General features: G+C 62.3%; 49 protein-coding genes and 1 pseudogene (2 of these 50 only partly in view). 15 read left to right on the forward strand and 35 right to left on the reverse strand.

The genetic code is table 11. The annotated features are described in order from the left end of the window. From galU to gyrA, 12 genes are all read right to left on the reverse strand, one after another. A protein-coding gene (gene galU / locus ACFPN2_RS03135) for a UTP--glucose-1-phosphate uridylyltransferase GalU (RefSeq protein ID WP_380594875.1) crosses the window boundary here: on the reverse strand, nucleotides 1-122 show its 5' end (the start). The gene continues 781 nt to the left of window position 1, outside the view; the window shows 122 of its 903 coding nt (coding positions 1-122); it begins with the start codon at nucleotides 120-122; its stop codon lies beyond the left edge, outside the window. A 120-nt stretch (nucleotides 123-242) separates the two neighbouring features. Continuing rightward, the gene (locus tag ACFPN2_RS03140) at nucleotides 243-509 is read right to left on the reverse strand and encodes a ComEA family DNA-binding protein (protein ID WP_380595299.1); all 267 of its coding nucleotides are present in this window, start codon (nucleotides 507-509) and stop codon (nucleotides 243-245) included. A gap of 159 nt (nucleotides 510-668) precedes the next feature. Then, nucleotides 669-1,859, reverse strand: coding sequence for a tetratricopeptide repeat protein (locus tag ACFPN2_RS03145; RefSeq protein WP_380594877.1), 1,191 nt, complete (start codon nucleotides 1,857-1,859; stop codon nucleotides 669-671). Further along, nucleotides 1,849-2,139, reverse strand: a complete 291-nt coding sequence (locus ACFPN2_RS03150) for a LapA family protein (RefSeq protein ID WP_380594879.1) — start codon at nucleotides 2,137-2,139, stop codon at nucleotides 1,849-1,851. The genes ACFPN2_RS03145 and ACFPN2_RS03150 overlap by 11 nt, the downstream gene beginning before the upstream one ends. Nucleotides 2,140-2,163: 24 nt before the next feature. Further along, a complete protein-coding gene (locus ACFPN2_RS03155) occupies nucleotides 2,164-2,529 on the reverse strand; it encodes an integration host factor subunit beta (protein WP_380594881.1) in 366 nt (121 codons plus the stop codon). A gap of 63 nt (nucleotides 2,530-2,592) precedes the next feature. Continuing rightward, nucleotides 2,593-4,269, reverse strand: coding sequence for a 30S ribosomal protein S1 (gene rpsA, locus ACFPN2_RS03160; RefSeq protein WP_380594883.1), 1,677 nt, complete (start codon nucleotides 4,267-4,269; stop codon nucleotides 2,593-2,595). Nucleotides 4,270-4,399: 130 nt separating this feature from the next. Then, nucleotides 4,400-5,086 carry a (d)CMP kinase gene (cmk, locus tag ACFPN2_RS03165; protein ID WP_380594885.1) on the reverse strand — a complete coding sequence of 229 codons (687 nt, stop codon included), beginning with the start codon at nucleotides 5,084-5,086 and terminating at the stop codon, nucleotides 4,400-4,402. After that, a complete protein-coding gene (gene aroA, locus ACFPN2_RS03170; RefSeq protein ID WP_380594887.1) occupies nucleotides 5,079-6,401 on the reverse strand; it encodes a 3-phosphoshikimate 1-carboxyvinyltransferase in 1,323 nt (440 codons plus the stop codon). Before aroA ends, cmk begins: the two co-directional genes overlap by 8 nt. Nucleotides 6,402-6,472: 71 nt before the next feature. After that, complete coding sequence (pheA, locus tag ACFPN2_RS03175) at nucleotides 6,473-7,651, reverse strand: prephenate dehydratase (RefSeq protein ID WP_380594889.1); 1,179 nt, start codon at nucleotides 7,649-7,651, stop codon at nucleotides 6,473-6,475. A gap of 72 nt (nucleotides 7,652-7,723) precedes the next feature. Continuing rightward, entirely contained in the window at nucleotides 7,724-8,875 is a 1,152-nt protein-coding gene (locus ACFPN2_RS03180; protein WP_380595301.1) for a phosphoglycerate dehydrogenase, read from the reverse strand. A 48-nt stretch (nucleotides 8,876-8,923) separates the two neighbouring features. Beyond that, nucleotides 8,924-10,003, reverse strand: a complete 1,080-nt coding sequence (serC, locus tag ACFPN2_RS03185; RefSeq protein ID WP_380594891.1) for a 3-phosphoserine/phosphohydroxythreonine transaminase — start codon at nucleotides 10,001-10,003, stop codon at nucleotides 8,924-8,926. Between the two features lie 18 nt (nucleotides 10,004-10,021). Further along, nucleotides 10,022-12,688: a DNA gyrase subunit A gene (gyrA, locus tag ACFPN2_RS03190; RefSeq protein ID WP_380594893.1), complete on the reverse strand. Its 2,667-nt coding sequence runs from the start codon at nucleotides 12,686-12,688 to the stop codon at nucleotides 10,022-10,024. Between the two features lie 94 nt (nucleotides 12,689-12,782). Between gyrA and ACFPN2_RS03195 the strand changes: the two genes are divergently transcribed. From ACFPN2_RS03195 to ACFPN2_RS03215, 5 genes are read left to right on the forward strand one after another with little or no spacing between them, the layout of a single operon-like run. Beyond that, nucleotides 12,783-14,069 (forward strand): amidohydrolase family protein, encoded by a 1,287-nt coding sequence (locus ACFPN2_RS03195; protein ID WP_380594895.1) that lies wholly within the window; start codon nucleotides 12,783-12,785, stop codon nucleotides 14,067-14,069. 7 nt (nucleotides 14,070-14,076) lie between these two features. Next, entirely contained in the window at nucleotides 14,077-14,790 is a 714-nt protein-coding gene (gene ubiG / locus ACFPN2_RS03200) for a bifunctional 2-polyprenyl-6-hydroxyphenol methylase/3-demethylubiquinol 3-O-methyltransferase UbiG (protein ID WP_380594897.1), read from the forward strand. A gap of 1 nt (nucleotide 14,791) precedes the next feature. Then, nucleotides 14,792-16,102 (forward strand): DNA recombination protein RmuC, encoded by a 1,311-nt coding sequence (locus tag ACFPN2_RS03205; RefSeq protein ID WP_380594899.1) that lies wholly within the window; start codon nucleotides 14,792-14,794, stop codon nucleotides 16,100-16,102. Nucleotides 16,103-16,109: 7 nt separating this feature from the next. Continuing rightward, nucleotides 16,110-16,943, forward strand: coding sequence for a squalene/phytoene synthase family protein (locus ACFPN2_RS03210; RefSeq protein ID WP_380594901.1), 834 nt, complete (start codon nucleotides 16,110-16,112; stop codon nucleotides 16,941-16,943). Between the two features lie 22 nt (nucleotides 16,944-16,965). After that, nucleotides 16,966-17,715, forward strand: coding sequence for a YciK family oxidoreductase (locus tag ACFPN2_RS03215; RefSeq protein WP_380594903.1), 750 nt, complete (start codon nucleotides 16,966-16,968; stop codon nucleotides 17,713-17,715). A 4-nt stretch (nucleotides 17,716-17,719) separates the two neighbouring features. Here ACFPN2_RS03215 and ACFPN2_RS03220 read toward each other — a convergent pair whose 3' ends face one another. Beyond that, nucleotides 17,720-17,989, reverse strand: a complete 270-nt coding sequence (locus tag ACFPN2_RS03220; RefSeq protein WP_380594905.1) for a hypothetical protein — start codon at nucleotides 17,987-17,989, stop codon at nucleotides 17,720-17,722. A gap of 100 nt (nucleotides 17,990-18,089) precedes the next feature. On the opposite strand from ACFPN2_RS03220, the gene ACFPN2_RS03225 reads away from it, so the two are divergent. Continuing rightward, entirely contained in the window at nucleotides 18,090-18,509 is a 420-nt protein-coding gene (locus ACFPN2_RS03225) for a VOC family protein (protein ID WP_380594907.1), read from the forward strand. Between the two features lie 18 nt (nucleotides 18,510-18,527). Here the strand turns inward: ACFPN2_RS03225 and ACFPN2_RS03230 are convergent, their stop codons facing one another. The 5 genes and pseudogenes from ACFPN2_RS03230 to ACFPN2_RS03250 form a co-directional block, all read right to left on the reverse strand. Then, a complete protein-coding gene (locus ACFPN2_RS03230; protein WP_380594909.1) occupies nucleotides 18,528-19,370 on the reverse strand; it encodes a S4 domain-containing protein in 843 nt (280 codons plus the stop codon). Between the two features lie 38 nt (nucleotides 19,371-19,408). Next, on the reverse strand, nucleotides 19,409-20,650 hold the full coding sequence (gene scpB, locus ACFPN2_RS03235; RefSeq protein ID WP_380594911.1) for an SMC-Scp complex subunit ScpB: 1,242 nt from the start codon (nucleotides 20,648-20,650) through the stop codon (nucleotides 19,409-19,411). A gap of 2,054 nt (nucleotides 20,651-22,704) precedes the next feature. Then, a pseudogene (locus ACFPN2_RS03240) lies at nucleotides 22,705-23,466 on the reverse strand (segregation and condensation protein A); the annotation flags it as partial. 95 nt (nucleotides 23,467-23,561) lie between these two features. Then, the gene (locus ACFPN2_RS03245; RefSeq protein ID WP_380594914.1) at nucleotides 23,562-24,779 is read right to left on the reverse strand and encodes a tryptophan--tRNA ligase; all 1,218 of its coding nucleotides are present in this window, start codon (nucleotides 24,777-24,779) and stop codon (nucleotides 23,562-23,564) included. 128 nt (nucleotides 24,780-24,907) lie between these two features. Further along, nucleotides 24,908-25,531, reverse strand: a complete 624-nt coding sequence (locus ACFPN2_RS03250; protein ID WP_380594916.1) for an L-threonylcarbamoyladenylate synthase — start codon at nucleotides 25,529-25,531, stop codon at nucleotides 24,908-24,910. 61 nt (nucleotides 25,532-25,592) lie between these two features. On the opposite strand from ACFPN2_RS03250, the gene ACFPN2_RS03255 reads away from it, so the two are divergent. The 3 genes from ACFPN2_RS03255 to ACFPN2_RS03265 are packed head-to-tail and all read left to right on the forward strand — an operon-like array spanning nucleotide 25,593 to nucleotide 27,273. After that, complete coding sequence (locus tag ACFPN2_RS03255; RefSeq protein WP_380594918.1) at nucleotides 25,593-26,156, forward strand: septation protein A; 564 nt, start codon at nucleotides 25,593-25,595, stop codon at nucleotides 26,154-26,156. Continuing rightward, nucleotides 26,153-26,422, forward strand: coding sequence for a BolA family protein (locus ACFPN2_RS03260; protein ID WP_380594920.1), 270 nt, complete (start codon nucleotides 26,153-26,155; stop codon nucleotides 26,420-26,422). Before ACFPN2_RS03255 ends, ACFPN2_RS03260 begins: the two co-directional genes overlap by 4 nt. Nucleotides 26,423-26,460: 38 nt before the next feature. Continuing rightward, nucleotides 26,461-27,273, forward strand: a complete 813-nt coding sequence (locus ACFPN2_RS03265; RefSeq protein ID WP_380594923.1) for a peptidylprolyl isomerase — start codon at nucleotides 26,461-26,463, stop codon at nucleotides 27,271-27,273. A 21-nt stretch (nucleotides 27,274-27,294) separates the two neighbouring features. On the opposite strand, the gene ACFPN2_RS03270 is transcribed toward ACFPN2_RS03265, so the two are convergent. From ACFPN2_RS03270 to smc, 4 genes are read right to left on the reverse strand one after another with little or no spacing between them, the layout of a single operon-like run. After that, a complete protein-coding gene (locus ACFPN2_RS03270; protein WP_380594925.1) occupies nucleotides 27,295-27,912 on the reverse strand; it encodes a hypothetical protein in 618 nt (205 codons plus the stop codon). Further along, a complete protein-coding gene (gene ligA / locus ACFPN2_RS03275) occupies nucleotides 27,912-29,936 on the reverse strand; it encodes an NAD-dependent DNA ligase LigA (RefSeq protein WP_380594927.1) in 2,025 nt (674 codons plus the stop codon). The genes ACFPN2_RS03270 and ligA overlap by 1 nt, the downstream gene beginning before the upstream one ends. Then, complete coding sequence (locus tag ACFPN2_RS03280) at nucleotides 29,933-30,940, reverse strand: cell division protein ZipA (RefSeq protein ID WP_380594929.1); 1,008 nt, start codon at nucleotides 30,938-30,940, stop codon at nucleotides 29,933-29,935. Before ACFPN2_RS03280 ends, ligA begins: the two co-directional genes overlap by 4 nt. Nucleotides 30,941-30,958: 18 nt before the next feature. Next, nucleotides 30,959-34,462 carry a chromosome segregation protein SMC gene (smc, locus tag ACFPN2_RS03285; protein ID WP_380594931.1) on the reverse strand — a complete coding sequence of 1,168 codons (3,504 nt, stop codon included), beginning with the start codon at nucleotides 34,460-34,462 and terminating at the stop codon, nucleotides 30,959-30,961. Nucleotides 34,463-34,712: 250 nt separating this feature from the next. Here smc and dksA point away from each other — a divergent pair, with 250 nt between their 5' ends. The 3 genes from dksA to phaR are packed head-to-tail and all read left to right on the forward strand — an operon-like array spanning nucleotide 34,713 to nucleotide 37,220. Then, entirely contained in the window at nucleotides 34,713-35,636 is a 924-nt protein-coding gene (gene dksA, locus ACFPN2_RS03290; protein WP_380594933.1) for an RNA polymerase-binding protein DksA, read from the forward strand. 16 nt (nucleotides 35,637-35,652) lie between these two features. Beyond that, nucleotides 35,653-36,582, forward strand: a complete 930-nt coding sequence (gene gluQRS, locus ACFPN2_RS03295) for a tRNA glutamyl-Q(34) synthetase GluQRS (RefSeq protein WP_380594935.1) — start codon at nucleotides 35,653-35,655, stop codon at nucleotides 36,580-36,582. A gap of 53 nt (nucleotides 36,583-36,635) precedes the next feature. Next, entirely contained in the window at nucleotides 36,636-37,220 is a 585-nt protein-coding gene (gene phaR / locus ACFPN2_RS03300) for a polyhydroxyalkanoate synthesis repressor PhaR (protein ID WP_380594937.1), read from the forward strand. Between the two features lie 73 nt (nucleotides 37,221-37,293). Here phaR and pnp read toward each other — a convergent pair whose 3' ends face one another. The 9 genes from pnp to ACFPN2_RS03345 all read right to left on the reverse strand — a co-directional run bounded on the left by pnp (nucleotide 37,294) and on the right by ACFPN2_RS03345 (nucleotide 48,784). Continuing rightward, nucleotides 37,294-39,381 carry a polyribonucleotide nucleotidyltransferase gene (gene pnp, locus ACFPN2_RS03305; RefSeq protein ID WP_380594939.1) on the reverse strand — a complete coding sequence of 696 codons (2,088 nt, stop codon included), beginning with the start codon at nucleotides 39,379-39,381 and terminating at the stop codon, nucleotides 37,294-37,296. A 178-nt stretch (nucleotides 39,382-39,559) separates the two neighbouring features. Next, the gene (rpsO, locus tag ACFPN2_RS03310; protein ID WP_129779180.1) at nucleotides 39,560-39,829 is read right to left on the reverse strand and encodes a 30S ribosomal protein S15; all 270 of its coding nucleotides are present in this window, start codon (nucleotides 39,827-39,829) and stop codon (nucleotides 39,560-39,562) included. 120 nt (nucleotides 39,830-39,949) lie between these two features. Beyond that, entirely contained in the window at nucleotides 39,950-40,864 is a 915-nt protein-coding gene (gene truB, locus ACFPN2_RS03315; RefSeq protein WP_380594942.1) for a tRNA pseudouridine(55) synthase TruB, read from the reverse strand. A gap of 12 nt (nucleotides 40,865-40,876) precedes the next feature. Beyond that, entirely contained in the window at nucleotides 40,877-41,344 is a 468-nt protein-coding gene (rbfA, locus tag ACFPN2_RS03320; protein ID WP_380594944.1) for a 30S ribosome-binding factor RbfA, read from the reverse strand. A gap of 9 nt (nucleotides 41,345-41,353) precedes the next feature. After that, nucleotides 41,354-44,104 (reverse strand): translation initiation factor IF-2, encoded by a 2,751-nt coding sequence (gene infB, locus ACFPN2_RS03325; protein WP_380594946.1) that lies wholly within the window; start codon nucleotides 44,102-44,104, stop codon nucleotides 41,354-41,356. 37 nt (nucleotides 44,105-44,141) lie between these two features. After that, nucleotides 44,142-45,647: a transcription termination factor NusA gene (gene nusA, locus ACFPN2_RS03330; protein WP_380594949.1), complete on the reverse strand. Its 1,506-nt coding sequence runs from the start codon at nucleotides 45,645-45,647 to the stop codon at nucleotides 44,142-44,144. A gap of 47 nt (nucleotides 45,648-45,694) precedes the next feature. Then, on the reverse strand, nucleotides 45,695-46,144 hold the full coding sequence (gene rimP / locus ACFPN2_RS03335) for a ribosome maturation factor RimP (RefSeq protein ID WP_129779170.1): 450 nt from the start codon (nucleotides 46,142-46,144) through the stop codon (nucleotides 45,695-45,697). Nucleotides 46,145-46,498: 354 nt separating this feature from the next. Next, nucleotides 46,499-47,443: a hypothetical protein gene (locus ACFPN2_RS03340; RefSeq protein ID WP_380594952.1), complete on the reverse strand. Its 945-nt coding sequence runs from the start codon at nucleotides 47,441-47,443 to the stop codon at nucleotides 46,499-46,501. A gap of 120 nt (nucleotides 47,444-47,563) precedes the next feature. Then, nucleotides 47,564-48,784: a winged helix DNA-binding domain-containing protein gene (locus ACFPN2_RS03345; RefSeq protein WP_380594954.1), complete on the reverse strand. Its 1,221-nt coding sequence runs from the start codon at nucleotides 48,782-48,784 to the stop codon at nucleotides 47,564-47,566. A 49-nt stretch (nucleotides 48,785-48,833) separates the two neighbouring features. Between ACFPN2_RS03345 and ACFPN2_RS03350 the strand changes: the two genes are divergently transcribed. Both ACFPN2_RS03350 and ACFPN2_RS03355 read left to right on the forward strand, forming a co-directional pair. Then, the gene (locus ACFPN2_RS03350) at nucleotides 48,834-49,661 is read left to right on the forward strand and encodes a DUF3800 domain-containing protein (protein WP_380594956.1); all 828 of its coding nucleotides are present in this window, start codon (nucleotides 48,834-48,836) and stop codon (nucleotides 49,659-49,661) included. Nucleotides 49,662-49,962: 301 nt separating this feature from the next. Continuing rightward, on the forward strand, nucleotides 49,963-50,658 hold the full coding sequence (locus tag ACFPN2_RS03355) for a UPF0149 family protein (RefSeq protein ID WP_380594958.1): 696 nt from the start codon (nucleotides 49,963-49,965) through the stop codon (nucleotides 50,656-50,658). 47 nt (nucleotides 50,659-50,705) lie between these two features. Here ACFPN2_RS03355 and ACFPN2_RS03360 read toward each other — a convergent pair whose 3' ends face one another. The 3 genes from ACFPN2_RS03360 to ACFPN2_RS03370 form a co-directional block, all read right to left on the reverse strand. Next, nucleotides 50,706-51,518, reverse strand: a complete 813-nt coding sequence (locus ACFPN2_RS03360; protein ID WP_380594960.1) for a pentapeptide repeat-containing protein — start codon at nucleotides 51,516-51,518, stop codon at nucleotides 50,706-50,708. Nucleotides 51,519-52,014: 496 nt separating this feature from the next. Next, nucleotides 52,015-55,311, reverse strand: coding sequence for a beta-propeller fold lactonase family protein (locus ACFPN2_RS03365; protein WP_380595303.1), 3,297 nt, complete (start codon nucleotides 55,309-55,311; stop codon nucleotides 52,015-52,017). Between the two features lie 192 nt (nucleotides 55,312-55,503). After that, entirely contained in the window at nucleotides 55,504-55,854 is a 351-nt protein-coding gene (locus ACFPN2_RS03370; RefSeq protein WP_380595305.1) for a TfoX/Sxy family protein, read from the reverse strand. 253 nt (nucleotides 55,855-56,107) lie between these two features. Here ACFPN2_RS03370 and ACFPN2_RS03375 point away from each other — a divergent pair, with 253 nt between their 5' ends. Beyond that, entirely contained in the window at nucleotides 56,108-57,181 is a 1,074-nt protein-coding gene (locus ACFPN2_RS03375) for an alkene reductase (RefSeq protein WP_380594962.1), read from the forward strand. A 64-nt stretch (nucleotides 57,182-57,245) separates the two neighbouring features. Here the strand turns inward: ACFPN2_RS03375 and ACFPN2_RS03380 are convergent, their stop codons facing one another. Beyond that, nucleotides 57,246-57,671, reverse strand: partial view of a hypothetical protein gene (locus tag ACFPN2_RS03380; RefSeq protein WP_380594964.1) — the 3' portion only. Its footprint extends 9 nt past the window's final position; 426 of the gene's 435 nt are visible here — the last part of the coding sequence; the start codon falls outside the window, past its right edge — the gene reads right to left on this strand; the stop codon is at nucleotides 57,246-57,248.

Below are 57,671 nucleotides of genomic sequence, written 5' to 3' on the forward strand. Positions count from 1 at the left end.
GGCTTGTCGACGATCGGCAACATCTCCTTGGGGCTCGCCTTGGTGGCCGGCAAGAAGCGCGTGCCGCGCCCCGCCACCGGAAATACTGCCGTTCTGATCTCGTTCGTCGATACCTTCGCCACTGCACATCTCCGCGTTTGCTTAAGGGTGCGACCCCGATGATATCGCAAGCTGCCGGTGCCGGAGGGGTGACAAAAGGCCCGGTCGCTGGTGACCGGGCACAGTTCACGGTACGGCCCTCCTCAGCTGCCCTTGCGGGGGCCGGTTGTCGCCGAATCCATACGGATATTGACGCGGTTTCGTTCCAACGTTTTGGCGCCGATGCCCTTGATCTTGCGCAGGTCGTCGGCGCTCTTGAAGGCACCGTTCTTGTCGCGGTACTCGACAATATCCTGCGCCTTGCTCAAGCCGATGCCCTGCAGTTCTTTGGCGATGGTGGCGGCGTCGGCGCTGTTGATATCCACCGGGCCGGCCCAGACCGCGGCAGGCAACAGGCTGCAGATCAGCATTTGCACAGCGCGCCTTACGAGACGTGTCGACATGATTCTCTCCTTGAATGGTTTGCCGTATTCGGCGACGGAGATTGTCGACCCGGAGGGGTGGCGAAAAGCGCTCGATATCTGGGGCAAACGCCCGGCAATCGAGCGAATGTCAGGCAGGAAATGTGCTCAGCGCCGATACATGCCCGGCGCCAGGTCCAGCAATGCCACGGGCGCGAACGCATCCCAGCTGCGGCAGCCCGGGCACTGCCAGAAATGCGCCGCGCTCGCGAAGCCGCAGTCCACGCAGCGGTAACGTTGAGTGCGGCGGAGAATTCGGCCGAGCGCGGTCGCCAATGCCGTGCATTGCTCCGCCGTCAGATGTGAGGGATCGCCGCTCGTGGCACTGACAATTTCGCCGAGCGTGGGATCTTCCCGCAGCAAGTCGGGTAAACACTCGCGGACGAACGGTTCCTGCTCCAATCCGGCCACGATCGCAGCGTATGCAAGCTCCGCACGCGCCACGGGATCGGGTCGCATCCACGCTCGGAAACGCCGCTCGATCTCGACCGCATCGGTGCCGCGCATCGCACGCATCACTCGGGGCAGAGCCAAGGTCAGCAGCTTCGGATGCAATTCGACGGCGCGCTGACACAGCAGCGCCGCCAGCTCCGGCTGATTCATATCGAGCGCGATATCGGCGCGAATCAGCGCGCCGCGAGGAAAGTTACGTTGAGCATCGCGGGCGTGATGCAGTTGTTCGCGAGCGCCGGTGAAATCGCCCTTTGCACGCATTTGCTCCGCAAGCTCGCAGTGGTAGTGAGCGATGGCGGTCGGGTGTTCGGGCGACGCCACCGCCACCAGCTTGCGATGCGCGAGGATCGCCTGCTCCCAATCGCGCTGCTGCTCGTAGATCCGTAACAGATATCGCAGCGCCTGCACGTGACGGCCGCCGCCGTCGGCCAGCTGTAGAAACAAACGTTCGGCGCGATCGAACAGACCGGCGCGAAAATAGTCCTCGCCCAGAGCAAACATCGCGTGCAGGCGATGATCGTCGCTCAGCGACGGGCGCGCCATGATGTTCTCGTGCACGCGAATCGCCCGCTCCACTTCGCCGCGGCGGCGGTAGAGATTGCCGAGCGCGAAGTGCGTTTCGACGGTGTCGTTGTCGACATCGACCATGCGCAGGAACACTTCGAGCGCCTTGTCCGGCTCCTCATCGAGCAGGAACCCCAGCCCGCGGAAATATTCTTCGGAGAGTTTGTTCGGCTCGGGATTGCCGGGACCGGCACTGGATCGGTAGCGACCGAATAGCCAGCCGGCAGCCGCGGCGACGAACAGCGCGGCGATCAACAATAAGGACGGCGGGTCAGCCGGCATTTTCCCCGGTCGCGGCGGCGGCCCGGGCGCGCTGCTCGGCCAGGCGCAAAGCACGTCGCAGCCGGCCACGCTCGTTCAACAGCTCGGCCACCCAGTAAACGCGCCAGATCAGCCCCGCCACCAGGCCGGCGACGAATGCCACCACCAGCGCGAGACCGAGCGGAGTCGCGATCCGCAGGAACGCCAGCTCCACTTCGACGCGATCGACATTCATGGCGCTGACGAACAGCGCGACGAGCGCAGCCAGCGCAACGGTGAAATAAAAGACGACGCGGGACATAGGTCCCTAGTTTACGGGAATTAATCAGTCCCGGATGGGGCTGTCCGCACCGTCATTAACCCGCTCGCGCAGGTCCTTGCCGGGCTTGAAATGCGGCACGTACTTGCCAGACAGCGCCACGGTCTCGCCGGTCTTGGGATTGCGACCCTGGCGAGGCGGACGGAAATGCAATGAAAAGCTGCCGAAGCCACGGATCTCGATACGACCGCCCTGCGCAAGGGCATCGCTCATGATCTCCAGCACCTGCTTTACCGCCAGTTCAACGTCCTTGGCTGGCAGATGTTTCTGCTTGGCTGCAATGAGCTCGATGAGTTCCGATTTGGTCATGCTCGGGCCCGTTGTTGTTCTTCCAGAGAACCTGCTGCCTTGACGAGAGTTCTGCGGCGACAAGCACGGCGGTGGACAGCCACCGCCGTGCCGCTGATTGTCGCTAAACCATCAGCTGAGGACAGGTTAATTGTCCTGGCTTCCGATGTGCTCCTTCAGCAGATCGCCAAGGCTGGTGCCGGCCGAGGTCTCGTTGGTGCGGTAATTCGACACCACCTCGGCTTCCTCGTGAATTTCCTTCGCCTTGATCGACAGAGCAATCGTGCGGCTCTTGCGGTCGACGTTGGTGAAGCGGGCTTCCACTTCCTGGTCGACCTTCAGCACCGTACGTGCGTCTTCCACGCGGTCACGCGACAGCTCGGAAGCGCGCAGATGGCCATCCACACCGCCGCCCAGGTCGATGATCGCGCCCTTGGCGTCGACTTCGCGCACCTTGCCTTTGACGATGCTGCCCTTCGGGTGATCGGCGATCCAGGCCGAGAACGGATCCTTCGCCAGCTGCTTGATGCCCAGCGAGATACGCTCGCGCTCCGGATCGATCGACAGCACCATGGCTTCGACCTGCTGACCCTTCTGGTAGTTGCGCACCGCCTCTTCGCCCGGAATATCCCAGGAGATATCGGACAGGTGCACCAGGCCGTCGATGCCGCCGGACAGACCGATGAAGATACCGAAATCGGTGATCGACTTGATCTGGCCGCTGACCTTGTCGCCGCGGTTGTAGTTGTCGCCGAAGTCCTTCCACGGATTGCTCTGGCACTGCTTGATGCCCAGAGAAATACGACGGCGCTCTTCGTCGATGTCCAACACCATGACTTCCACTTCCTGGCCGATGTGCACGACCTTGGAGGGGTTCACGTTCTTGTTGGTCCAGTCCATTTCGGACACGTGCACCAGACCTTCCACGCCCTCTTCGATTTCCACGAAGCAGCCGTAGTCGGCGATGTTGGTGACCTTACCGAACAGGCGCGTGCCGGTCGGATAGCGGCGGCCGATGGCCTGCCACGGATCGTTGCCCAGCTGCTTGATGCCGAGGCTGACGCGCTGACGCTCGCGATCGAACTTCAGGATGCGCACGTCGATCTCGTCGCCGACGGTGACCACTTCCGACGGATGCTTGACGCGCTTCCACGCCATGTCGGTGATGTGCAAGAGGCCGTCGATGCCGCCCAGGTCCACGAACGCACCGTAGTCGGTGAGGTTCTTGACCGTGCCCTTGACGACCGCGCCTTCCTGCAGCTTCTCCAGCAGTTCCGAACGCTCGGCGCTGTATTCCTGCTCGACCACCGCACGACGCGACACGACCACGTTGTTGCGCTTCTGATCCAGCTTGATGACTTTGAATTCGAGGGTCTTGCCTTCGAGATACGAGGGATCGCGCACCGGACGCACATCGACCAGCGAGCCCGGCAGGAATGCGCGGACGAAGTCGATTTCGACGGTGAAGCCGCCCTTGACGCGGCCATTGATGATGCCCTTGACGATCTCCTGCTTCTCGAACGCCTGCTCGAGACGCGACCAGGTGCGGGCGCGCTTGGCTTTTTCGCGCGACAGGCGCGTTTCGCCGTTGCCGTCCTCGACGCTGTCGAGGGCAACTTCGACGTCATCGCCGACGCTGACTTCGATCTCGCCACGGTCGTTCTTGAATTGCTCGACCGGGATCACCGCCTCGCTCTTCAGGCCGGCGTTGACGAGCACCACATCGGGCCCGACTTCCACCACACGGCCGGTGAGGATGGCGCCTGGCTTGATCCGTTGGGAGGCCAGACTTTCTTCGAACAGTTGCGCAAAACTTTCGGTCATGAGTATTTCCAGGGCCACGTCGGGCCCGCATGTTTGTCCTGTCGGCATCCGGTCCGATCAGGGGTTGTTGCATCGAGCCGCGCATCCGGCGCAGCGCCAAAGAAATCAAACAGACACATTCAGCTGAAAATCAACGGCGCCCGAAGCGCGCGGCGGCCAGTTCCAGAACTCTGGCCAGGACGGCGTCAATCGTCATCGAGGTGGAGTCCACGATCTGCGCGTCATCCGCGGGCTTTAGCGGGGCGATCGGGCGGCTTGCGTCGCGTCGGTCACGCTCGGCGATGTCCAGCGAAAGGGCGGCGAGGTTAGCATCGAGCCCCTTGTCTTTCAACTGGTTATAACGCCTGCGGGCGCGCTCTTCGGCGCTCGCCGTCAGGTATATCTTGAGGCGGGCGGACGGAAAAACCACGGTTCCCATGTCGCGCCCGTCCGCCACCAGCCCAGGGGGCTGTGCAAATGCACGCTGGCGCTCTAATAGGGCCGCACGGACGCCCGGCATCGCCCCCACCCGGGAGGCGCCCTCGCCAGTCTGCTCGGTCCGGATGGCCCTGCTGACCTCCTCGCCTTCCAGCCAGATCTGCTCGCCCCCGTCCGGGGCCAGGCCGAATCTGACATCCAGCTGCTGGGCGACGCGCTCGTGGCCGCTCTGATCGTCCTGAGCCAGCCCTTTGCGCAACCCGGCCAGCGCCACCAGGCGGTACAGCGCGCCGCTATCGAGCAGATGCCAACCCAGCTGATCGGCGACTCGCCGCGCGATCGTGCCCTTACCCGAGCCGCTCGGCCCGTCGATGGTGAGAATCGGGGTGCTGTCAGTCATGCACGGTGACGTTCAGCCCCGCCGACCCGGCGGTGCCGGGGAAGTCCGGGAACGACGTGGCCACGTTCGCCACATCCAGGATCTTGATCGGTGCGGCGGCGCGCAGGCTGGCCACCGAGAATGACATCGCGATCCGATGATCGCCATGGCTGTCCACGGTGCCGCCCGAAAACACCTTGGTTTCCGGGCGACCCTGAATACGGATGCCGTCGGGCAGGACTTCGCAGGTCACGCCCATCGCCTTCAAGCCGTCGGCCATGACAGCGATGCGGTCGCTTTCTTTCACGCGCAGCTCTTCGGCACCGGTGACGATGGTCTCGCCCTGCGCGCAGGACGCGGCGACGAACAACACTGGGAATTCATCGATGGCCAAGGGCACCAGATGTTCGGGCACATGAATGCCTTTCAATTGCGCCGGACGCACTTCGATATCGGCGACCGGCTCGGCGCCCGCGGAGCGATGATTCACTACGCGCAGGTCCGCGCCCATCAGCGCCAGGATATCCAGCAGCCCGGTGCGCGTCGGATTGATGCCGACACCGGTGATGGTCAGCACCGCATCCTTCTTGGGATTGATGGAGCCTGCGACCATGAAGAAGGCCGCGGACGAAAAATCTCCCGGCACTTCCAGCGTGCACGCTTTCAGTTGCGTCGGCGGCGTCAGCGACACTTCGCCGCGCGCGGCGTCGACCTGGCAGCCAAAGCTCAGCAACATGCGCTCCGTATGATCGCGCGTGACCGCAGGCTCGATGACCGTCGTCGGCGTGTTTTTTGCATACAAACCGGCGAGCAGCACCGCGGATTTCACCTGCGCGCTGGCCACGGGCAACTCATAACGAATGCCCTTCAACGTCGCGCCGCCTGTGATTTTCACCGGCGGTTTACCGTCGAGGGTCGCGATCTGCGCGCCCATCTCGCGCAGCGGCTTGGCCGCGCGCTCCATCGGGCGCTTCATCAGCGACGAATCGCCGATCAGCTCGCTGTTGAAGGGCTGGCCGGACAACAGACCGGTCATCAGTCGCATCGACGTACCGGAGTTGCCCAGATCCAGTGCGTGATTCGCCTGCTTCAAGCCGCGCATGCCGACGCCATGAACGCGCACCGCCTGCGGGCCTGTCTGCTCGATTTTCACGCCGAGCGCTCGCATCGCCTTCATGGTCGACAGGCAATCTTCGCTTTCCAGGAAGCCGGACACTTCGGTCACGCCGTCGGCGATGCTGCCGAGCATGAGCGAACGGTGCGAAACGGACTTATCGCCGGGCACGCGGACCGCGCCGGAAACGCCAGAAACGGGCTCGACTATGTAATGCGACATCTAAGATATTACGGGGTAACTGGGCCGGCGGCGCCGGGCCTCAGGGCGCTCAGTCTACCCTCATTCCGGCCTTACAGCACCGCGGCCGGGTACGAGCCCAGCACCCGAAACAGGGTGGACGCTTTTCGCAGCTCTTCCAGCGCCGTGGACAGCGGCGGCTGCTCGGCGTGGCCGATCACATCGATAAAGAACACATAATCCCATTTGCGCTTGCGCGACGGTCGGGACTCGATGCGGGTCATGGTGATGTCATTGGCGGCCAGCGGCCCCAGCAACCGATGAAGCGCACCGGGCGATTGCGTGTCGCCCGCTGAGACCAGCAAGGTTGTCTTGTCTTGTCCGCTCGCGCTGAACAGCTTGCGGCCGACCACCAGGAAGCGGGTGGTGTTATCGGCCGTGTCCTCGATTTCCGGAACGATCACGCCGAGGTTGTAAACCTCCGCGGCCGCCTCACCGGCAATCGCCGCCGTGCCGTCTTCGTCGCGTGCGCGACGGGCCGCCTCGGCATTGCTGCTGACCGGCACGCGCTCGATGTTTGGAAGATGCTCGTCCAGCCATTGACGACACTGCGCCAACGACTGCGGATGTGAGCAAACACGCGCGATCTTCTGCAGCCCTTTCATGCGCCCCATCAGATGCTGACGGATGCGCAACTCGATCTCGCCGCAAATCTTCAGCGGCGAGTTCAGAAACATATCCAGCGTGTGATTGACCGTGCCCTCGGTGGAATTCTCGATGGGCACCACGCCGAAGTCGGCATGACCGGCCTGCACTTCCTCGAACACTTCGCTGATCGCCGGCAGCGGCAGCGCCCGCACCGAATGGCCGAAATGTTTCAGCACCGCCTGCTGGGAGAAGGTGCCTTCCGGGCCGAGGAACGCGATCTTCAGCGGCTCCTGCTGAGCCAGGCACGCCGACATGATCTCGCGGAACAGTCGCACGATCTCGTCGTTACGCAGCGGGCCTTTGTTACGCTCGATGGCATTGCGCAGCACCTGCGCTTCGCGCTCGGGCTTGTAAAAGTCCGCCGTGCTCATCCCTTCGCCGCGCTTGGACTCGCCCACCTGCTGGGCAAAGCGGGCCCGCTCGTTCAACAGGTCATGGATGCGCTGATCGATCCCGTCGATACGCTCACGGATCGAGCTCAGCTCGACCGACGCCTTCGGTGCCGAGGTGGCAGCGGGCGCGGCGGACGCTTTCTTGGGCTTGGAGCTGCCTTTGCTGGAGGCGGCCTTGGAGGTGCGCTTCATTGGGACTTATCGTCGCTGGGAGCTGAATGTTTCGGGGCGTATCTCAGCCCGTCATTCTGCCAGCCTCGACGGTCACAACGCACGCACGTTCAATACACCCTCGATCTTGCGCAGCTGGTCGAGCACCCCGGCGGGCACCTGTCCGTCCACGTCGATCAACGTATAGGCCAGCTCGCCGCGGGATTTATTGAGCAGGTCGGCGATGTTGAGCCTGGCATGGGCGAGCGCCGTCGAGATCTGTCCGACCATGTTCGGCACGTTCTCATTGGAAATCGACAAGCGGGTCGAATTCGCGGTCCGGGGCAACACCGCCTCGGGAAAATTGACCGAGTGGCGGATGTTGCCGTTCTCGAGGAAGTCCTTGAGCGTGTCCGCGACCATGATGGCGCAGTTCTCCTCGGCCTCGCCGGTGGACGCGCCCAGATGCGGCAGCGCCACGATCTTCGGATGATTCTTGACGCCGTTGGTCGGGAAGTCACAGATGTAGGCGCCGAGCTTGCCGCTGTCGAGCGCTTCGACCACTGCCTTTTCATCGACGATGCCGGCGCGCGAAAAGTTGAGCACGACGCCATTGTCTTTCAGCAGCCGGATGCGCGCGGCGTTCACGAAGCCGCGAGTCGCTTCCATCAAGGGAACATGCACCGTGACCATGTCGCAACGTGAGAACAGATCGTCCAGCGACAATGCCTGCTGCACGCCCGACGATAATTGCCAGGCACGTTGCACGGTGATTTGCGGATCGAAACCGAGCACGCGCATGCCGAGCAGATGTGCCGCGTTCGCTACTTCAACGCCGACTGCGCCGAGACCGATGACACCGAGCGTGCGACTCGGCAGCTCGTAACCGACGTATTTCTTCTTGCCCTGCTCGACCGCGACATCCAGCTCTTCGTCGCTGCCTTTGAGATTGCGCGCGTAGTCCCAGGCCTGACAGATATTGCGAGCCGCAAGAAACAAACCGGCGATGACCAGTTCTTTCACGGCGTTCGCATTGGCGCCCGGTGCATTGAAGACCGGAATGCCACGTGCGGACAGACGCGATACGGGAATATTGTTGGTGCCCGCGCCGGCGCGGCCGACCGCGATGACACTGGAGGGAATATCGATCGAGTGCATGTCCGCCGAGCGGACCAGCACCGCGTGCGGGTCGCTCAGCGCGGAGGCAACTTCATAACGATCTCGCGGCAGCCGCTCCAGGCCGCGCAGCGAGATGTTGTTCAGCATCAGGATTCGATAAGCCACACCGTCTCCCATCGCTTGTGACTAAGTCCGCTATGCGTGCTTGCGCTCGAATTCCTTCATGAAGCTCACGAGCGCTTCCACGCCGGCCAGCGGCATGGCGTTGTAGATGCTGGCGCGCATGCCACCGACCGAGCGATGGCCTTCCAGCGTCACCAGTCCGGCGTCCTTCGCTTCGGCAGTGAACGTCTTGTCCAGCTCCGGCTTCGCCAGCGTGAAAGGAACATTCATCCACGAGCGCGCATCGTGCGCCACTGGATTCTTATAGAAAGACGAAGTGTCGATGGCCGAGTACAGCAGCTCCGCCTTGCGACGATTGATCTCGCCCATGGCCTTCAGGCCGCCCTGACGCTTCAACCACTGGAACACCAGACCCGCCAGATACCAGGCGTAGGTCGGCGGGGTATTCAGCATCGAGCCTTCCTTCGCCATGGCGGTGTAGTCCATGAAGGCCGGCGTGCCCGGGCGTGCGTGACCGAGCAGGTCTTCTCGCACAATGACCAACGTGAGGCCCGCGGGACCGACGTTCTTCTGTGCACCACCGTAGATCAGGCCGAACTTGGAAACATCGATGGGCCGCGAGAGCAAGGTCGAGGACATATCGACCACCAGCGGCGTGCCGCTCTTCAATTCCGGCACGAAATGAAACTCGACGCCGCCGATGGTTTCGTTCGGCGTGTAGTGCAGATAGGCGGCGTTGTCGCTCACCTTCCAATTCGACAACAGCGGGATCGAGGTGTACGGCTCGCCGGCATCGGCGGCGACATTCACCTTCGCATAAGCCTTGGCCTCGCCGATCGCCTTCTTCGACCAGGCGCCGGTGTTCACATAGTCGACCGTGTCGCCGGGCTTGCTCAGATTCATCGGCACGCCGGCGAACTGACCCATGGCGCCGCCTTGCAGGAACAGCACCTTGTAGTTCTTCGGAATCGACAGCAGCTCGCGCAGATCGGCTTCCGCCTGTTCCGCGATGGAAATGAACGCCTTGCCCCGATGGCTCATTTCCATGACCGACATGCCGGTGCCATGCCAGTCGAGCATTTCCTCGCGCGCCTGCTCGAGTACTTCCTGAGGTAATACCGCGGGACCGGGACTGAAGTTATAGACGCGCATGTGACCTGTGAACCCTAGTTACTCTGGAGCAGCTCCGCCGCCGTCGTCGCCACCGGCTTCGCCTTCGCCGCCGGCGTCACCCTCGCCGCCTTCCGCGCCAGCCTCGCCAGCGCCTTCGCTGACGATGCGCTCCAGGCCGACCAGACGATCGCCTTCATCGACCCGAATCAGGCGCACACCCTGGGTGTTACGACCTTGCACCGAGATTTCGTTGACCTGCGTGCGCACCAGCGTGCCGCCCGAGCTGATCAGCATGATCTCGTCTTCCGGCTTCACCAGCAGCGCGCCGACCATCCGACCATTTCGCTCGCTGATTTGCAACGCGATCACGCCCTGACCGCCGCGGCCGTGGATCGGGAAGTCCTCGATCGCGGTCCGTTTACCGTAGCCATTTTCGGACGCGGTGAGCACCATGCCCTGCTCGTCGACGATGATGAGCGAGATGACTTCTTCGGTCGCCGTCGCGGGTTGCTCCGCGCCTTCAGCCGCCGGTGTGGCTTCCGGCAAGCGAATGCCACGCACGCCGGCAGCGGTGCGACCCATCGGGCGCACGTCGTTTTCATCGAAGCGAATGGCCTTGCCGCCACTCGAGCACAGAATGATCTGTTTGGTGCCGTCGGTGATATCGACGCCGACCAGCCGATCGCCCGGCTCCAGCTCGATGGCAATGATGCCGGCCTGGCGCGGCCGCGAAAACGCTTCGAGCGACGTCTTCTTCACCGTGCCCGCCGCGGTGACCATGAAGATGAACTTGTTGGTCTCGAATTCGTGGATCGGCAGTACCGCGTTGATGCGCTCGCCTTCCTGCAGCGGCAACAGATTCACAATTGGCTTTCCGCGCGAGCCACGGCTCGCCTGCGGCAGCTGATACACCTTCAGCCAATACATCTTGCCGGTGCTGGAGAAGCACAACAGCGTGTCATGAGTGTTGGCGACGAACAGCTTGTCGACGAAATCTTCGTCTTTCATCGCGGTGGCGGACTTGCCGCGACCGCCACGACGCTGCGCTTGATAATCGGTGACGGGCTGCGACTTCGCATAACCGCCATGCGACAGCGTGACCACCACGTCCTGCTGTTCGATCAGATCTTCGATGGTCAGATCCGAATGATCGAAATTGATCTGGGTGCGACGCGGATCGGCGTACTTGGCCTTGACCTCTTCCAGCTCGGTGCGGATCACCTGCAACAGGCGCTCGGGGCGCGCCAGGATGTCGCTCAGGTCGGCGATCTGCGCCAGCAGTTCCTGGAACTCGGCAATGATCTTGTCCTGCTCCAGCCCGGTCAGCCGGTTCAGGCGCATGTCCAGGATGGCTTGCGCCTGGACATCCGACAAACGATAGCCGCCTTCGACCAGACCGAACTCGATGGACAATCCGTCGGGGCGGGAGACGATGTCGCCGGCCCGCTCCAGCATCGCCGGCACGGCGCCCGAGGTCCACACGCGCCCCATCAACGCGACCTTCGCTTCGGCCGGCGTCGGCGACGCCTTGATGAGCGCGATCACTTCGTCGATGTTGGCCAGCGCGACCGCCTGACCTTCCAAAATATGGGCGCGCTCGCGAGCCTTGCGCAGGTCGAACACGGTGCGGCGGGTGACCACTTCGCGCCGGTGACGCACGAACGCTTCGAGCATCTCCTTCAGGTTGAACAGCTTCGGCTGGCCGTCCTGCAAGGCGACCATGTTCATGCCGAACACGGTTTCCATCGGCGTGTGCTTGAACAGTTTGTTCAGCACCACGTCCGCCACTTCACCGCGCTTGAGCTCGATGACCACGCGCATGCCGTCCTTGTCGGACTCGTCGCGCAAGCCATCGGAGGCGATGCCCTCGATGATCTTTTCGCGCACCAGCTCGGCGATCCGCTCGAGCAGCCGCGCCTTGTTCACCTGATACGGCAGCTCGGTGATGATGATGGCCTGACGACCCTTGTCGTCTTCCTCGATATCGGTCTTGGCGCGCACGTACACGCGACCGCGACCGGTCAAGTAGGCCGACGCGATCTCGGCGGCGCCGTTGATGATGCCGGCGGTCGGAAAATCCGGCCCCGGAATGATCTGCATCAGGTTCGCGATGGTGATGTTCGGATCGTCGATGAGCGCGATACAGGCGGTGACTACCTCGCCGAGGTTGTGCGGCGGAATGTTGGTGGCCATGCCGACCGCGATACCGGCCGAGCCGTTGATCAACAGGTTCGGCACGCGGGTCGGCAACACGACCGGCTCTTTTTCCTTGCCGTCGTAGTTGTCGACGAAGTCGACGGTCTCGCGGTCGATATCGGCGAGCAGCTCGCTCGCCAACGCGGTCATGCGGCACTCGGTGTAGCGGTAGGCCGCCGGCGGATCGCCGTCCACCGAGCCGAAGTTGCCCTGGCCGTCGACCAGCTGGTAGCGCATCGAGAAGTTCTGCGCCATGCGCACCAGCGCGTCGTAAGCCGACGTGTCGCCGTGCGGGTGATATTTACCGAGCACGTCACCGACCACGCGTGCGCACTTCACATACGGGCGGGAGTAGACGTTATTGCTCTCATGCATCGCGAACAGGATGCGACGATGGACCGGCTTCAAGCCGTCGCGCACGTCGGGCAGAGCGCGCCCGACGATGACGCTCATCGCATAGTCGAGATACGACTGACGCATCTCGTCTTCTAGGTTGACGTGCAGAATTTCGCGCGCGATTTCGGCCATGCGGAGCTCGTCGAAGGAAGTGGCGAATAATATCACATTGCGCGTCCAAAACAGGGCGTCCGGTTGTACTTCGCACAGCTATACTTCGGCGCCCATGGAACCTATCGACACGCTGCTCTCGGCCCGCTGGATCGTTCCGATCGAACCGGCGGGCGTGGTGCTGGAAGCGCACTCGCTGGCGATTCACCAGGGTCGCATCCTGGCGGTGTTGCCCACAGCCGAGGCGAAACAGCGTTTTTCCGCGCAGGAAGAACTCGAGCGGCCGGCGCACGTGCTGCTGCCGGGGTTCGTGAACGCGCATACGCATGCCGCCAGCAGCCTGTTGCACGGAGCAGTCACCAGCAGCTCGTTCGAGCATTGGGCGCACAGCGTCCGACTGCTTCAGCAGCGCTGGGTCGATGCTGAATATGTCCGCGACGGCACGGAGCTGGCGATCGCCGCCGCACTGTCGAGCGGCACGACATGTTTTGCCGACCAGCACCTTTTTCCCGAAGTGGTCGCGCAGACCGCCGCCGAAGCGCGCATGCGTGTCTGCGTCGGCCTGCCCGTACAAGATGCGCCGACCGTTTGGGCCGGCTCGGCCAGCGAATGCCTCGACAAGGGATTCAAGCTGCGGGACGAGTATCGCGACGATCCATTGATCACGACCGCGCTCGCGCCGGTGGAGCCGGCTTCGCTCAGCGACGACACACTGGAACGCGTGCGGCGACTGGCCGACGAGCTCGAATTGCCGATCCACATGCACGTCAACGAAAGCCGCGGCAGCGCGCCTTCGCTCGAACGGCTCGAACAGTTGGGACTGCTCTCGCCGCTGCTGGCCGCGGTCCATATGGTCAAACTGGATTCCGCCGACGTCGATCGCGTCGCCGCCGCGGGCGCAAGTGTCATCCATTGCCCGCAATCCAACCTCAAGCTCGGCAGCGGGCTGTGCCCGGTTCCCTTATTCAAAGATCGTGCGGTCAATGTGGCGTTGGGCAGCGGCGGTCTCGGTAACAACGATCTGCTTGCCGAGCTGCGCACTGCCGCCCTCATCGCCAACGGCATGTTTCCTGCGGCGACACCGGTCGATGCGCATGACTGGCTCCAAACGGCGACGCTGAACGGCGCACGCGCGCTCGGCCTCGCCGAGTCCATCGGCTCGCTGCTGCCGGGGAAATGGGCCGATGTGTGTTGTATCGACCTCGGTCATCCCAATACCCAGCCAACCTACGACCCGGCGGCGCAAATTGTATTTGCCGCGTCGCGCGAGCAAGTCAGCGATGTTTGGGTCGCCGGCCGCCGGCTGGTGCGCGATCGCCAGCTGACGCGTCTCGACACCGCCGCCCTGCTGAATCGCGCCGAGCTTTGGCGCGTTCGTATCGCCGCTCAGGTTAGTGAGTAGTCCCATCATGAATGCCGCTGCTGCTTCCAATCACGACCCGGCCGAAATCGCCCGCTTCGACGACATCGCCCAGCGCTGGTGGGATCCGAAGGGCGAGTTTCGTCCGCTGCACGTTTTGAATCCGGTGCGGCTCGACTACGTCGACGAAGGCGCCTCGTTGCGCGGCAAGCGCGTGCTCGATGTGGGCTGCGGCGGCGGCATTCTCAGCGAAGCAATGGCGAAGCGCGGCGCTCAAGTCACCGGCATCGACCTCGCGCCTCAAACCATCGAAGTCGCCGAGCTGCATGCGCTCGAAAGCCAACTCACGATCCGCTACCTGCGCGAGTCGGCTGAGACTCACGCAGCTCATTCGCCGGGCGCTTACGACATCGTCACTTGCATGGAAATGCTCGAGCACGTGCCCGAGCCCCAAAGCGTGCTCCGCGCTTTGCATGATCTGGTGAAGCCCGGCGGCGACATCTTCGTCTCGACGCTGAATCGCAACCTCAAGGCTTATCTATTAGCGGTGGTCGGCGCGGAGTACGTGCTCAATCTGCTGCCCCGGGGCACGCATAGTTATGAGCGCTTCATCAAGCCTTCGGAGATGAGCCGGTGGGCCCGCGGCACCGGTCTAAATGTCGTGGACCTCGCCGGCCTGGCGTATGACCCGCTCCAACATACCGCCCGTCGCACCGGCGACGTGAGCGTGAACTACATGATGCACTTGAAAAGAGACTTCTGAATTGGTCGGTACTTCAGTTGGGTTGATGGTTCTGGCCGCGCTCGTGATGGGCGCGGTCGTCGGCGCGCTCGTCGCGAGCCTGCGTGCGCGTCAGCGTTCGGAAGGGCTGCACGTCGAGCTCGCGGTATTGAAAGCTCAGATCAAAGGCGAGGAACAGCTCGAACGCGAGCGTCAAGCCGCGATCGAGCGTTCGACGGAGAAGCTGAAGTCGCAGTTCGATTCGCTTGCCGGCTCGTCCCTGCGCACCAATAGCGAACTGTTCCTGCAACTCGCGCGCGAGCATCTGACTCAACATCAGCAGTACGCCGTCTCGGCGCTTAGCGAACGTGAGAAAGCGATCGAGACCATGCTCGCGCCGATTCGCGAGGCGCTGGGCAAGACCGAGCAGCAGATCTTGCGCATCGAAAGAGAGCGTGCCGAAACCTTCGGCAGCTTGAAGACCTCGCTCGAATCCGTCGCGCTCGGCCAGCAGGCCCTGCAAAAGGAAACTCGCACGCTGGTCAATGCGCTGCGCCGACCTGAAGTGCGCGGCCAGTGGGGCGAAATGACCTTGCGTCGTCTCGCCGAGCTGGCGGGCATGGTCGAGCACTGCGACTTCAAGGAACAAGTGCACGTCCGCGTGGAGGACGGCAACCTGCGTCCCGACATGATCGTTCACATGCCCGACGGCCGCGATCTGGTCGTGGACGTGAAGACGCCGCTCGATGCTTATCTCGAAGCCGTGGATGCCGCGACCGATGAAGCCCGCGCGGTGGCGATGCGCCGTCATGCCAATGCCATCGCGGAGCGCGTCAAACAACTCGGCGCAAAGAGCTACTGGGCGCAGTTCGAGCGCAGCCCGGACTTCGTGATTCTTTTCATCCCGGGCGATCAGTTCCTCTCAGCCGCGCTCGCCGAGCAACCGAACCTGCTGGAAGACGCGATTCGTCAGGATGTGATCATCGCGACCCCGTCTAGCTTCGTCGCGCTGCTGAAGGCCGTCGCCTATGGCTGGCGGCAGATGTCGCTCGCTCAGAATGCCGAGACCATTCGTACGCTCGCCGAAGATCTTTATAAGCGTCTGGCCGTGTTCACGACCCATCTGGGCAAGCTCGGCCGCAACCTGAGTAGCAGCGTCGATCATTTCAACGCCGCGGTCGGCTCGCTCGAGCGCCAGGTGCTGCCCGGTGCGCGCAAGTTCACCGAACTGGGCGTTCGTCCGGATCGAGAGATGGAGATGTTGGAGCCCATCGACAAGATGACGCGCGAGCCGGCGGAAAAAGACCAGCTGCCTCTGCCCGGCACCAACGACAAGGGCGCGCAGTCCAAGTAGCCTCGCCATGTCGACCCTGGAGAACGAACTGATCAATCGCACGGCCCCGCCGGGGTCGATGCGTTATTTCTCGCTGCTGTACTCGCCCGAGGACAAGCGCGAGATCGTGCTGGCGTTGTATGCGATCGAGACCGAGATTCGTGAGTCCGCGAAGAGCGCGAGCCACGATGTCGCGCACACTCGATTGACCTGGTGGCGCGCCGAGACCGATCGGCTCATCAACAACAATGCTCAACATCCGGCGACGCGCGTTCTGTCTGAGCGCGCGTCTGGCGATCGCTCCCTCTTCAACAAGCTGCACGAAGTGCTCGCCGGCGCGGACATGGATCTGGCCCGCATGACGTTCTCGAATCAGCAAGAGCTGCGTGCGTATTGCTCTCGTAGCGGTGGCGCGATTCAGGAGTTGATCGCTGCCCTGCTCGTCCAGCCCGGCACCCTCGATGAAGCGACGCGTGCGGCGGCCAACAAGCTCGGTGTCGGCATTCGAATGGCGGAGATCGTTCGCGATCTGCGTCAGGACGCCTACGACGGCAATGTTTATTTGCCGCTCGACCTGCTCGACCGGCACGAGCTGAAGACCGATCACTTGCGAGCCCGTGAAGTCGATCCGAAGCTCAAGAGCGCGTTGAGCTCGATTCGTGAGAGCGCGACCGCTGAGTTGGCGCTGCCGCTGCGCGGCCCGCAAACGGAGCACCTCCGCCCCATTTACGTGCTCGCGGCCCTGCACCGCAAATTGCTCGACCATATCGCGGCCCGCCACTACGATGTCGCCACTCAGCGCATCGAGCTCGGCCCGCTGCAAAAACCGTGGACTGCGTGGCGCGCCGCGCGTCGTGCTTGATCCGCACCTCCTGGCAAAGAATATGACTGACCCTCGCACTTACCAACCTTCCAAAGACGCGCTCAAAGATCGCGTCATTCTCATCACCGGCGCGAGCGACGGCATCGGTAAAGCAGTGGCGCTTGCAGCCGCCTCTCACGGCGCTCAGGTCGTGCTGCACGGTCGTAGCGTTCGCAAGCTCGAAGCGGTTTACGATGAGATCGTGAACGCCGGCCATCCGCGCCCTTCCATCCTGCCGCTGGATTTCGAGAAAGCCGGTCCGGATGAATACGAGAAGCTGGTGGTCGCGCTCGATCAGGAATTCGGGCGGCTCGATGGGCTGTTACACAACGCCTCGATGCTGGGCGAACGCGCGCCCATCGAACATCACGACGTTGCCAAGTGGATGCGCACCATGCACGTGAACGTCAACGCGCCCTTCATTCTCACGCGCACCTGCCTGCCGCTGCTGAAGAAGTCGGCCGATCCGGTGATTTTGTTTACGTCGAGCGGCGTTGTTTCCAATCCGCGTCCGTTCTGGGGCTCGTACCTCGTGTCCAAGTGGGCGAGCGACGGCCTGATGAGCATGCTGGCGCAGGAACTGGAGAAGCAGCCGGCCATGCGCGTGAACAGCATCAATCCGGGGGCGGTGAAGACGAACATGCGTCTGCAGGCCTACCCCGCTGAAGATCGCAGCAAGCTGCGCGAGGCTCACACCATCGTGGCGGCGTACCTTTATTTGCTCGGGCCGGACAGCCGCGGCGTCCACGGCCAGACCATCAACGCCCAATAAATATCTACTCGCCGAACTCCTTGTCATGGACCGGTGCGTCGGGTCGCTGCCGGTCCAGCGACTCCCGATAGTGCACGCAGCCACGTAGGAATTTCGGCCAGGGCGGCACCGCAATGGCCGGATCGATGGGCTCCGGCAACAAGCTCCAGAGTTGCGGGTGGTGCCAGCACAACTCGTGACCGCTGCTGTCGCGATGGTCGCGAATTCCCGTCCGCAATTTCTTGACCTCGGCGAGCAATTGCTCGCGGCTGAGGCCTTCCAGATCTTCATCCATAGCGCCTCCAGATTATTTCGCCTGGCTCGTGTCGGCAGCCGGTCGGCTGATCCGTCCTTGCCTCGAACGATACGCTTTCCCCCTCTCACTGGAGCAGAAGATGAGCGCCGCACAGAACGAAACCCCCTACCCGAATCCCGAAGTCAAAGGTGGCCTGGTCGCTTACCTGTGCGTCGATGGCGCCAGCAAGGCGTCCGACTTTTACGCGAAGGCGTTCGACGCCAAGGAAGTGTTCCGTTATCCGGTGGATGACAAAGGCCGCACCATGCACATCCATCTTTACATCAATGGCTCGTCGTTGATGCTGAGCGACGGTTATCCCGAGCACGGTCACCCGTGCGAGAAGCCGCAGGGCTTCAATCTGACCTTGCAGGTGAAGAACATCGACAGGTGGTGGCAGCGCGCGGTGGACGCCGGCGCGGAAATCGTGCTGCCGCTGCAGGATATGTTCTGGGGCGCCCGTTACGGCCAGCTCAAAGACCCGTTCGGGGTGCTGTGGTCGATGAACGAGCCGAAGTAACGATTGTTACTTACTGCGTCAGCGCCGCTTCGGCTTCTTGCGCCGATCCGGCGCTGGCCGGCGGCGCGGACGCGCGGGCGCTTCCGGCTTCGGCGGCGGTATCGGCAATGTGAGCTCGACGCTCGCATACAAATCGGCGACCTCGCTTTCCGACAGCTCACGATGTTTGCCGCGAGGCAGATCTCGCGGCAGCTCGAATTCGCCGAACATCACTTGAATCACGCGGCTCACTTTCAAGCCGCGGCTCTCGAACAATGCCCGCACGGCGGCACGACGATGCGCACGATGCGATTCCACGCGGAACCAGCGGTTCGTGCCCTCGCCGCCGGCCGGCTCGATGTTTTCAAACTCGATGGTCTCGTCGTCGTACTGAACGACCTTTGGAATGGAATCGACGTCGTATTCCGGGAATGGCACCAGCACGCGTGCGACGTATGCTGCCGGCGTTGTTTCCGCGCGGCGGCGAAGTGCGTCGGCCAGGCGGCCATCGCTCGTCAGTAACATCAATCCGCTGTCGCCCGCTTGCATGGTGTTCACGACCAGCCAGCGCGAGCCGCGCAACGACGGCAGCGATTCCATGACGGACTTCTCCGCCACCTCGCCGCTTTCATCTTCCGCGGTGGGCGTAATCGGCTGGCCCTGCGGCTTGTGATACAGGATCACTTTTGGCGCTGCGAAGACCTGGATGCGCGATGTGACATCCTTGCCATCGATACTGACGCGATCGCCCGCGTTGTAACGATCGCCCGGTTGCGCCGGCTGATTGTTCAGGCGGACACGGCCTTCCAGCATCCACTTCTCGATCTCGCGCCGCGAGCCGAGGCCGTGCTGGGCCAGTAGTTTATGCAGACGTTCGGACATGATTCGGGCACCGCCGGTGCAGCGGTGCCGGTGGGTTGTTAGCCTTCGCTCGGTGGCTCGCCGACGCGGGTGTGCTCGTCCTCGTCGGACGAGGCCACCATCGGGGAGGAGGTGCCGGACTCGTCGTCGCCATCGTCGGCGGACAGCTCGTCATCGGCGTCGTTCGATTCGTCGCCGTCACCGGCGTCGGCCGACAGCTTGTCCTCGCTCACGTCGTCGTCTTCGTCGTCCTCATCGAAGTCGTCGTCTTCGTCGTCATCGAAGTCGGCGTCACCGTCCTCGTCATCGTCCTCGTCTTCGTCTTCGTCATCGCCGTCTTCGTCACCGGCGTCGTCGTCATCGTCGCCGAAGTCGTCGTCGTCCTCATCCTCTTCGTCTTCTTCGTCTTCTTCGTCTTCTTCGTCTTCTTCGTCTTCTTCGTCTTCTTCGTCTTCGTCGGCATCGCCGTCGCTGTCGTGGGCGTCGGCTTTGGCGACCGTCTCGCCGTCGATGCCGGCTTCCGCGTCAGCGTCAGCGTCAGCGTCAGCTTCAGCGTCAGCGTCAACCTCTGCTCCTGCTTCGACATCGGCGTCGGCAGCGACTTCCGCGCTCGCCACAATTTCACCACCGGACTCGACAGCAGCCTCGCCGCTCGCGGCAGCTTCTTCTGTCGTCGCCGCGCCCTCTTCGGTGCTCGCTGCGACTTCGCCTTCAGCCAACGCGTCGGCCTGCTGCGGCTGATCGGCCGGCAGCTCGAGCTGCACGCCGATGGTCTCGATGTCCTTCAGCTCGGCCAGGGTCGGCAGCTGATCCAGGCTCTTCAGACCGAAATAATCCAGGAACTCTCGCGTCGTGCCGAGCAGTTCCGGACGGCCCGGGACTTCGCGGTGACCGACGGTGCGAATCCAGCCGCGCTCCTGCAGGGTGCGCATGATCGTCGAGCTGATCGACACGCCGCGGATCTCTTCGATCTCGCTGCGGGTGATGGGCTGGCGGTAGGCGATGAGCGCCAATGTTTCCAGAAACGCACGCGAATACTTCGCCGGACGTTCCGACCACAGACGTGATACGACCTCGGCGGCCTTCGGCCGCACCTGAATCCGCCAGCCGCTCGCGACTTCCACCAGCTCGATGCCACGGTTCTCGTAGTCGGCGATGAGCATGCCGATCGCGGTGGTGAAGAATTCGGGCGTGGGTCGCTCACGCTCCTCGAAGAGGTCCATCAGCTGCTGAGTGGTGATCGGCTTACCCGCCGCCAGCAGCGTCGCTTCGATGATGTGCTTGAGATCGTGTTCGTTCATCTCGTTGGTTCCGCGTCCGAATTGTCAGCCTCGTCGGAGGCTCCGGTCACGCTGTCGCCTGCCTTAGACAGTTCAGGCTCGGACAGGTCGGCAATCTGCTCAGGGCTCGCTTCGTCATCCCCGGCCGCATCGGCCGTGACCGGCGCCGCTGCGTCCTCGATCACGACGTTGGTCGTCTCTTCAACCGGCGCTTCCTCGATGAGGACGTTGGTCATCTCGTCGGTCGGCGCATGCTCGAGAACGACATTGGTCGTCTCCTCGGCCGATGCATCCTCGATAACGACACTGGTCGTCTCATCGGTCGGCGCATCCTCGACAGCCACTTCGATCGGCTCGTCCGCCGGTGCTACCTCGGCAATGACCTGAACCGGCTCGCTCGACAACACGTCCTCGGCGATAACATCGACCGGTTCACTCGACGACGCGCCTTCGGCAACAACCTCAATCGCGTCGAGGGCCGGCGCATGCTCGGCAACAGCTTCAATCGCCGCCACGTCCTCGGTCACGACGACATCCGTCGTCTCGACCGCCTGCGCATGCTCGTCGACGACCTCAGTCGTTTCGACCAAAGTCACCTGTTCTTCAGCAGCCGCCAACGACTCGTCCTGTGCAACGACATCGGCGGCGGCTTCAGTCTGTGACTGAGCCACAGGCTCGTCGGTGATCTCTACCGCGTGAGCTTCGGCGACAGACTCTCCGACGACCTCAGTCCTTTCGACCAAAGTCTCCTGTTCTTCAGCGGCCGCCAGCGACTCGTCCGGTGCAACGACATCAGCGGCGGCTTCAATCTGTGCCTGAGCTACGGGCTCGTCGGCCATCTCCATCGGCTCAACTTGGGCCGCGGGCTCGTCGGTGATCTCCACCGACTCAGCTTGGGCTACAGGCTCGTCGGCGATCTCCACAGGCTCAGCTTGAGCCACAAACTCTTCGACGACCGCTGATGTTTCGTCAGCTTGCGACGTACTCTCTTCGACCACCACCGGCGAGGGCACGACGTGCTCTTCGACCACGTGTTCGGGAACGATGTGTTCCTCGACCTCGTGCTCTTCGACGACATGCTCTTCGACGGTGTGCTCGTCACCAACAGCGACGTGGACACTTTCAATTCCCGCGACTGCCTCGTTCGGCTCGACCGTCTCAGTCGGCCCGACGACAGCTTCGATCGGCTCGACGGTCTCAGTCAGCTCAACGACAGCTTCGTTCGGCACGACCGTCTCAGTCGGCTCGACGACGGCTTCGGTCAGCTCGACTGCCTCCGTCGACGCGGCGGGCTCGGGCGTATAAATCGATACGAGCGTCTCAACCGATTCAGGCGCGGTGGAGAGCGAGCCTTCGATGAGGCCGGCGTGGGTAAGCGCGTCCTCGGAGAGGATGTCCATCACGGGCGACACGCTGAGCTCAGCGACCTGCGCTGCGACGGGCTCTAAGGCCTGCGCCGTCAGCGGATCTGTTTCGTCAGCGACGGGCGCGCCGAAGTCATGGGGCACATCTTCGAGCGTGACCTCGTCGTAGACGTGCGAGTTCACCGTCAACTCACCGGGCACGATCTCAGACGTAGCGGGCTCGGCCAGCAACGAGCCTTCCATCGCCAAATCGGCGGCGGCCGCTTCAATCACCGCTGCATCGATAGCGAACTCTCGACCCGCAGGCGACTCAATAGCAGCTTCGTCGATAACGACCGGCGATCCAGCAGCAACTTCCTCAGCCACCGCAGCGGCAACAGCCGCCTCATCACTCGCGGCGACTTCAGCGACGGTCTCTACCGCATTCTCAGTAGACGCGATCGCTTCCGACACAGCGGCTTCAACAAACCCGGCATCGACAATCGCGTTATCCGACTCGACATGATCGACCGCAATCGACGACGCGGCCGCGACATCAGCAACAGCTTCCTGCACGGCGATGGCAGCATCGTCGGCCGGCGGCGTGTCGTCCTCGTCTGGAATATCGTTCTCACCTGCCAGCTCAGGCTGCGCGAGCGCCGCTGCGTTCTCAGCGTCGGCAGTCTCCGAAGCCGCCTGACCACCCTGAACGACTTTGAGGTGACGCTGAGCGGTGCGAACATGAATCGGAGCGTAAGCCTCAGCTTGCACGATTTCGATCAAGCCTTCCTTCATCAACTCCAGAATGGCGATGAACGTCACAGTGACGCCCATGCGCCCTTCCTCGGGCTTGAACAATTGCCTGAACTCGAAGAACGCGACCGTCTGCAATCGCGCCAGGATCTCGGTCATGCGCTCACGCTGCGACAAGCGCTCGCGAGAGATATGGTGATGCGCGAACTTCTCCGCCCGGGACAACACATCACGAAATGCGTCGAGCATTTCTTTCAGTGTCACGTCCGGCAGCAGCTTGACGACCTGGCGCTCTTCCAGCTCGGCGGACGCGAGTACGTTGTCGCGCTCCAGCCGGTTCAGCTTGTCGAGATCTTCCGCCGCCTTCTTGAAGCGCTCGTACTCCTGCAGACGACGCACCAGCTCGGCACGCGGATCGTCCTCGTCCTGACCGTCAGCCGTCGGCGGCCGCGGCAACAGCATGCGCGACTTGATCTCCGCGAGCATGGCGGCCATCAGCAAATATTCGCCGGCGAGCTCGAGCTGCATCTCCGCCATCACGTCGATGTATTGCATGTACTGACGCGTGATCTCGGCGATCGGAATATTCAGGATGTCGAGGTTCTGCTTGCGGATCAGATACAGCAGCAGATCGAGCGGCCCTTCGAACGCGGTCAGGAACACCTGCAACGCGTCCGGCGGAATATACAAATCGCGCGGCAGCTGGGTCATCGGCTCGCCTTCGACCACAGCGAACGGCATCTCGCTCTGCTGCGGCGGCAGCTCGATGGTCAGGTCCTCGTCCTGCAGCTGCGAGCCGGTGTCTTCCACCAGCTTCAGTTCGGGCTTGGCCTTGCTCACCGGTAGTTCATCCCCATCGCCTGGTGCACCTCGTCGAGTGTCTGGCGTGCGACGTCGCGCGCCTTCTCGTTGCCCTCGGCGATGATGCCTCGGACCAGGTCGCGATTCTCTTCAAATTCCTTGGCGCGGGCCTGCATGCCACGCAGCTCGGTCACGATTGCATCGATGACCGGCTTCTTGCAATCGAGACAACCGATGCCGGCCGTGCGACAGCCCTGTGCGGCCCACGCCTGCGTGTCCGCCGAGGAATAGATCTTGTGCAGATCGAACACCGGACACTTGTCCGGATCGCCCGGATCGGTGCGACGCTGACGCGCCGGGTCGGTCATCATGCCCTTCAGCTTCTTCGCGACCACATCGGGATCTTCGCGCAGGCCGATGGTGTTGCCGTAAGACTTGGACATCTTGCGACCGTCGAGGCCGGGCACCTTCGGTGTCGCCGTCAGCAGCACCTCGGGCTCGACCAGATAGCTGCGGCCCGTGCCTTCCAGATAACCGATCAAGCGCTCGCGATCGGCCAGCGTCAGCCGCGCCGTGCCTTCCAGCAGCGAGTGCGCCTTGGCAATGGCTTCCTGATCGCCCTTCTCTTGATAAAGGCGCCGCAACTCGTTGTACCGAGTGCTGTTACGACTGCCCAACGCTTTGAGTGCCTTGTCGACCTTGGCCTCGAAGTCAGGCTCGCGGCCATACACATGATTGAAGCGGCGCGCGACTTCGCGAGTGATCTCGACGTGCGCGATCTGGTCCTCGCCGACCGGCACGAACGCGGTCTTGTACAGCAGGATGTCCGCGCTCTGGAGCAACGGATAACCCAGGAAGCCGTAAGTCGCGAGATCCTTGTCCTTCAGCTGCTCCTGCTGATCCTTGTAGGTCGGCACGCGCTCCAGCCAGCCGAGCGGCGTGATCATCGAAAGCAGTAGATGCAGCTCGGAGTGCTCGGGCACGCGCGACTGAATGAAGATGGTCGACGAGGCCGGATTGAGGCCGGCGGCCAGCCAGTCGATGACCACATTCCAGACATTGCTCTCGAGCTGCGAGGTGTCCTCGTAACCGGTCGTCAGCGCGTGAATATCGGCGACGAAGAAGTAGCACTCGTACTGGTACTGCAGCTCCACCCAGTTCTTGAGCGCGCCATGATAGTTACCAAGATGGAGTGCACCTGTCGGGCGCATGCCGGACAGGACGCGTCGGTTGGTAGCGGGAGTCGAGCTCAATGCCTGGCCTCTGGCCTAAAAATCAAGGCGTTAGCGAATCTTGTTAATTCGGGAAATCAGCGTTTTACAAAGCTGGCCGCATTATACGCAGCTTGACAGCCACTCTTGATAGCTGCCGATGAGTCGCATTATTCGAACGCGCTCACGTCGCCCTTGCCCCGGCGGACCACGATCGGCGCGGGGCCGGCCAGGTCGATCACGCTGCTCGGATCGAGGCCGCAATTGCCGCTGTCGATCACCGCGTCGACGAAGTGGAACAGCCGCTCCTGGATCTCCCGCGGGTCGGTCAGCGGATGCTCGTCGCCCGGCAGAATGAGTGTCGAGCTCATGATCGGCTCGCCCAGCTCGTCGAGGATGGCGGTGACCACGGGATGATCGGGCACGCGCACGCCGATGGTCTTGCGCTTCTCGTTCTGCAAGCGCCGCGGCGTCTCCTTGGTGGCCTGCAGGATGAAGGTGTACGGGCCCGGCGTGAACGCCTTGAGCGTGCGGTATTGCGTGTTGCTGACGCGCGCGTAGTTGGCGATCTCGGACAGATCGCTGCACACCAACGTGAAGTGGTGATGACGGTCGGTCTGGCGGATCCGGGCGATACGCTCCATCGCCGCCTTGTCGCCGAGATGGCAGCCGAGCGCGTAGCACGAATCGGTCGGATAAACGACCACCCCACCCTCACGAATGATCTCGACCGCCTGACGGATCAGGCGGAGCTGCGGGTCCCTGGGGTGAATCTCCAAATAGCGGCTGGTCATCCCGGTATGATAGCGGCCCTGTCAAATCCGCCGGTGTCACCGGCAAGGTCCGCGCCCTCTCATGAAGTTGTTGTTCGACTTCTTTCCGGTCATCGCGTTCTTTCTCACCTACAAGATCACCGGCAATATGTTCGTCGCCACCGGCGTCATCATCGTCGCGGTGATAGCGCAGACGGCCTGGCAATGGTTCCGCCACCGCAAGGTCAGCCAGATGGCGCTGATCTCGGGCGTGCTGGTGTTGATTTTCGGCGGCTTGACGTTGCTCGTCCATGACAAGGCGTTCATCCAGTGGAAGGTCTCGGTGGTCAACTGGCTGTTCGCCGTGGCGTTCTTGGCTAGCCGCTGCTTCGGCGACAAGCTGCTCATCGAGCGAATGATGGGCGAGAACGTGCAGTTGGACCCGCCGGTATGGCGCACGCTGAACTGGGCCTGGATCGTGTTCTTCACCGCGCTCGGCTTCATCAACCTCTATATCGTCTACAACTTCTCCGAAGAGGTCTGGGTCAACTTCAAGCTGTTCGGCATGCTCGGTCTGACCGTGGTGTTTGCGATCGCGCAGGCGATGTGGCTGTCGTCCAAGATGCCGCCCGAGGAGGCGCCGCCTCAATCAGAGAAGCCCCAGTGACTCGCGCCGAGCGCATCGTCGATGAGCTGCGTAAGGCGCTGCACACCGATCAGGTCGAGTTGATCGACGACAGTCATTTGCACGCCGGTCACGCGGGTGCGAGAGATGGCAGAGGTCATTTCCGCGTGCGCGTCGTGTCTGCCGATTTCGGCGGCCTGCGTACATTGCAGCGGCACCAGCTGGTCTACCGGTCGCTGGGCGAGCTGATGCAAACCGACATCCATGCGTTGAGCATCACCGCGCTGACACCGGACGAAGCGCGCTGACGAATATCGTTCAGATAACTTCCACACCAAGGACACCTATGAATCGTCATCTTCTGGTCAGCCTGCTGCTGCCCCTCACCCTGCTGGCGGGTTGCGGCAATGCTGCCGATAACAACAAAGCTGCTGCAGGCCCGCCGATCGCGGTGGTCAACGGCAAGAACATCAGCAAGTCCGAGTTCGACCTGTACGTCGAGAACGTCGGCCGGCAGTCGAAGCGCGAGATCACCGAAGCCGAGAAGTCACAGCTGCTGGATCAGTTCATCAGCATGCAGCTGGCGGCCGACGCGGCGTCGAAAGCCGGCATCGAGAAGGAAGCCAAGGTCCAGGATCAGCTGGCGCTGGCGCGGTTGAATGTGCTGGTCGATTCGGGCCTGCAGCAGTGGCTGGAAAAGAATCCGGTGACGGATGCCGAGCTGCGCCCGGAATACGACGCGCAGGTCGCGCAGATGCCGAAGGAATATCACGCACGTCACATCCTCGTGGACGACCAGGCGAAGGCCGAAGCGCTCACCAAGGACCTCAAGGGCGGCGCCGACTTCGCCAAGCTCGCCGAGAAGAACTCCAAAGATCCGTCCGGCAAGAACGGCGGCGATCTGGGCTGGTTCACGCTCGAGACCATGGTCAAGCCGTTCTCCGACGCAGTCGCGGCGCTGCAGCCGGGCCAGATGACGGACAAGCCGGTGCAGAGCCAGTTCGGCTGGCACATCATCAAGCTCGAAGAGTCGCGCACCACCCAGGCGCCGGCGTTCGACGAAGTGAAGGATCGGGTCAAGGTGTTGGTGCAGCGGAAGAAGCTGCAGGATTATCTCGACGGCCTGCGTAAGAACGCGAAGATCGAAAAGAAGATCTGAGGATCGTGGGGCGCGCTGAAGTCAGCGCGCCCCTGGCTCACAGACTGGCAGCTCACGCGGCAGCGAGTTCTCGACACCGGCCGCCTGCAACTCCGCATGGAGCTGCACCATGGCGGTGAACAGGCGGGTCGCCTCCCGCCATTCGCAGCGGATCGTGAGATTAAATCCTGGCGTCGACCAGAACATTTCCACCTGACTGGCATAGTCGCTCAACGCACCTTCGTAACGTTGCAATGGCAGTATGGGTCCGTCCACGGGATGGCTGTGAGCCTGGCCGAAGCCGAGCACGCGTAACGGCTCGTAGCCGTTTTTGAAGATCCAGACATTGGGCGCGCTGGGATCGACCTGCTGCAGCGACAACATGCCCCCCGGTCCAAGTCTCGGCCCCCAACGATCCGTCTCAAATCGTCCTTGCGCGTCGGTGACTCGCTCGAAGATCGCCAGCTGTCCGCCGGGAAAGCCTTCCAGTCCCTTGATCTGCCAGTTCACCACGACGATGGCATCGGCAATCGGCTGGCGGGTGGTGGCGTCGATCACCTGGCCCTCCAACGGACCCGACCATTCCGGCTTCGTGCAAAGGCTCAGCCCGAGCACCAGCACTATCAATAGCAGCGCGATCAACAGCCGCAGGACACGCACTATTCGCCCGCGAGTAATTTCAGGAACGCAGCCTCGTCCAGAATCTCGACGCCCAGTTCCTGGGCTTTGGTGAGTTTCGATCCGGCCTCGGCGCCCGCGACAACGTAGCTGGTCTTCTTCGACACGCTGCCTGTGACCTTGCCGCCGAGCGCGGTGATGCGATCGCCGGCGTCGTCGCGGCTCATGCTTTCAAGCGTGCCTGTGAGCACGAACGTCTTGCCGGTCAGCGGGCCTTCGGTCGGCGCCGCACGAGCCTTTTGAACGGGCCAGTGAACGCCGCGTTCGCGAAGCGCCTGGATCACTTCGCGATTGTGAGGCTGCTGGAAGAACGTGTAGACGTGCGCGGCCACGACCGGCCCAACGTCCGGCACTTCCTGGATCCCCGCTTCATTCGCTTCCTGCAGCGCCTCGATCGATCCAAAGTGATTCGCCAACGCTGTAGCGGTGGACTCGCCCACATCGCGAATGCCGAGGGCATAAAGAAACCGGGCCAGCGTGGTCTTCTTGCTCTTCTCCAGCGCATCGACCAGATTCTTTGCCGACTTCTCGCCCAGCCGCTCCAGGCCCGCGAACTGCTCGACGGTCAGCTTGTAAAGATCGGCCGGGCTCTTCACCAGCGGCGACTCGCCGTCGATCAACTGATCGACAATCTTCTCACCGAGCCCATCGACATCCATCGCGCGACGGCCGGCAAAGTGCAGCAGCGCGCCTTTGAGCTGCGCGGCGCAGGACAAACTACCGGTGCAGCGGGCAACGGCCTCGCCCTCCTCGCGTTCCACAGCCGAATCGCAGATCGGACACTTCTCAGGGAGTTTGACCTTCTCGGCATTCTCCGGCCGGCGCTCCAGAACAACTTTGACGACCTCCGGAATCACATCGCCCGCACGGCGAATGACGACCGTATCGCCGATGCGCACATCCTTGCGTTCGACTTCGTCCATGTTGTGAAGCGTGGCGTTACTCACCGTCACGCCCCCGACGAACACGGGCTCGAGTCGCGCGACCGGCGTCAGCGCACCCGTGCGACCCACTTGAAACTCCACGTCGCGAACGATCGTGTTCTCTTCGTGCGCCGGAAACTTGTGCGCGATCGCCCAACGCGGCGCGCGTGAAACGAAGCCGAGCTCGCGTTGTTGAGCGAAGCGGTTGACCTTGTAGACGACGCCGTCGATCTCGTACTTGAGCGAGCTGCGTTTCTCACCGATGTCCCGGTAGTACTCCAGGCACCCTTCGGCGCCTTGCACGACCTTGGTGAGCGGCGACACTTTGAGATTCCACTCACGCAACTGTTCGAGCACTTCGCTGTGCGTGGCCGGAAGTTTCCAATTGCCGTGCTCGCCGACGGCGTAGAAAAACACATCGAGCGGCCGGCTCGCCGCGAGTCGAGGATCGAGCTGACGCATCGTGCCCGCAGCGGCGTTGCGCGGGTTCACGAATACTTTCTCGCCCTTCTCCAGCGCCCGCTGATTCATCGCTTTGAAGCCAGCGAGCGTCATGAACACTTCACCGCGCACATCGATCACATCGGGCGCCTTGCCACGAAGCTGCGTCGGCACGGCTTTGATCGTGCGAACGTTGTGAGTCACGTCCTCGCCCTTCATGCCATCGCCACGCGTCGCGGCGCGCACCAGCTTGCCGTTCTCGTAACGGAAGCTCATGGCTAGACCGTCGAGCTTGGGCTCGGCGACGTATTCGATGACTTTGTCCGTTTCGAGCCGCTCGCGAACGCGCCGGTCGAAGTTGATCAGATCGTCATCCGTGAACGCGTTGTCCAGCGACAGCATGGGCGTCGTGTGGACCGCTTCCTGCAGCTCGCTGACCGGCGTGGCACCGACGCGTTGGGTCGGCGAGTCCGGCGTGATCAGATCGGGATTGTCGGTCTCGATCTGCTTCAGCTCATTGAGCAGCCGGTCGTACTCGGCGTCGGACACTTCCGGGTCGTCGAGAACGTGATAACGATAGTTGTGGTGCTCCAGCTGGCGGCGCAGATCCACTGCACGCGCCGCCGGCGACGGCTTGGTCACTCCTGATAACCCTCGGATCTGCCGGTCGAGCGCGTGCTGGCGCCCGGTGGTGGTCGCTCGAAGTCGCGAACTTCCTGTTTCATGCGCTCGATTCGATGCACGGTGAGCGGCACGCCGCGATCGTCCTGAAGCACGCCGCCCAGCCCTTGATGCAGACGACGCGCGCAGGCGACCAGCTCATTGAGTGCATGCATGCCCGGCACGGGGCCTGGCAATTGAGCAAACAAAGTCACGCCCGGATACAGCGTCTCGTTCATCTTCTCCAGATCGAACGTGCCGGGCTCGACCATGCTGGCGATGCTGAAGATGGCCTGCCCGTCGCTGTGCTCGCGATGAAAGATGTCATAGCGGCCGTGAACCAGCAGCTCCGCCGCCAGCAGTTCCTGCAGCTTCGCGCCTTCGATCTTCTGCGGGGCCGAGCTCAGCCGCAGCGACAGAATCTTGCGACGGTCGGGCGAGCGGCGCGCTCCCGGCGATTCGCTGGAAGACAGCGTCGGCGCCGGCGCGGGTGTCACGACAGTCGTTGAATTCGGCGCTTGAACCGGCAGCTCTTCGGTGACCGAATCGGTACCCAGCGTCGGCTCGACACGGCCGCGACGGAAGTCCGGCAGCGGCCGCGACTCCGCCGGGTTCACCGCCGGCGGCGTTTCTCTCGCGATGGGTCGAGGTGACTCACCACGAGGCACGCGAGCTTCCATACGCGGGCTCGACGGACGCACCGGTCGCACCGCCGTGTCGTCGTAATCCTCAACCGGCGGCTCCTCTTCTTCTACCACCTGGTCGACCTCATCGTCTTCCGGCGCTTCGTAGTCAGGAACATCGTCCCGCTGAAACGCAGGCTCCCGACGCACTTCGGTAAAGCCATGCGGCTGCATCGACGGCTCGGGGCGCGAGCGAAGCGCGACATCTTCGCCCACTGCCGTAGCACCGCGCCGCCCCCACAGATAAATACCTGCGAGCAGCACGATGCCGAACCCGATCAGAATCCAACGCAACTCACTCATAGAGTCCTGGATGCCCGCTTACATCGCCGCCAGACGCACCGCTTCGTCGACGTCCACCGCCACCAGGCGCGACACGCCCGGCTCGTTCATGGTCACGCCGACCAGGTGCGACGCCAGCTCCATCGTCGTCTTGTTGTGAGTGATGAAAATGAACTGCACGCGCTCGGACATTTCCTTGACCGTGTTGCAGAAGCGGCCGACGTTCGCTTCGTCGAGCGGCGCGTCCACCTCGTCCAGCAGACAGAACGGCGCAGGATTCAATTCGAAGATCGAGAACACCAGCGCCACCGCCGTCAGCGCCTTCTCACCGCCCGACAGCTGATTGATGGTGCTGTTCCGCTTGCCCGGCGGGCGCGCCATGATGGAAACGCCGGCGTTCAGAATGTCCTCGCCCGCCAGCTCCAGGTACGCATGACCGCCGCCGAACAGGCGCGGGAAGCGCTCCTTCAAACCGGCGTTGACCCGATCGAACGTATCCTGGAAGCGCTGGCGCGTTTCCTTGTCGATCTTCTGGATCGCCGTCTCCAACGTTTCCAGCGCTTCGGTCAGGTCCTTGAACTGGCTGTCCAGATATTCCTTACGCTGCAACTGTTCCTGATATTCCTCGATGGCCGCGAGGTTGACCGCGCCGAGGCGGCCGACCTTGTCGGCGATGTCGCTCAAGGTTTCTTCCCAGGCATGCACGTCGGCTTCCGGCGGCATTTCCTGATACACGGTCGCCAGCTCCAGGCCGGTCGCCGCGAACTGCTCTTGCAGCGTCTCACGCCGCACCTTCAATTCCTGAGCGAGCATGCGCACGTCTTCCAAACCGTTGCGCGCTTCTTCGATCGCGTGCTCGCGATCCATGCGCTGCTGATCCATCGTACGCATCAGATGCTCGGCCGTTTCCAACGCCTGGCGCGCGACCGACAAGTCCTCCTCGACGGAGACGCGCTGTTCCAGCTTCGCTTCCAGCTCGACTTCGAGCGCCTCCAACGGCGCATCGCCTTCGGACAGCTGCTGACTCAACCGTTCGCGACGCTGTTGCAACTGTTCCAACTGATTGCGCAGACGATCGAGACCGGCCGAGATGGAGGAGAGCGCCGAGCGCCGCGACTCCACCTTGATGGCCACATCCTGCGCACCCGAGCGATCCAACTGCGCTTGTGAGCGCTTGTGACCTAAATCTTCACGGCGCTCATCGCGCTCTTGCTCGAGACCGACGCGCTGATCTTCGAACTGCGCCATCGCCTCGACACCTTCCTGCAGGCGGGCACGCGCTTCGGCAATCGCTTCGGAGCGACTGCCGTAATCGTTATCCAGCTCTTCGATTTCGCCAGTGACCCGACGCAGACGCTCGGCAGTCTGCTCGGCCTTGGCGCGCAACGCCGTCACTTGCGAGCTGAATTCGCTGTGCGAGCGATGCAGACGATTCACCTCGACCTGCAATTCATCGCGACGCTGTTCGAGCGCGTGGAAGCCGTCACGGCATTCCGCGAGCTGAGACTGAACAGTCTCGCGCTGCTCTTCGGCCGCGCTGACGCGGTCACGCAGCTCGCCCATTTCCTTTTCGCGCTCGATGACGCCGGCGTGAACGTCCTTGTCGCGGCTGACACGCAGCCAGTCGCGACCAATCCACACGCCATCGCGCGTGATGATCGATTGACCGTCGGATAGCGAATGACGACGCTCCAGCGCCTCGGGCAAGGAGTCGACCGCGATGATGCCGGTCAACAATGCGGAGATCGCAGACGGCCCCTGCACGCGAGACAACAAGCTGTTGCTGTCGTTGCTCTGCGCGCTGCTCGAGCCCGAGGAGAAGAAAGAAACGGTGCCGACTTGCAACGAGTCGATGCGCTGAGCGATGTCATCGAGCGCGTCGACCGACACCGCTTCGAGATACGAGCCGAGCACCGTTTCAACGGCGCGTTCCCAGCCCTGATCCACGACCAGTTGCTGACCTAGACGCGGACGCTCGGTGAGCGAATTGGATGACAGCCATTCTGTGACTTTGCCTTGCGCGAGGCCGAGTGCCGCCTGCTGCAGAGCTTGCAGCGACATCAACTTGCCCTGCGCTTCCTGCAACTGCTTGCGGGCGTTGTCCTCGGCGCTGACCAGCTCACGCTCGCGCTCACGCAGTGCCTGCAACTGTTCCGTTGCTTCACGCAGCTGAGTCGCCGCGGTCTCACCTTGGAGAGCGGCATCTTCCTGCTGAGCTTCGAGCATGGCGATGCGCTCGGCTGAGTCGCCCATGTCGAGCTGGCTCAGTTCGGTGCTCAACCGTTCACGACGCGACTGCAGGCCCGACAGCTGATGTTCTAACTGCTCGATACGCGCGCGTTCGACCTGCGTCTTTTCGCTGGCCGAGCGCGACTCGCGATTGAAATCTTCCCAACGCTCCTGCCACAGCTGCATCGCCTCTTCGGCTTGCGACAACGCGTCGGCGGACGCCTGCTCGCGCTCGCGGGCCGCTTCGAGGCCGGGCTCGAGTTGCTCCAGCTCGGTCTGCAACGTCGTGATCTGTTCCTGATCGCGCGACAAATGCTTGCTGGCTTCGGCCGCGCTCTCTTCGGTCTGTTCCAGATCCTGGCGCTGACGCTGGCGCAGCTCGCGCGTGTGCTGGATCGACTGCTCGGTGCGCGAGATCTCGGAACCGATCTGGTAGTAGCGACCCTGGACCGCGTTAAGGGCTTCTGACTTTTCAGTGAAATCTTCGCGCGAGGTTTCGATCGAGGACTCGATGGCGCGCAACTCGGCGATCAACGCCTGCATCGCCGTGTCGCGCTCGCGCAGGACGGCTTCCTTCGACTCCGCGTCGCCCTCGATGGTCTTCAGGCGCAAGGCGATCAATTCGGCATTGAGCTTGCGCTCGTCCTGCTTCAGGGCCTGATAACGACGGGCGGTCGCAGCCTGGCGCTGCAAGTGGCGCAGCTGCTTGTCGACTTCCTCGCGGACGTCGTTCAGGCGCTCCAGGTTCTCCTTGGTGGCGGCGATGCGATTGGCAGTCTCGCGACGACGCTCCTTGTACTTGGAGATGCCGGCCGCCTCTTCGATGAAGCCGCGCAGCTCTTCGGGGCGCGCCTCGATGACGCGGCCGATCATGCCTTGCTCGATGATGGCGTAGCTGCGCGAGCCCAGGCCGGTGCCCAGGAACAGCTGGGTGATGTCCTTGCGCCGGCAGCGTGCGCCGTTGAGGAAGTACGCCGAGGTGCCGTCGCGCGAGACGACGCGTTTCAGCGACACTTCGTTGAAGTTGGCGAACTGGCCGGCGAGCTTGCCGTCGGAATTATCGAACACCAGCTCCACCGAGGCGGTACCCACGGGCTTGCGCGAGCTGGAGCCGTTGAACACCACGTCCGCCATCGAATCGCCACGCAGATGCTTGGCGGAGATCTCGCCCATGACCCAGCGCACGGCGTCGATGATGTTCGACTTGCCGCAACCGTTCGGGCCGACGACGCCGGTCAGATTCCCTGGGAAATTCACCGCGGTCGGGTCGACGAACGACTTGAACCCGGCCAACTTGATCTTATTGAGTCGCATCGCGCCTCGAGTGCCAAAGGGGGTGTGAAAACGGGCCGTAGTGTATGTGAAACATTCCCGCCTGTGGACGCGTTGAACGCCGGGCTGAGCGACCGGAATTCAGGGTGCCGATAGACCTGTACTGGCGAGGTACGGTCTGTATAATCGCGCCCCTCTTTGGCGAACGATGTCCGGAACTGTTGAAGCTGTTGGTCCAAGCTGTTGTTTAGGGCCGTGGTTTGAGCCCAAGGCCCTCGCGGAGGCATTTTAGATGGCCGCAAAAAAACCGTCGGCGAAAGCGACGAAGGCCAAGCAACCCGTGGTCAAGAAAGCCCCGGCCGTGAAAGAGCCGGCCAAGGACACCGCGAAAAAGGCGGCGCCCGCCAAGAAAGCGCCCGCCAAGCCGGCGACCGTCGCCCCGGTGCCCCGCCCGACTCCAGCTTCCGCCCACGCTGCAACCAAGGCCGACTCGCGCAGCGAACCGATCAAGCCAGTGGCAGCAGTAGCCGCCCTTGCCCGTGTAGTCGATAAGGCGGCCCACAAGCCGACCCCGAAGCCCAGTGCTAGCACTGGTACCACAGCCGCCCCGGTTGCGGAGAACGACGATGAGTCGCTCACCGAGCCGGCCCCTGCAACCCCTGTGAAGCCAACGAATTCAGCGAGACCCGTGATTTCTCATCCGATTACCAATTCCCAGGACACTGACGCGACCAGCGACAGTGAGGACAGCGAAGGCCAGGAACTCTCGAGCGTCAATCTGTTAGCCGGCCCTCGGAATGTAAAACCTTACATTCCGCGGCGTGGCGAGCAGTACATGAACAAGGAGCAGCTCGAGCACTTCCGACAGATCCTGAACACGTGGAAACGGGACTTGATGCAGGAAGTCGATCGCACCGTACTTCACATGAAGGACGAAGCGGCCAACTTCCCCGATCCGAACGACCGCGCCACCCAGGAGTCCGAGTTCAGCCTCGAGCTGCGCACGCGTGACCGCGAGCGCAAGCTGATCCGCAAGATCGAAGAAGCGATCAAGCGGATCGAAGACGGCAGCTACGGCTACTGTGTCGAGACCGGCGAGGAGATCGGCATCAAGCGGCTCGAAGCCCGTCCGGTCGCGACCCTGTGCATCGAAGCGCAGGAACGCCGCGAGCGCCGCGAACTTCAGTACGGCGACCGCGACGACCGCTATCGCTGATTCGCCCGGTCCTCATGTGACCTACCGGGGCCGGTTCGCACCCTCGCCGACCGGCCCTCTTCACTTCGGCTCGCTGGTCGCAGCTGTCGGCAGTTATCTGTATGCCCGTCAGGCGGGCGGCGAATGGCTGCTTCGTATCGAAGACCTCGACTCGCCTCGCGAGGTCCCCGGCAGCGCCGACTCCATCATCCGCACCCTCGACACGCTCGGTTTCGAGTGGACTGGTTCTATCTTGCGCCAGAGTTCACGCCGCGATGCTTACGAAGCCGCGACGCAACGTTTGTTAAATAACGAACAAGCATTTCATTGCTCGTGTACTCGCAGTGAACTGCAAGCCGCGCAATCTTCCGAAGTGCGTTTGTTTGATACCGATGAGTTGCGTTATCCGGGATGGTGTCGCCTAGGCCCTCGCGCGCCGGAACGCAAGACCGCCGTTCGTTTATTTGTGACCCGAGGGGAAACCGCAGTTACGGATTTGCTGCAAGGACGGTTCACTGTTGATGTGTCAGCAGAAGTGGGAGATTTCGTTATTCGTCGCCGGGATGGGCTGCACGCCTACCAACTCGCGGTGGTGATCGACGACGCCTTCCAGGGGATTACCGCGGTCGTGCGCGGAGCCGATTTGCTACACAGCACACCTCGACAGGTGATATTGCATCGCATGTTAAATCTGGTGGTACCGGACTACGCACATTTGCCGGTAGTAACAGATGCTAATGGGATCAAACTGTCGAAGTCGGCAGGCGCTGCAGCAATCGATATCGACCGTCCCACTGGGGAAGTGTGGCGGGCGTTGGAGTTTCTGCAGCAAGCGCCGCCTCCTGAACTGCGTCGCGCCGGGTTGGCGACGTTGTGGGAGTGGGCAATAAAACACTGGCAACCGAAACGTTTGAACGGACAGCGTCAGGCAACGATCCGGGTCGGACGCGAGGATGGACTAATATGAATGCGCTAGAAACAAGATTGGCTTCTAGCTCTGAGCTGCATCGGGGAGCAGTGATGAGCGAGCCGAAATTCGACAACAAGCAGGTCGACACCAAGCAGGAGAATGCGACGAATCAAACCAATCAATCCAAAGACGGACAAACCAGAGTCGTCAAGAAATATCCCAACCGCCGGCTCTACGACACCGTCGAGAGCCGCTACATCACCCTCGCCGACATCCGCCGCCTGGTGATGGAGAAAATCGACTTCGTCGTCATCGACAAGAAATCCACCGAGGACATCACCCGCTCGATCCTGCTGCAGGTGATCGCCGAACAGGAGCATGCCGGCGAACCGCTGATGAGTCAGGATTTCCTGTCACAGGTGATCCGCTCGTATGGCGGAGCCATGCAATGCCTGGTGGGAAGTTATCTGGAACAGAGCCTCAAGATGCTGTCGAGCCAACAGCAGCAAATGAGGGAGCATATGCGAGGCGTATTCGGCAACGATGCCTACGACAGCATTGCCACGCTGACGCAACAGAACATCGAGCGATGGCGCTCGGTGCAAGACGATATTTTCAAAGTGATGAGCGGAGCGGCGACGGCAGCCCGCAAAGAACAGCGCGCAGAGGATACGGAAACCGACTCGCGTGCCTGAGTAACCAGTCTTTCGACCGGAGGCAGTGGCCACTGCCTCCGGTCCGATTCCCAGTGTCCCGATCTATATAACTTTAGGCAGCGTCGACGTTGCGCATGCTCAGACGCACGCGGCCCTGACGGTCGACTTCCAGCACCTTCACGCGCACCACGTCGCCTTCCTTCAGCTTGTCGCTGACGCGCTCGACGCGCTCTTCGGAGATCTGCGAGATGTGCACCAGGCCGTCCTTGCCCGGCAGGATGGTGACGAAGGCGCCGAAGTCCATCAGACGCGCCACGCGGCCTTCATAGACGCGACCCACTTCGACCTCTGCGGTGATCAGCTCGATGCGACGCTGCGCCTCACGGCCCGATACGCCGTCCACGGACGCGATCTTCACGGTGCCGTCGTTCTCGATGTCGATGGTGGTGCCGGTCTCTTCGGTGATGGCACGGATGACCGCACCGCCCTTGCCGATGACTTCGCGGATCTTCTCCGGATCGATCTTGATGGTGATGATCGAAGGCGCCCACTCGGACATCTGCGCGCGGGCTGCGGGGAGGATCTTGTCCATCTGCTCGAGGATGTGCAGACGGCCGGCCTTCGCCTGATCCAGCGCCACCTGCATGATCTCCTTGGTGATACCGTTGATCTTGATGTCCATCTGCAGCGCGGTCACGCCGTCGCGGGTACCGGCCACCTTGAAGTCCATGTCGCCGAGATGATCTTCGTCACCGAGGATATCGGTGAGCACCTGGAACTTGTCGCCCTCCTTCACCAGGCCCATCGCGACGCCCGCGACCGAGGCCTTGATCGGCACGCCCGCGTCCATCAGCGCCAGGCTCGAGCCGCACACGCTGGCCATGGAGCTGGAGCCGTTCGACTCGAGAATTTCCGAGACCACGCGGATGACGTACGGGAAGTTGGTCATGTCCGGCATCACGGCGCTGATGCCGCGACGAGCCAGGTTGCCGTGACCGATTTCGCGGCGCTTCGGCGAGCCCATCATGCCGGTCTCGCCGACGCTGAACGGAGGGAAGTTGTAGTGGAACATGAACGGCTCTTTGCGCTCGCCGGTCAACGCATCGATGATCTGAGCGTCGCGGCCAGTGCCGAGCGTCGTGGTGACGAGTGCCTGCGTCTCGCCACGAGTGAACAAAGCGGAGCCGTGGGTACGCGGCAGCACGCCGGTCTTGATCGTGATCGGACGCACCGTCTTCATGTCGCGGCCGTCGATACGCGGCGCGCCAGTGATCACGCGATCACGCACGATGCGATATTCGAGGTTGGCGAATTCCTTGGAAACATCGCCGGCGGTGAACTGCGGAGCATCGCCAGTCGCCAGCGCGGTGAGCGCGGCGGCCTTGATTTCCTGCACGCGGTCGCGACGCTTCATCTTGTCGGTGACCTGATAGGCCTCGCTCAGCGCGCTCTTTGCACTGGCGGCGACAGCGGCTTCCAGCGCGGTGTTGGCCACCGGCGGCGCCCAGGCCCAGGCGGGCTTGCCGGCTTCGGCCTTGAGCTCGTTGATCGCCTTGATCGCGACCTGCATCTGCTCGTGGCCGAACACCACGGCGCCGAGCATCACTTCCTCGGACAGACGATCGGCTTCGGATTCGACCATCAGCACCGCTTCGGCCGTGCCGGCGACCACGAGGTCGAGCTTGGAGGTCTTGAGCTGCTTGGCGGTCGGGTTCAGCACGTACTGGCCGTCGATGTAACCGACCTTGGCGGCGCCGATCGGGCCCATGAACGGCACGCCGGACAGCGCCAGCGCGGCGGAAGCACCGAGCATCGCCGGGATGTCGGCATCGATTTCAGGATTGAGCGAGACCACGGTCGCGACCACCTGGATCTCGTTGAAGAAGTGCTCGGGGAACAGCGGGCGGATCGGGCGATCGATCAGGCGCGAGGTCAATGTTTCTTTTTCGCTGGGGCGGCCTTCACGCTTGAAGAAGCCGCCGGGGATGCGACCCGCGGCGTAGGTCTTCTCGACGTAGTTGACGGTCAGCGGGAAGAAGTCCTTGTTCGGATCGGCCTGCTTGCGGCCCACCGCGGTGACCAGCACCACGGTATCGCCCATCGTCACCACCACCGCGCCGTCGGCCTGGCGGGCCATCTCTCCGGTTTCCAACGTGACTTGATGCTGACCGAAGGCGAAGGATTTTTTAATAGCGCTCACGATGGTTCCTACTGATATGGATGGCTCAGCAGCTCATCGCGCAACACGAGGGCGCAAATTGGCCGAGACACGAAATGGCATTTGAAGAATCGAGGCTGCGAACGGAACACATGACGGTTCGTACGCGATCGGGAGGCGAGCCGGCGAAAGATATTGTCCGGCTCGCCTCCAAAGCGGATTAGCGCCGCAGACCGAGGCTGCTGACGACAGCGGTATAGCGTTCCGGCGCGGTCTCTTTGAGGTAGTCCAGCAGCTTGCGGCGCTGGTTCACCATCTTGAGCAAGCCACGGCGGGAGGCGTGATCGCTCTTGTGAGCGCTGAAGTGCTCGCCCAGGCCATTGATGCGCGCGGACAGCAGCGCGATCTGGACTTCCGGCGAACCGGTGTCGTTGGCGTTACGGCGGTATTGGGCGACGATTCCGCCCTTCTGATCGGTCGACAAAGACATCTGCTTTACCTCGGTGCGGCGTACGAATCGCCGCGTGAAGAACTCAAACCGCCACAGTGGCGGCTTTTGAGAGGCGCGCATTGTACCCGCGCGGCCCGGAATCTCAAGTAAAACCGCGAATTAGGGCACTGACACGAACAACCGTGCAGGCTTGACCCGCCCGCCCGGCTGGCCTTCGCCCAGGCCCAGGAAACGCCCGGCCGCGCCATAAAGTCGCACTTCGCTCAACGGCGCCTCGGCTTGCCCGGCCACCGTGCGACCGAGCAGCAGACTTTGCTGAGCGGCGGCGTCCAGATCCACGCGCGGCAGGTCGGCAAACGCTGTATCCACCGGCAACAGGCGCCCATTCAGCTGCTCCGGCGTCTCGCTCGACAACGCCTCCAGCGTGAACATCGGCAGCTCGCCGAAGGGATCCACCGACAGCCGGCGCAGGCCTTTGACATAGCCTAGCGTGCCGAGCTTCACGGCCACATCGGCAGCGAGGGTGCGGATGTAGGTCCCCTTGGAGCAATACACGTCGAATTCGAGCTGATTGGCAGCCAGGCCCTGCTCGGTGCTCACGCGCGCGATCTTGTGGATCACGATGTCCCGGGGCGGCCGCTCCACCGACTCGCCTTTGCGAGCCAGCTCGTACAGGCGCTTGCCTTCGAACTTCAGTGCGGAATGCATCGGCGGGATCTGCTGCTGGTTGCCCAGGAAGCTGGCCAGCGTCGCGTCGACCCCGGCGACGGTCAGCGCCGGCACCGGCGCCCGCTCGATCACTTCGGTCTCGCCATCGCCCGAGGGCGTCAGCTCGCCGAGCTGCACCAGGACCCGATAGGTCTTGCCGGAGTTCAGCAGACGCCCGCAGACCTTCGTCGCCTGCCCGAAGCACACGGGCAGCAGGCCCGAGGCCAGGGGGTCGAGACTGCCCGCATGGCCCGCCTTGAGCGCGCCATAGAGCACCCGAACCTGCTGGAGCGCGGCGTTCGAGGACACGCCGAGAGCCTTGTCGAGCAGCAGGATGCCGTCGACTTCACGGTGGAAGCGCTTCATTGATCTCGCTTGTCAGCGCCTGGGCGACGACGGTTCGTCGTCGTCCTCGTCCGAGTCGTAATGACCGTCGTCGTCCGCTTCGGCGGAGGACTCGGATTCGGCGGCCGGCTCCTCATCGACGTGCCGGGCCTCGTCATCCTTCACCGCCTTGTTGATCAAGGCGGACAATCGCGCGCCGCTCTCGATCAGCTCGTCCTGGACGAAGCGCAGTTCGGGGCTATGGCGAATGCCCAAGGCGCGACCTAGCGGGCCCCGGAGCATGTCCGAGGCCTGCGTGAGGATCTGCTGAGCCAGCAGCGGGTCCGCTCCCAGCACCGAGTAATAAATTTTCGCGTAGCTCAAATCGCTCGACATGCGCACGTCGGTCAACGTGATCATGCCGAGCCGCGGGTCGCGCAGCTCGCGTCGGATCAACTCGCTCAGGGCGCGTTGAATCTGCTGGCCGACCCGCTTGGCACGGGGGTAAGACTTTGTCGACATCAAACCTCGTCAAGCATCGAGCGTGCGTGCCACTTCGACGCGCGAGAAGCACTCGATCTGGTCGCCCACCTGCACGTCGTTGTAGTTCTTCACGCCGATACCGCACTCGGTGCCGGCACGAACTTCATTGACGTCGTCCTTGAAGCGACGCAGCGACTCGAGACCGCCTTCGAAGATCACCACGTTATTACGCAGCACACGGATCGGATTGTTCCGGCGGACATAGCCGTCCGCGACGATACAGCCCGCGACCGTGCCGAACTTGCTGGAACGGAACACTTCGCGCACCTCGGCGAGGCCCACGATCTGCTCCTTCACTTCCGGCGCCAGCATGCCCGTCAGCAACGCACGCATGTCGTCGATGGCTTCGTAAATGATGCTGTAGTAGCGAACGTCGATGCCCGCTTCCTTGATCATCGAGCGCGCCGAGCTGTCGGCACGCACGTTGAAGCCGATGACCCGGGCGTTCGACGCCTGCGCCATGGTGATATCGGATTCGGTGATACCGCCGACGCCGCTGCCGATGACCTTGACCGCCACCTCGTCGGTGGACAGCTTGGTGAGCGAGTCTCGCAACGCTTCCGCCGAGCCCTGCACGTCCGCCTTGATGACGACATGCACGGTCGCGACCTTGCCATCGCCCATCTGCGACAACATGTCCTCGAGCTTCGCCGGGCCCTGCTTCGCGAGCTTGGTATCGCGGAACTTGCCCTGACGATACAACGCCACTTCGCGAGCCTTGCGTTCGCTCTCGACCACCAGCAACTCATCGCCGGCATTCGGCGCGCCCGACAAGCCGAGCACGACGACTGGCAACGACGGACCCGCTTCGGTCACAGGTGCGCCGGTCTCGTCGAACATCGCACGAACGCGACCGAACTCGGTGCCCGCGATGATCGGATCGCCCGGCTTCAGCACGCCGCGCTTCACCAGCACGGTAGCGACAGCACCGCGGCCCTTCTCCATGCTGGACTCGACCACGACGCCGGCCGCGAGGCCCGAACGCGTTGCCTTCAGATCCAGCACTTCCGCCTGCAACAGAATCGTATCGAGCAGGTCGTCGATGCCCGCGCCGGTCTTGGCCGACACGTTTACAAACATCGTGTCGCCGCCCCACGCTTCCGGCAGCACGTTGTGCTTGGCCAGATCGTTCCGGACCTTCTCCGGATCGGCATCGTGCTTGTCGACCTTGGTGATCGCGACCACGATCGGTACTTCAGCCGCCTTGGCATGCTGAATCGCTTCGATGGTCTGCGGCATGACGCTGTCATCCGCGGCGACCACCAGCACGACCACGTCCGTTACCTGAGCGCCACGAGCGCGCATCGCGGTGAACGCGGCGTGACCCGGCGTATCGAGGAACGTGATGACGCCCTTCGGCGTCTCGACGTGATACGCACCGACGTGCTGCGTGATGCCGCCCGCTTCGCCCGCCGCCACTTTGGTGCGACGGATGTAGTCCAGCAGCGAGGTCTTACCATGGTCGACGTGACCCATGATGGTGACGACCGGCGGACGCACCTCGAGCTCATGCGAGGAATCGGTGGCCTGCAACTCGTCTTCGATCGCGCTCTCTTTGTGGAGCACAGCCGTGTGACCAAGCTCTTCCACCACCAGCACCGCGGTGTCCTGATCGATGGGCTGGTTGATGGTGGCCATCACGCCCATGTTCATCATGACCTTGATGACTTCGTTGGCCTTCACAGCCATGCGCTGAGCGAGCTCGCCGACGGTGATCGTCTCGCCGATCTGCACATCGCGCTTGACCGGGGCGGCCGGACGCTCGAAGCCATGCTGCTGACCGACGTTGATCTGCGTCGGACGACCGCGCGAACGCGCACTGGTCGCAGCCTGCTGTTTCTTTTTCTTGAAACGAGCACTGGCGTCGCTCGACACGTGCAACTCAGCACGCTGCGGACGATCGGCGGCACCGCCACCTCCGCGCTTGCCACCACCACCGCCACCGCTGCGTTCCTGCACGCGCGGCGGAGCCGCAGCGGCAGCCTCTTGCTGCTTGCGTTCGGCTTCGGCACGCGCCGCAGCTTCGGCCATGCGACGTGTTTCGTCTTCGGCGGACTGACGGGTTTCCTCGTCGGCCATCCGGCGAATCTCGTCCTCGAGCTTCTTCTGCTCGCGAGCCGCGAACTCACGCGCTTCCGCTTCGGCCTGCTCTTTCTGCAGACGAGCCGCTTCCTGGCGTGCCACTTCGGCCGCCGCTTCAGCCGCTGCTTGCGCTGCCTTCTCCGCTTCGGTCTGTGCGGCGTTCTGAGCTGCGAGCGCAGCCGCTTGCGCCGCCTGAGCGGCAGCCGCCGCTGCGTTCTGAGCTGCAATCGCCGCTTTTTCAGCAGCCGCGCGTGCAGCCGCTTCTTCAGCAGCAGCGGCAGCGTGACGCTCGGCGGCTTCATCGGCCGCGGGCGACGACGGACCGCGCGTCTGCGCCTGCTCTTCGAGCACGCTGCGATTCAGATACGTCTTCTTGCTGCGCACTTCGACGTTGACCATGCGCGCACGGCCCTGCGACGAGGCGACTTTGATTTCGCCCTGGGACTTGCGCTTCAACGTGATCTTGCTGGGCGCAGCCGTGGCCTGCTTGCTCCCGTGCGCACGGCGCAGGAACGTCAAGAGCTCCATCTTGGCGTCGTCGCTGATCGTGTCATTCGCGCCGGAGACTTGAATCCCGGCTTCATCGAGCTGCGTCAGCAGCCGCTCGACGGGTACTTTCAGTACCTCGGCAAACTGGCTAACAGTCACATCCGCCATATACGCCCTCCCGACCCGCTACTAATTACGACCCCGCTCAAGCCTGTTGCCCCGCGGAGTCGAACCAGTGCTTACGCGCCGCCATGATGAGCGCGCCCGCGCGCTCGTTATCCACGCCTTCGATCTCCGTCAGGTCATCGATCGCCTGCTCGGCGAGATCCTCACGCGTCACGATGCCTCTGCTGGCGAGCTTCCGCGCCAGATCGTCGTCCATGCCGTCCACCTGCAACAGATCGTCCGCAGGCTCGGTGCTGTCGATCTCTTCCTCGCTCGCGATCGCCTGCGTCAGCAGCACGTCACGGGCGCGGTTACGCAGCTCCTTGATGATGTCCTCGTCAAACTCTTCGATGTTCGCGAGCTCCGAGGCCGGCACATAGGCGATCTCTTCGATGGTCGAGAAGCCTTCCTGCGCCAGGATCTGCGCCACGTCCTCATCCACGTCCAGCTGCTGCTTGAACAGGTCGATGAGCTTCTGCGACTCGCCTTCGCTCTTGGCTTCGGCGGCCTGCTGCGTCATCACGTTCAATTCCCAGCCGGTGAGCTCGCTGGCCAGACGAATGTTCTGACCGCCGCGACCGATGGCCTGCGACAGCTTCTCTTCCGTCACCGCGATATCCATGGAGTGCGAGTCCTCGTCGACGACGATGGACACGACTTCCGCCGGCGCCATCGCGTTGATCACGAACTGCGCCGGATTCTCGTCATAAGGAATGATGTCGACGCGCTCGCCGGCGATCTCGTTCGACACCGCCTGCACGCGCGAACCGCGCATACCGACGCAGGCACCGACCGGATCGATGCGGCTGTCGTTGCTCTTCACCGCGATCTTGGCGCGAACGCCGGCATCGCGAGCGGCACCGAGGATCTGGATCAGACCCTGGCCGACTTCCGGCACTTCGAGCTTGAACAGCTCGATCAGGAATTCTGGGGCCGTCCGAGTCAGAAACAACTGCGGGCCACGCTGCTCGGAGCGCACATCCGCGAGATACGCCTTGACGCGATCCTGCGAACGGATCGGCTCGCGAGGAATCATCTGATCGCGCGCGATGAAGCCTTCGGCATTGCCGCCGAGGTCCACGAACACGCCATTGCGATCGACGCGCTTGACGATGCCGGACACCAGCGTGCCCTGGCGCGCCTTGAATTCATCGACAACCTGCGCCCGCTCGGCCTCGCGCACCTTCTGCACGATGACCTGCTTGGCGGTCTGGGCCGCGATACGGCCGAAGGCGACCGACTCCATCGGCACTTCGACGTAGCCGCCAACTTCGGCATCCGCGGAAATGTCCTTGGCGTCTTCCAAACGTAATTCGCTGTCCGGGAATTCCAGCTCGGTGGAATCGTCCGCGAATACCTTCCAACGACGCCACGTGTCGTAGTCGCCGCTCTTGCGGTTGATGGAGACGCGCACGTCGATGCCCTCGCCGTGACGTTTACGGGTCGCGGACGCGAGCGCGGCTTCGAGCGCCTCGAAGATGATTTCCTTGTCGACGCCCTTCTCGTTGGAGACTGCGTCCACCACCATCAGAATCTCTTTGTTCATCGTGCGAACTCCGCTATACGCTTACCGCGACTCCCGTCGCTCATACGTCATACGTCCGGGATCAACCGCGCCCGGTGAATGTCTTCGATCGGCAAGCTCACCTCGCCGCCGTCCGTCTCGAGCGTAATCTCGCTCTCGCCTACCTTTTGCAAGCGCCCCTGAAACCGCTTGCGGCCATTGATCTGCTGAATCATCTCGACCTTGACCCGCTCGCCCGCAAAGCGCGCGAAATGGGCCTGAGTCCTGAGCACCCGATCCAGCCCCGGCGAGGACACTTCCAGGGTGTACTCGTTCGGAATGGGATCGGCCTCGTCCAGCACGGCGCTGACGGCCCGACTCACCTTCTCGCAATCGTCCACGGAAATGCCGTCCGGGCTATCGATGTACAGCCGCAACAGCCCACCGCCGGCGCGCGGCGCGTACTCGATTTCCCACAGCTCGTAACCGAGATTGGCCACGACCGGGCCGAGCAGCTCGCCCAGCTGATCTCGCAGCATCGGTCACCTCCGGTTTGACTGTGGGGGCCCTCGGTGGCCCCATTCCGGCGCTTGTTACCCGCGCCGGAAGAGCTCCGCCGGGCCGGTTTTTACCGTCGCCGAAACGAAAAATGGGCCCCAAGGCCCATTCTCACTCTCCGTCCCTTCCTGCCAGGCGGCCTTGGCGGCGCCCAACTCCCCTCAGAAGCGAAAAAGGCCCTTCAAATCGGGCCCTTTCATACCCGGACACCTTATATATGCCCGGAAGCGCTACCTACAACCCCTGTCGGGACGGCTGACACCTGTTACCAGGAGGAGACGACCTTCAGGGGCCGCGGAGTTTAAGGTGGGGGGTGGGGGGATGGCAAGCGGGACCTAGCCACGATCTTTCCGCCTGGCCTGATCCGGGCGCGTCAATATGTCCAAAGAATCTGCTTCGCGACGGGACGCCTTTAGCGCCCTTCGTACCCAACCAGTTACAGCCACTTGCTTCGTCCACGTGTCGGGATTCGTCGCGCTATATCCCTCGCCATAGAACCGCTGCATGATCTGTGGAAGGAAATTCAAAAGCGAGCTGCCGCTGGTATTCACAACGGACACGACGTTTCCTGTCGGCGCACCTATATGCCGCCTGAAAGCCTCACGCCGGACCAGCACATCGTCAACAGAAAGGTCACGGTAGTCATCTCCAAACAACTGACGATATGCATCCAAGTGCTCAGGCCTGAACCAATAAGAAGTTACCCAACAAGGAACGGAGTCGATATGGATGTAATCGCAATACTGCCCTCTTTTTGAGAGATAGATGTAATCTTCGTCGGCATACGAGACCCACTCCAATCGAGCTCCATCGCGGCTCTTCCGGTACAACGGCATGCCGTGATAGACCACCTCCAGCAGCGACTGGATGTAGCTCTCCAAAACCAACATCTGCGAGCGAAGGAACTCACCAACCACGCCCTCCTTTCGCGAGCGACCTCTTTCCCGGTCAAAGCAAGCACGATCTATCTCCTCTGGCGGCGTCCATTCTTTTCCGAACCAATACAGAATGGACATATAACCGTCGAATCTTCTGGCCCCGGGGCGAACCATTGCCGTCAACTTTTCCAATATCGCCCAGGCCAGCTCGGTGTATTCCAGCGCCGACGGCTCACTGATTCCCTTGCTTTGCTGAAGCAGCGGATTTGCGTCTTGTGCATCTGCCATCCCCAGCGCCGACTTACAAACCCAGATCGCAAACAATTCAACATTGCTACGGGCAAGGCGCCGCAGGCGGGCGACATCGGCATTCGTCAGATCAGCGCGACGTTTGTTCTGCATGTTTTGGTCTCCTGAGTGGACTGTATCCGAGTACCGGGTTAACAACCCTCAGGGTATCCACAGGGCACTACATCCGCCCGCAACCGATACAACGCCTAGCTCTCAGCAGTTCGTAGCGACTCACCGCGGCGGCCCCATCGTCAGCTGCAATCCCCCGCCAAGAAACTCCGCCAATCTCTCCGCCTCCTCTTCGATATATGGCCTCGACCATCGCGGCAGCTTCCCAAACGGCTCGACTTCAACGGCCACGATGCGTCCTTTCTGCTCATGTTTCCAAACACCCACCATCCGGCCATCAACGAGCAGCACCGGAGATACCCATCCCTGCAGGCGATAAATCCTCTGGTGATACTTGGACTCAACGAACGCCGGCACGCGGCGTGATGCGCAGACCACCCACTGATCGAACGCGGGCAACAATCTCACAACCTTCTCGACCGGCTCTGTCGCCGCCAGCTCAGCAGCATCTTTGCTCAGCATCCAGTATCGCTTGCCCTCGATGCTCACTTCCGTCGCAGCATCTCCCAATGCAGCCAACCGACGTTTCGCCTCGCCCTGATTGATGCCCCACCAACGCGGACCGAGATCGTGCGGCGTCGCCGGACCATGGGTGCTGAGGTAACGCATCGTGAGTTCATCGAACGCTTTGTTAGTATCGATCTTCGAGGGCGGTTTGCGAAGCCACGTCGCTGGATGCGTGAAGCGCGCGTTCGCTCCATCGCTCGGTGCGAAACACAGCGAGCCGATGAACGATGCGTACCTCAGTGATGAACTCCAACTGCCAAGCATCCCGTCCACGAGTTTGGGCGCGGCGCCGAGTTTCGTGATGGCTTCCGCTAATTCAGTGCGGTCGAGAATCCTTCCGCGCAGTGCTTTATCGATGTAGTCAGCGACAGGGAGCGCCTCCGGATTCTTCAGCGGCCAGCCGCCAGGCTTCCAAATGCGGAAGCCTGCAATCCAAGTACCGAGATCGGCTGCAGGGAGTACGTGCAGCGTTGCGCGCATCGCCCACATCTTGACCAGCATGCGCTTCTTCCAAAGCGCATCCGCTACATGCTCCCGCCGTAGGCCGTCGATCCGCGCCCAGAGCGCGAGATCAACAGATGACATCACCTGCGCGTGCAACCCACGCAGGCGGTCAACGACAGCGACTAACTGTTTGGGTGATGCGCGCTCGATGAGATAGTGCCTCCTCATGCGCCAGGCAAGGGCTTGGTCCCAGGAAATATCCATCTTCATCGGCGTTAGTTGATCAAGAGTGCGTCCATTGAGAAAGCGATGTTCCCAGAGGTGATATCGCGGCGCAATGGAGGCAAATCGAGAAAGCTGTGTTGAAGACACCGCTACTCTTTAGGGAGGCCAATGGACCGGCCGAACTTAGGAGTACTGTGTGTCTCGGATTGTAAACTTCTACATGGACGATTCAGGAACACGTGCGCCGAATCGAGAGCCCCTGCCTTACAACAAGAACGCTCGTGAATTCTTTGCTCTTGGAGGCGTGCTCATCAATGAGGAGGTCGAAGCAACAGCTCGCAAGCTGTACGATGATTTTTGCACGCGATGGTCCATCACCTATCCGCTGCACTCTGTTGAAATTCGCCATCGTCAGGAGCGATTTTCCTGGCTCGCTCGCGATCGATTCGAGCGCGAGAAATTCATGCGCGATCTGAGTCGAACCTTGCTGTCGCTCGATATTCTTGGCCTGGCATGTGTCATTGATCGCCCAGGGTACGATGCTCGGTATCGCGAGCAATACGGCCACCGGCAATGGCATCTATGCCAGACCGCGTTTGCCATTGCCGTGGAGCGCGCAGCGAAATACGCGCGAAAAATGAATCGTAAACTGCGCGTATTGCCGGAGCGAACCAGCAAAGTTGATGACGACAGACTCGTCCGATATTACGACGATTTGCGGACTAGCGGCCCGCCCTTCGCAAGGACCTCGCCAGCGCAATATTCGCCACTCACCGCTGAGGGATTGAGTGAGACGCTCCATGAAATTCGGTTCAAGACCAAATCGTCACCGATGGCTCAGGTCGCTGATCTGTATCTCTGGCCAATCGCTCTCGCCGGCTACGAGCCACGGAACCGCCCCTATGTCGCGCTGCAATCCTCTAGTCGATTGATCGAGAGCCGACTTTCCCCGTCGCAGCTCGATGTTTGTGGATCGAAATACAGTTGCTTTGAACTTGTACGCCGACATCGACGCGGATGCTAGAAACAACAAAGGCCCAGACAATGTCTGAGCCTTTGAGGCGGCCCCCATACGAAGACCTCGTGGGCTAGGCCCGATCGTTATATTACTTCGCCATGTCTTTCTGTCCACAAGAAATCAATCGACTTCCAGTGGATCAGCATTGGGAGAGCCGCGTCAGTTACGCGGCAACACGCGCACAGCATCCCGCAGAACCACGCGCCGATGCGTCGGAATGCGCGCATTCGACGCGTGGATCGCTGCGGCAAATCTTGAAGCGCTTCACCCTCGGTAGCGCCCCCCAAATGACGTAAACTCCGCCCCCATGGCCTCCCTCAGCACCCCGCTCTCCGACGACGAGCTCGACCAACTTACCGAGTTCCTCGACGATCTCCCCAGCCCAACGGCGATGAACATCGAGCGCATGGATGGATTCCTCTGCGCCCTGGTGGTCGGGCCGGAACTCGTCATGCCCAGCGAATACTGGCCGCACATCCTCGGCGGCGGCGATCCGGAAGAGCATGGCCCAGCGTTCGACTCGATCGAGCAGGCGCAGACCATCATGAGCCTGTTCACGCGGCACTGGAACTCCATTGCAAGGACGCTCCAGCGCGACGACATCTACGTCCCGATCGTCCTGGTCGATGACAACGGCCAGGCGCTCGGTAACGAATGGGCGAAAGGCTTCATGCATGGCGTAAGCCTGCGAGCCGCCAGCTGGCAGACGTTCCTGTACGACGAGGAGCGCGCCGGCTCGATCGTCCCGATGATGGCGCTGGCGCATGAGAACGATCCGGATCCGAAATCGCGTTTCGAGTCCCCGTCACCCGAAAAGCGAACAGAGCTGCTGCAAGCAATGACAGCGGGCATCGTGCAGATGTATCGCTACTTCGCGCCGATGCGCACGCAAGCGGCCGCATCGACGTTCGTGCGTGGCCAGCCGAAGACCGGCCGCAATGAACCGTGCCCGTGCGGTAGTGGCAAGAAATATAAGCAATGCTGTCTGACGCGAACGCATTGATCGCATCGCTGCCCGCACTCCAGCTCGCAAGCGATTCCGTAGCGGCACTATTCGTTCTTCGGCAGACCACGCGCGCCCGTGGTCGTCGCAGTGTCGAGCCCGTGAACGTTTCGAGCAGTTGCGCCCGTGAGATCCGCGTTGGTCAGGTTCACCCCGGAGAGATCAGTGTTGTTGAACACTGCATCGCGCAGGTCTGCCCCAGAAAGGTCGGCGCCCGAAAGATTGGCGCCGCTGAAGTCGGCACGGAAAAGCCTGGTCCGCAGCATCTTCGCGCGGCTCAGATCTGAAAAGCTGAAATCGGTGCGCGAGAAATCCGAGTCGGAGAAGTCCGCCTCGATGGCCTTGGCGCTCACGATGTTGGCGCGCATCAGCCCCATCGACTGATTCTTCATGTCCGGCGCGGCGTTCATGCGAACCAGTTGCGCGTTGGACAAATCGGCCTTGCGCAGATCCCCGATCAAACGCGCGCCGGTGAGATCGGCACCGATCAGCTTCGCGCCAGCGAGCTGTGACGAAAACAGCATCGCCTCACGCAGCGAGGCGCCCGACAGATTGGCACCCTCCAGGAAGCTGACCGTGAGATTGCATTTATCGAGTGTGGCGCGACTGAGGTTCGCGCCATTCAGCACCGAGGCCGAGAGATTGGCACCGCGAAAGTCGATTCCCGACAGATCAACGTCGATCAGATTCTTGGCGGTGACTTCGGGCTTCACGCCGGCATGCGAACCGTCGAGGATTTCGAGCAACTGCTCACGATTGAGCCGCTCGTAGCCCTCCCACTCCGCACCGAAGGTGGCGCCCGCGAAGATCACGCACACCAACGCCACATATCGCCGACCGGCTCGCGAAGAGATGAACATCCGGCGTGCCTCTTGACGGTGTTGCAGCGGGTATACCGCTGACCGCCGCAACATTCAATTGTGACGCTCGCACCCGTGCCAGACCGCGTTTGCTAGGCCGTGGAGCGCGCGGCGAAGTATGTGGCGGGAAATAGATCGTAAACTGCGCGTCAGACTCGCTCGATACTACGATGACTTGAGTACCAGCGGCCCGCCCCTCGCGACGGCTTCTGTGTGGATCGAAATACAGTTGCTTTTAACTTGTACGCCAACATCGACGCGGACGCTAGAAACAACAAAGGCCCAGACAGTGTCTGAGCCTTTGAGGCGGCCCTCTTACGAAGACCTCGTGGGCTAGGCCCGGTCGTTATATTACTCCGTAAGGCCGTTGTGTCCAGAAGAAAACAAGCAACTTACGCGCAATCAGCATTGGGAGCCCCGCGTTAGTTATGCGGTAACACGCGCGTAGGATCCCGCGGAAATCACCACGGAACACCGGCCGCGGAAACAAGCTCCCTCACTGCAGCCGCCCCGACACCTTCACCGCATGCACACCGCCCGCCGCCAACGGCGTGGACTGGAAATCCCGATAAGTCAGCGTACCGTCCGCACCGATGCGATAGACCGTCACTCGATTGAAGCCGCCGTCCGCCACAACCAGATAGTTACCGCTCAAGTCGGTGGCCATCGCCGTGGCCCGCGCTACGTTTGGCGCTCCAAGCGAAGTGAGCCGCCCGTCCGCGCCGATAGCAAACGTTTCTACGTAGCCCGTTGACTTGAGGGCGAACAGGAAACGACCGCGAGGATCCATCTCGAGAGCGTTTTCGCCGTTTGCAACGAACGGGATATCCGCGCCCAGGGGTAACAGGTAGCCCCCTGGTGCGACGCTGTACGTCTGAATCACATTGTCTGCTGGCTTCACCACATACATGAAATTGCCTGACGGGTGCAGCGCCCAGCTGCCCATAGGGCCGCTGAGCTCGGCATAGTTGCCGCCCGAGGCGACCGCGCCCGTGGCGAAATCGATCGGGTAGTAGTACATGCGCGATTCGTTCGCTGTGCCGTCCGCGATCGGGCGAGTATAGAAGCGGCCATTCGGATGAACCATCGCCTGTTCCACCGCAGTCGACAATGTCACAGTCGGCAGCGACGTCCCCTCCCAGTCGCCCGTCGCGGGATCCATCAGATAGGTGCGCAACGTCGTCGAGCTTTTGTTCGCTACATAGGCGTAGCGGCCGGTTGAAGAGAAGACCGCCGGGGCGGGCGTCGAGACCGGCAGATCGTAACCAAAGTTCGTCAGGCCGGACGTGCCAGGATCGATCCCGAACAATGACACGCCGAAGCCGGGTCCCATCACGTGAGCGACACGCCCCGCAGGATCGAGAGTGATGCCTGTCGGGTTAGCCTCCGACTCAATCGAGCCCAGCGCGAGCGCGCCATTCGCCGACAGACGGAAGGACGACACCCGGTTGTCGAACTGGCTGCTGGTCACGACGGTGTCGGAGACGAATGTCAGCGGCGCACTATCCGTATCGATCGCCAGAGCAAACGTCCCCGAGCCGGCGTGCGTCACGCCCCAATTCGATGAAGACAACGCACCCGTCGCATGATCGATGCCATACGTGAGGATCGAGCCGTTGCCGATCTGATAAAGACGCTCGCCGGTCGCATCGAACAGCGGCGGTTCCGTGTTCGACGCATTGTCGATTGGAGTTGCGGCATGCGAAGTCAACGCACCCGTTGCCGTGTCGACGGCGTACTTGTGCAGCAGCCACCCGGGCATTTTGAATTCGTTGGTATAGAGATAACGCCCGGTGGGATCCAGTTGCGCGGTCTCGGCATCGGCACCGCTGGCGAAGGGGCTGCCCGCCACTCGGCGCGGCGCTCCGTTGGCCTGGAGAGAAAACACAGTGATGCCCTCTTCGCGTCGTAACGACGCAGGCGGTACCGCATAGATGAGCCGCCCGTTCGGATGCAGCGCCAGGAAATTCAAATCGGCGCCGCCCGTCGCGAAGGGGCTGCCCGCGATCGGCTGCGGTCGGCCACTCGCCGCATCCAGCGCGTAAGCGTGGATCGTGTCCGTGGTGGGATTGAACACATACAAATGACGGGATTCGCCATCGAACGTCATGCCACCGCTGCGCTCAGGCATCGGATACGCGCTGCTCGGAACTTCAGCAAGCACGCCCGTGGTCTGATCGATCGAGTAGGTGCGCAACGTCGATGCCACTTGATCCGCGAGGATGTACGCGTAGTGTCCGGTCGGTTCGATCAGGATCTGAACCGTGGCCGCGGCGAGCGGGATGGCACCGCGGTCGGTCAATGCGCCGGTTGCTTCGTCGATACTGAACATCCGCACGTCGAAGCCCACCTGATTGGCGACGTAAATAAACGGCCGCGTCGGATGCACAGTCATTTTCCGTGGAGCGTCGCCGCTGTAGTACGTGCCGCCAGGGACCGCTTCCAGCGTGCCCTCGCGTGTATCGTACGAGAACGCTGAAACGTTGTTCGAGTTGTAGTTGGCCGCATAGGCGAAATGCTTGAGGCCGCCGCCTTTGTAGATCGCCACGTCCGCGGGCGTGTCCCCCGCCGCCGCCGATCGGCGCCAAAGCAGATTACGATCGGCGTTCACCGCTAGCAGCGACACCGAATCGTTTGCGGCGTTCGCGGTAAGCATGAACGTCGAGTACATCGGGGGCTGGCAAGTGACCGAAACGTTGGTCACATTCGCCGCGCCGAGCGTGCCGCCGCTGTTGGCAACGACGCAGCGCTGCGCCGGCGCGCCGGGGCTGTGGTCGATGGTAACGTCGTAGCTCGCGCCGACATCGAGCGCCGTCGGGAACGTGAAGCCGCCGTTCGCATCGACGGTGAGTTGCTCGGTGCCATTATTGAGCACCATGTCGTGACCGACGAGCCCTGAGACCACTCCGCCAACGGTGAATTGATCCACGGTGCACGTGACATTCACGTTCACATCGCTGGCGCTGATCGTGCCGCTGCCCGCGCCGACCACGCAGGTTTGCAGCGGACCGCTCGGCTGTATCGACACGCCGACCGTGTACAACTCGCCGTCAATGAATGAGGGCATAAAGTTGAACGCGCCATTGGCGGTGATAGGCAGATCGTTACCGCCGTTGACTTGCAACACCAGCCCGCTGCCGATCAACCCGCTGACCGATCCGCCGATCCGGTAGATGTTGGTCGTGCAAGCAATGGCGACGTTATTGACATCGGCCGTGATCGTGCCGCTGCCATGGGTCGGCGTGCATGTCTGCGCTGGCGCAGCAGGTTGCGAACCGATGGTTACATTGTAGGCGGCGCCATCAGCGATTTCAGTCGGGAAGACGAACTCGCCGTCACCGGTGATCGATAAGTTCTCACCGGTGCCGCTCGCGAGACTCAGCCCAGTACCGACCAAGCCACTGACCGTGCCACCGAGTGTGTGGGCGCTCGTCGCGCACACGACCGCCACGGTTGTAACGTCCGCCGTGATCGTGCCAGCCCCACTCGTGACCGTACAGATTTGCGCAGGATTCGCCGGCTGCGCGGCCACTGCTACGTTGAACGAAGTTCCTGCGGTGAGCGCCGTGGGAAATGTGAAAGTGCCGTTGCTCGAGATGGCGAGCGTTTCCCCGTCGTCAATTCGCAGCGCCAGCCCTGCGCCCGACAAGCCAGTGACCGACCCGCCGACCGTGTAATTCTGCGGCGGCGGTGGTGGCGGCGCCCCGTCGTCAGAGTGTCGTTGCGGATCTCGATGGCAGGCCGTAAGAAAGACCAGAACAGCGCAGGCTGCAGCCGCGCACGCACGCTTCATCCACTTCACTCAGTTATTCCGTAACTTCGTTGCCGCGCGGGCTCGCTTTCCATTGGGAAATCGTGCCGCAATTATGTCCGACGAACCTTACCGGACATTTCTCGGCCGCGGCCGTGCAGCGGTCGCAAAAATCGGTCATCGAGTATCAGGTGAAAGTGCCGCTTCGTCCGCCACGCGAGCGCTCAGCCCCCATTACTGTGACTTTCCGCTGCGCTTCGGCTTCCCTCCGCTCTTGCCCTTCGGCACCGGTTCATTCTCATGCTTCGGCGGCAACGTCTTCACAAACCCCCGACACCGCATCACCCACTCTTCCAACTCCTCATCACCCGCAATCCCCGCCGGATCAACATACACATACCCCTTCATCGGCTTCCCCGTGAAGTCCATCTCACGCACATGCTTACGCTTCAACATTGCGGCGTAATCCTCGGGGCCGACGCGCGCCATGAGCACGTCGCCGATGATGCCGACGAACATGTGGCCGTCGGCGAGAAACGCGACGCCGCCGAACATGCGTCGCTCAGTGATACGCGGCGTCTTCATTAACACGTCACGAATTCTTTCGGCCAAGCCTTCATCGAACGCCACACAATCCTCCAGCTGGAGTGCTCACTGCTAAATTCTATCGCATCGTCACTAACAAGACCGACTTCACAAAGCCACGAATCCTCCGCAGGGAGGATTCCCCTCGCCCCAGACATGAAACTTATTCCCGCGACGCCGGCTTTCCGAATCCGGCCAGCTGCTATCGTCGTGACGAACCACACATCGTGGCGACAACGACGACGGAATGCTCATGACGAATTCTCTGTTCACGCCGGTGCAACTCGGCCAGATTCATTTGAAAAATCGCGTAGTCATGTCGCCCATGACTCGCAGCCGCGCGATCGGCAACGTGCCGAACGAATTGATGGCGACCTATTATCGCCAGCGTTCCGGCGCCGGTTTGATCATCACCGAGGGAACGTCGCCCTCGCCCAATGGTTTGGGTTACGCGCGCATTCCGGGGCTGTTCAATGAAGCGCAGGTCGCCGGTTGGAAAACAGTCACAGACGCCGTTCATAGTGCCGGCGGCAAAATCTTTGTCCAGTTGATGCACACAGGTCGCGTCTCGCACGCGCTCAACTTGCCTAAAAACGCGCGAGTCATCGGGCCGTCCGCAATCGTGACGCCCGGCGAGATGTGGACCGATCAGAGCGGTCAACAGCCCTTCCCCACGCCGGAAGTCATGAGCGAAAAAGATATCGCGGACACCATCGCCGAGTTCGCAACCGCGAGCAAGCTGGCGATTCAAGCCGGCTTCGATGGTGTGGAGCTGCACGGTGCCAATGGATATTTGCTCGAACAGTTCTTGAACGTCGCATCCAACCAGCGAACCGATCGTTGGGGTGGCAGCGTCGAGAACCGCATCCGCTTCGTGGAAGCAGTGGCGAAGGCTAGCGCCGAAGCTATAGGCGCCGACCGCGTGGGCATTCGCTTGTCCCCGTACGGTGTATTCAACGGCAGCACGCCGGATGCGCAAACAGACGACGTCTATCTACAGCTCATCGATCGCTTGAATGCGTTGGGACTGCTGTACATCCACATCGTCGATCACAGCTCGATGGGCGCCCCGCCAGTCAGCCCCGAGTTGAAAGCGAAGCTGCGCGCAGCGTTCAAGGGCACCTACATTCTTTCCGGCGGCTACGACGCAGTCCGTGCGACGGCAGATCTGAACGAACAGCGTGGCGACCTGGTGGCCTTTGGCCGCCCGTTTATTTCCAATCCGAACCTGGTCCAGAAGCTGAAGGCCAGCGCCTCCCTGCAAGCGCCGGACGCGAACACCTTCTACACCTCGGACGAGAAAGGCTACACGGACTACGCCGCGTAACGCCAAACGAGCGAGTCGGGGCTAGCGAACTCGCCCCGACACACTCCAGCTGGAGTGCGCACTGTTAAGTCCCAACGAGCGCCGGTGCATAACGAAAGACCGCCATCGACAACACCGCGAGTCCAAGCAACATGCCCGAGACGCGCGAGCTCAAAGCAGCCCTGCGACCGAGCGTTGCAAGTTGTGCCATATCCGCTGCCGACTTCGACGCCTCACCTTGCAGCTTCGCCATTTGCATTCCCGCCGGTCGGCCGATCAGAACGCCGACGAGAAACGACAGCACAGCAGCGATCGCGCCGGACCCGAGCACGATGCCAGCGGCCGACGTGTCGCCGGAATGAAGCGTGGCGAACAAATAGATTCCAGACAGCACGGTGACCAGCGCGGCGATTCCCGACGCGGGCCCCAAGCGACGCGCGACCAACCCGGACCAGCGACCGGCGCCCGCATCGGCATGATTCGCACCGAGCGGTATGATGGCGAAAGAGAG

It is taken from the genome of Steroidobacter flavus, from assembly GCF_042651805.1.
Taxonomy (GTDB): domain Bacteria; phylum Pseudomonadota; class Gammaproteobacteria; order Steroidobacterales; family Steroidobacteraceae; genus Steroidobacter; species Steroidobacter flavus.

Excerpts from the sequence above, each read along its gene's own strand:
- ACFPN2_RS03140 (WP_380595299.1), bottom strand. The coding sequence starts at position 509 with ATGCTGATCTGCAGCCTGTTGCCTGCCGCGGTCTGGGCCGGCCCGGTG.
- ACFPN2_RS03145 (WP_380594877.1), bottom strand. The coding sequence starts at position 1,859 with ATGCCGGCTGACCCGCCGTCCTTATTGTTGATCGCCGCGCTGTTCGTC.
- ACFPN2_RS03150 (WP_380594879.1), bottom strand. The coding sequence starts at position 2,139 with ATGTCCCGCGTCGTCTTTTATTTCACCGTTGCGCTGGCTGCGCTCGTC.
- rpsA (WP_380594883.1), bottom strand. The coding sequence starts at position 4,269 with ATGACCGAAAGTTTTGCGCAACTGTTCGAAGAAAGTCTGGCCTCCCAA.
- cmk (WP_380594885.1), bottom strand. The coding sequence starts at position 5,086 with ATGACTGACAGCACCCCGATTCTCACCATCGACGGGCCGAGCGGCTCG.
- aroA (WP_380594887.1), bottom strand. The coding sequence starts at position 6,401 with ATGTCGCATTACATAGTCGAGCCCGTTTCTGGCGTTTCCGGCGCGGTC.
- pheA (WP_380594889.1), bottom strand. The coding sequence starts at position 7,651 with ATGAAGCGCACCTCCAAGGCCGCCTCCAGCAAAGGCAGCTCCAAGCCC.
- ACFPN2_RS03180 (WP_380595301.1), bottom strand. The coding sequence starts at position 8,875 with ATGCTGAACAACATCTCGCTGCGCGGCCTGGAGCGGCTGCCGCGAGAT.
- serC (WP_380594891.1), bottom strand. The coding sequence starts at position 10,003 with ATGCGCGTCTATAACTTCAGTCCCGGTCCCGCGGTATTACCTCAGGAA.
- gyrA (WP_380594893.1), bottom strand. The coding sequence starts at position 12,688 with ATGGCCGAAATCGCGCGCGAAATTCTGCACGTCAACCTAGAAGACGAG.
- ACFPN2_RS03195 (WP_380594895.1), top strand. The coding sequence starts at position 12,783 with ATGGAACCTATCGACACGCTGCTCTCGGCCCGCTGGATCGTTCCGATC.
- ubiG (WP_380594897.1), top strand. The coding sequence starts at position 14,077 with ATGAATGCCGCTGCTGCTTCCAATCACGACCCGGCCGAAATCGCCCGC.
- ACFPN2_RS03210 (WP_380594901.1), top strand. The coding sequence starts at position 16,110 with ATGTCGACCCTGGAGAACGAACTGATCAATCGCACGGCCCCGCCGGGG.
- ACFPN2_RS03215 (WP_380594903.1), top strand. The coding sequence starts at position 16,966 with ATGACTGACCCTCGCACTTACCAACCTTCCAAAGACGCGCTCAAAGAT.
- ACFPN2_RS03220 (WP_380594905.1), bottom strand. The coding sequence starts at position 17,989 with ATGGATGAAGATCTGGAAGGCCTCAGCCGCGAGCAATTGCTCGCCGAG.
- ACFPN2_RS03225 (WP_380594907.1), top strand. The coding sequence starts at position 18,090 with ATGAGCGCCGCACAGAACGAAACCCCCTACCCGAATCCCGAAGTCAAA.
- ACFPN2_RS03230 (WP_380594909.1), bottom strand. The coding sequence starts at position 19,370 with ATGTCCGAACGTCTGCATAAACTACTGGCCCAGCACGGCCTCGGCTCG.
- scpB (WP_380594911.1), bottom strand. The coding sequence starts at position 20,650 with ATGAACGAACACGATCTCAAGCACATCATCGAAGCGACGCTGCTGGCG.
- ACFPN2_RS03250 (WP_380594916.1), bottom strand. The coding sequence starts at position 25,531 with ATGACCAGCCGCTATTTGGAGATTCACCCCAGGGACCCGCAGCTCCGC.
- ACFPN2_RS03255 (WP_380594918.1), top strand. The coding sequence starts at position 25,593 with ATGAAGTTGTTGTTCGACTTCTTTCCGGTCATCGCGTTCTTTCTCACC.
- ACFPN2_RS03265 (WP_380594923.1), top strand. The coding sequence starts at position 26,461 with ATGAATCGTCATCTTCTGGTCAGCCTGCTGCTGCCCCTCACCCTGCTG.
- ACFPN2_RS03280 (WP_380594929.1), bottom strand. The coding sequence starts at position 30,940 with ATGAGTGAGTTGCGTTGGATTCTGATCGGGTTCGGCATCGTGCTGCTC.
- smc (WP_380594931.1), bottom strand. The coding sequence starts at position 34,462 with ATGCGACTCAATAAGATCAAGTTGGCCGGGTTCAAGTCGTTCGTCGAC.
- dksA (WP_380594933.1), top strand. The coding sequence starts at position 34,713 with ATGGCCGCAAAAAAACCGTCGGCGAAAGCGACGAAGGCCAAGCAACCC.
- phaR (WP_380594937.1), top strand. The coding sequence starts at position 36,636 with ATGAGCGAGCCGAAATTCGACAACAAGCAGGTCGACACCAAGCAGGAG.
- rpsO (WP_129779180.1), bottom strand. The coding sequence starts at position 39,829 with ATGTCTTTGTCGACCGATCAGAAGGGCGGAATCGTCGCCCAATACCGC.
- truB (WP_380594942.1), bottom strand. The coding sequence starts at position 40,864 with ATGAAGCGCTTCCACCGTGAAGTCGACGGCATCCTGCTGCTCGACAAG.
- rbfA (WP_380594944.1), bottom strand. The coding sequence starts at position 41,344 with ATGTCGACAAAGTCTTACCCCCGTGCCAAGCGGGTCGGCCAGCAGATT.
- infB (WP_380594946.1), bottom strand. The coding sequence starts at position 44,104 with ATGGCGGATGTGACTGTTAGCCAGTTTGCCGAGGTACTGAAAGTACCC.
- nusA (WP_380594949.1), bottom strand. The coding sequence starts at position 45,647 with ATGAACAAAGAGATTCTGATGGTGGTGGACGCAGTCTCCAACGAGAAG.
- rimP (WP_129779170.1), bottom strand. The coding sequence starts at position 46,144 with ATGCTGCGAGATCAGCTGGGCGAGCTGCTCGGCCCGGTCGTGGCCAAT.
- ACFPN2_RS03340 (WP_380594952.1), bottom strand. The coding sequence starts at position 47,443 with ATGCAGAACAAACGTCGCGCTGATCTGACGAATGCCGATGTCGCCCGC.
- ACFPN2_RS03355 (WP_380594958.1), top strand. The coding sequence starts at position 49,963 with ATGGCCTCCCTCAGCACCCCGCTCTCCGACGACGAGCTCGACCAACTT.
- ACFPN2_RS03360 (WP_380594960.1), bottom strand. The coding sequence starts at position 51,518 with ATGTTCATCTCTTCGCGAGCCGGTCGGCGATATGTGGCGTTGGTGTGC.
- ACFPN2_RS03365 (WP_380595303.1), bottom strand. The coding sequence starts at position 55,311 with ATGAAGCGTGCGTGCGCGGCTGCAGCCTGCGCTGTTCTGGTCTTTCTT.
- ACFPN2_RS03370 (WP_380595305.1), bottom strand. The coding sequence starts at position 55,854 with ATGAAGACGCCGCGTATCACTGAGCGACGCATGTTCGGCGGCGTCGCG.
- ACFPN2_RS03375 (WP_380594962.1), top strand. The coding sequence starts at position 56,108 with ATGACGAATTCTCTGTTCACGCCGGTGCAACTCGGCCAGATTCATTTG.